Raw genomic sequence first — 57,017 nt, 5'->3', positions numbered from 1 at the left:
CGTTCAGGCGGCGCAGGACGGTGCCGTCGTACAGGTCGGAACCGACCCGGACACTCACCCCACCGAGCACGCCGGGGTCCACCGTCTGCTTGACGGAGACCTCTCGACCGTACATCTCCGAGAGGCGGGCACCGAGGCGTCGCTCCTCCGCGTCATCCAGCGGAGCCGCCACGGTCACGTACGCGACCCGGCGGTCCCGTCGCTCGGCGGCCAGCTCGACCAGCCGGGTGAGCGCTCCGGTGAAGGAGCGCCCGCCGAAGCCGGCGAGCGCGACCCCGACGAGGTAGCCGGTGATCGGCCGGGCCTTGTCGGCGAGCAGCTGGTCGGCCAGGGTGGCCCGCTGCGCGACCGGCGCCATCTGGTCGGAGAGCACGTTGGACAGCTCCGGGGAGCCGGCGACGACCTGCCCGAAACGGAACAGCTCGTCCTCCACCTCGCCCAGCTCGCCGGCCTTGTCCGCGCTCGCCAGGAGCGCCTCGACGCCCAGCCGCTCGGTGCCGTCGAGCAGTTCCGACGGAGCCGACCAGCGGCCGGAGACCAACGAGACGAGCAGGTCGAGCGCGTCGGCGCCGATCTTGCCGCGCAGCATCTCGCTGAGCAGGCCGGCCCGATCCGACCCGGATCGGGCCGGGTCGGAGAGCGCCCGGCGCAGCCGCGGCTCGCGCCGCAGCAGGGCGGCGACGGAGAGGATGTCGTCGGCGGTGGTGGACACCGCCGACGGCTCCGCGCCGCGGGCGTACGCGTCGAGGCGGTCCGCCGCGACCTTGTACGACTCCCGGCTGGCGGCCTGCATCAGCGGGCCCCCGCGCTCTCGAGACCGCTCAGGAACCGGTCCACGGTGCCCTTGCGCCGCGCCTCGTCGGCGAGCGACTCACCGACGATCCTGCTGGCCAGGTCCACCGCGATGGTGCCGACCTCGGTGCGCAGCTCGCGCACGATGGTGGCCCGCTCGGCGGCGAGCTGCTCCTTGCCGGCGGCGATGATCCGGTCGGACTCCTCGCGCGCCTTCGCGAGGATGTCCTGGCGGATGCCCTCGGCGTCGGCCCGGGCGTCGTCGCGGATCTTGGCGGCGTCGGTACGCGCCTCCGCGAGCTGGGCCCGGTACTGCTCGAGCAGCTGGTTGGCCTCGGCCTGGGCGGCCTCGGCGCGCTTGATGCCGCCCTCGATCGCGTCGACCCGGGCCTGGAACGTCTGCTCCATGCGCGGGAAGACGAACTTCATCAGCACGAACGCGAGCACGATGAAGGCGATCCCACCGACCACGATCTCCTGCCAGACAGGGATGATCGGGTTGTGGGTCGACTCACCACCCTCCGGTGCGGCGAGGAAGTACATGGGAAACCTCCCGGTCAGAAGGGCTGGATCAGGCGGTGCCGGCCCAGATGAAACCGAAGGCGATGCCCAGCAGCGCCAGGGCCTCGATGACGGCGAAGCCGATCCAGACGTACGGGAGGGTCATCCGGGACGACTCCGGCTGGCGGGCCGTCGACTGGATGTAGGCCGAGAAGACCAGGCCCACGCCGATGCCCGGGCCGATGGCGGCCAGGCCGTAACCGATGGCAGCGGTGCTGCCCGTTACCTCGGCAAGGATGCTCATTACGGTTCCTCCTGGTTATCACGCGTGACGGTCACGCGGGACGACAACGGTTGGTGCGAAAGAACGGATCAGTGCTCGTCGGCGAGCGCGCCCTGCACGTAGCTGGCGGTCAGCACCGTGAAGACGTACGCCTGCAGACAGATCACCAGGAACTCGAGGAAGGTCAGCGCGACCGTCATCAGCCACGACAGCACCGAGACCGGCGCCAGCCAGGCGTTGGCGTTGAGCATGGCGAAGCCGCCGAGCGTGAAGACCAGCAGGATCATGTGGCCGGCGAACATGTTCGCGAAGAGACGGACGGCGAGCGTGAACGGCCGGAAGAGGAAGGTCGAGGCGAACTCGATCGGGATCAGGATCGGCAGGATGAACCACGGCGCCGGCGGGACCAGCGAGTTCTTGAAGAACTTGCCGAAGCCGTGGTGCCGGATGCCGACCCAGATGAAGAGCACGTAGCTGATCACGGCGAGGAAGGCCGGGAAGGCGATGTGCGAGTTCGGCGAGATCTGGAAGAACGGGATGATCGCGAACGCGTTCGTCAGCAGGACGAAGCAGAAGAGCGTGGTGAAGTACGGCGCGAACCGCACACCCTGGTGGCCGATCATGTCCACCGCGATGTTGTTGCGCACGAAGCCGTAGATCGACTCGGCGAGCCACTGCTTCTTGGTGGGCACCAGCTGCGGCTTCCGGTAGCTGGCCAGGAAGTAGATGATCAGCACGCCGACGGCGATCCACACCATCGCAGTGATCTTCGTGAACCAGAACGAGTTCTCCGCACCCCAGGGCAGGATGCTGGGCAGGTAGAAGTCTCCCACGCCGGGTGGGAATTCCGCCTGGCCCTGAGCCAGGACGTTCGCCTGTCCGAACACCGCGTCCCTTCCTAAGTAGGCGTGCCCAGTCGGCGGACGACCAGGACGATCCCCCCAGCCATACCGAGCACGACCCCGACGCCGGTGGCGATACCGCCGGTGTCGAGCCAACGGTCGACCAGCCAGCCGATGAAGCCCCAGACCGCCATGCCCCCGATGAGGTACGAGAGCGCGGTCCAACCCTGACCGGCACCGGACGGAGAGTCGCCCGGGCCGCCAGTGTTGGGGGGTTTCTGGTCACCGGCCATGACGGGGCGAACGATATCAGTCGAGGAGACGAGGCTGTGCCTCACCCCCCGCACAACCTGGTTGTGTGGGACACGGGTGGGCGAAGTCGTCTCGAGGCACGCTACTCCCCCCTCGCCACTGAGAGAATGACCGATCGCGGACACACCGGCGCGCCGTCCGAAGGATGGGACGGTCAGTTGTGGACCCGGCGGGCGTGGACCGTGCTGAGCCACCAGACGTGCACCCCGGTCCAGACCACCACGCCCGCCGCGATGCCCAGGCAGAGGGGGATCAGACCCGACCAGCCGGTCGAGGCCACCAGCACCATCACCGCGCCGAGCAGGCTCATCTTGGCGACGTAGACGCCCACGCCGAACGGCAGCACCAGCTGCGGGTCGCGGGCGTCCGCCCAGGCCAGCACGACGGTGGTGAGGGTGTAGCTGGCCACGGTGAGGGCCACCCCGGCCGCCGCGCCCAGCGCGCCGGCCGGGCCGTGGGTCACCCCGCCGGCCACCGCGGCGAGCGCCGCCAGCACCGCCGACGCCACCAGCAGCACCGGCAGGTGTCGCAGCCGCCAGCCACGGTCCGCGGCCGCCTCCGCCGCGCGCGTCCCCGGCTCAGCCACGGGGGTACGCCGGAAAGGCGGTGACCAGCTCGGTCACCTCGGCGGCCACCCGGGTCAGCTCGTCGGCGCCGCCGGGGGACTCCGGATCGGTCCGGACCGCCCGGGCGATCAGCGCGGCGATCCGGCGCATCTCGCCCTCCCGCATGCCCTGGGTGGTGACGCTCGGGGTGCCCACCCGGATGCCGGAGGCGACCATCGGCTGCTGCGGGTCGTACGGGATGGCGTTCTTGTTGAGGGTGATCCCGGCGGCGTCGCAGCGCGCCTCGGCGGCCGCGCCGGTCACGCCCAGCTCGCGCAGGTCGATCAGGGCGAGGTGGGTGTCGGTGCCGCCGGAGACCGGCCGCATCCCCTCCTCGGTCAGCCCGGCGGCGAGCGCCTGCGCGTTGCTGACCACCTGGGCGGCGTACGTCCGGAACTCGGGCTGGGCGGCCTCGCGCAGGGCGACCGCCTTGGCCGCCACGGCGTGCATCAGCGGGCCGCCCTGGCTGAACGGGAAGACCGCCTTGTCGATCCGGGACGCCAGCGACTCCCGGCAGAGGATCATGCCGCCGCGCGGGCCGCGCAGCACCTTGTGGGTGGTGCAGGTGACGACGTCGGCGTACGGCACCGGGGAGGGCACGGCCCGGCCGGCGACCAGCCCGATGAAGTGCGCCGCGTCCACCATCAGGTACGCGTCGACCTCGTCGGCGATCTCCCGGAACCGGGCGAAGTCGATCAGCCGCGGGTACGCCGTCGCGCCGCAGATGATCATCTTTGGCCGGTGCGCCCGGGCCAGGTCCCGGACCTCGTCGTAGTCGATCAGCTCGGTGTCGGGCCGGACGGTGTAGCCGACCGGATGGAACCACTTGCCGGAGAAGTTCACCCGGCTGCCGTGGGTGAGGTGGCCGCCGTGCGGCAGGTCCATCGCCAGCACCGTGTCGCCCGGCTGCACCAGCGCCGCGTACGCGGCCAGGTTGGCGCTGGCCCCGGAGTGCGGCTGGAGGTTGGCGTGCTCGGCGCCGAAGAGTTCCGTCGCCCGGGCGATGCCGATCTCCTCGGCCCGGTCCACCTCGGCGCAACCGCCGTAGTAGCGCCGGCCCGGGTAGCCCTCGGCGTACTTGTTGGTCAGGGTGGAGCCCAGCGCGGCCAGCACCGCCGGCGAGGTGAGGTTCTCGCTGGCGATCAGTTGCAGGCCGCCGCGCAACCGCGCCAACTCCCCCAGCACCACCCCGGCGATCTCCGGATCCACGGTGCTGAGCTGCTGGAAGTCCGGCCCCCAGAAGGTTTCCCTCGCGTTCTCCACAACGAGGGAGTCTACGGAGCCGCACACTGGAGACCGTGAGATGCCTGGTCACCGGAGCCACCGGCTATATCGGCGGGCGGCTCGCGCCCCGGCTGCTCGCCGAGGGGCACACCGTACGCTGCCTGGCCCGCAAGGCGGGACGGCTGCGGGACGTGCCATGGGCCGGACAGGCCGAGATCGCCGAGGGCGACCTGCGGAAGCCGGCGACGCTGCCGGCCGCCTTCGCCGGCGTGGACGTGGCGTACTACCTGGTGCACTCGCTCGGCCAGGCCGGTTTCGAGGCGGCCGACCGGGAGGCGGCGACCAACTTCGCGGCGGCCGCCCGCGCGGCGGGCGTACGCCGGATCGTCTACCTGGGTGGGCCGGAGCCGGCGGCGGACCGCGGGGTGCCGTCGCCGCACCTGCGCTCGCGCGCCGAGGTCGGCCGGATCCTTCTCGGCAGCGGGGTGCCGACCGCGGTGCTCCGGGCCGCGGTGATCATCGGGTCCGGTTCCGCCTCGTTCGAGATGTTGCGCTACCTGACCGAGCGGCTGCCGGCGATGGTCACCCCGCGCTGGGTACGCAACCGGATCCAGCCGATCGCGGTCCGCGACGTGCTGCGCTACCTGGTCGCCTGCGCCGACCTGCCGGCCGAGGTGAACCGGGGCTTCGACATCGGCGGGCCGGACGTGCTCACCTTCCACGACATGATGCAGCGCTACGCGCGGGTGGCCGGGCTCCCCCGGCGGGTCATCCTGCCGGTGCGGCCGCTGACCCCGTCGCTCTCCTCGCTCTGGGTCGGGCTGATCACCCCGGTGCCCAACGCGATCGCCCGACCGCTGGTGGAGAGCCTGGTCCACGAGGCGGTCGCGCACGAACACGACATCGCCCGGTACGTGCCGGACCCGCCCGGCGGGCTGACCGACTTCGACCAGGCCGTCGCCCTGGCGCTGGCCAAGGTGCGCGACGCCCAGGTGGAGACCCGCTGGTCGACGGCGAGCGGGCCGGACGCCCCGGCCGAGCCGCTGCCCAGCGACCCCGCGTGGTCCGGCGGCAGCGCGTACACCGACCTGCGGGAGCGCGCGGTGGCGGCGCCGGTTGCGGCGCTCTGGCGGGTCATCGAGGGCGTCGGCGGCGAGCACGGCTGGTACTCGTTCCCGCTGGCCTGGTCGGTGCGCGGCTGGCTGGACCGGCTGGTCGGCGGGGTGGGGCTGCGCCGGGGCCGGCGCGACCCGCACCGCCTCCAGGTCGGCGAGGCGCTGGACTTCTGGCGGGTGGAGGAGATCATTCCCGGCGAGCTGCTGCGGCTGCGCGCCGAGATGCGGCTGCCCGGCCGGGCCTGGCTGGAGATGCGGGCCGAGCCGGACGGCGACGGCGGCAGCCGCTACGTGCAGCGCGCCGTCTTCCTCCCGCACGGCCTGGCCGGCCACCTCTACTGGAAGTCGGTCGCCCCGTTCCACGCGGTCGTCTTCGGCGGCATGGCCCGCAACATCGCCCGGGGCGCCACCCACCCCGGCTCCTGACCCGACTGCCGGCCCGGCGTCAGTCGCCGGCGCCCGCGCGGTCCGGCGCGGCGCCCCGGCGTCAGTCGCCGGTGCGCGGGGCGGTCGGGCGCGGCGCCCCGGGCGTCAGTCGCCGGTGCGCGGGGCGGTCTGGCGCAGCGCCACGCTCTGGCTGGGCGGCACGAAGTCCCGGACGGGCTCGTCGCGCAGGGCGTACCCGAGCAGGCGGCCCACCGCCTCGATCTGCCGGACCTGGACGCCCCCGCCCACCGCGTCCCGGGTGTCGTCCGGGTTCGCGGCGATGGTGGCGACGGCGAGCTGCGGGGTGAAGGCCACCACGGTCTCGGTGGCGTTCTGCTCGGAGCTGCCGGTCTTGCCGGCCACCGGGCGGCGCAGCCCGGGCGCCAGTTCCTCGGCGGTGCCGCCGTCGCAGCCCCGGTACATCGACTGCCCGCCCACCGGGCAGCGGGCCGCGTCGGCCGCCGCCCGGGCCACGTCGGTGTCGATCACCTGCCGGCAGTCCGGGCCACCGGCGGCCACCGTCCGACCCGAGCTGTCGGTGATCGAGGCGATCGGCGTGGGCCGGCACCAGGTGCCCTCGGCCGCCACCGTGGCGTACGCGTTGGCCAGGTCCAGCGGGGTGGTGGCCGCGACGCCCAGGGTGAACGCCCCCCAGTTCTTCGCGCCGTCGCGGGCCAGCCGGGCGTCGTCGGGGGCGCGCAGCACGATGCCGAGCCGCTGCGCCATCTCCACCACCCGGTCGGCGCCGACCCGCTCGGTGAGCCAGGCGAAGTAGGTGTTCACCGACCGGCCGAACGCGCTCCACATGGTGCGCCGCCCGTCCATCCAGGTGGGGTTGGCGTTGGCCGGGCACCAGTTGCCACCGCAGTTCGCCGGCCCGCCGTCGACCGGGTACTGGGTGACGTAGACGCTCGGCGCGTCGAAGTCGGTGGCCAGTGGCAGCCCGGACTCCAGCGCGGCCAGCATGGCGAAGAGCTTGAAGGTGGACCCGGCCTGGTAGCCGACGATGCCGTTGCCCCCGGCCACCAGCTGGTTGACGGTGTTCGGGTAGTTCTGCTGCCCGGCCGGGTTGGCCGCGACGCTGTAGTTGCGGTTCACCGCGAGGGCCAGCACCCGGCCGGTGCCGGGCTGCACCACCGCGGTCGGGGCGGCCCGCTCGTTGCTCTTCGGGTAGATCCGCAGCACCTGATCGATCGCCTCGGCCTGCACATCCGGATCGAGCGAGGAGACGATCTTCCAGCCGCCCCGGCGCAGGGTCCGCTGCCGCTCGTCGACCGAGGAGCCGAACGCGGGCTGGGCGTTCCACCACTGGGTGAACCAGTCGCAGAAGAAGCCCCAGTCGTTGTGCGCGGCGGGCACCGCGGTGCAGTCGTTCGGCGTGGCGCTCGGGGTGAGCCGCAACTGCTCGGCCTTCGCGGTGGCGGCGGTGGCCGCGTCCAGCTGCCCGGTCTCCGCCATCCGGTCCAGCACGTACGCCCGGCGGGCCAGCGCCGCGTCGGCGTCGCCGTTGATCGGGTCGTCGGTGTCGGGCGAGCGGACCAGCCCGGCCAGCAGCGCCGCCTGGGCCAGCGTGAGCTTGGCCGGCGTGGTGGAGAAGTAGCGCTTGCTGGCCGCCGCGATGCCGTACGCCCCGGCGCCGAAGTAGGCGATGTTCAGGTAGCGGCCGAGGATCTCGTCCTTGCTCAGCCGGCGCTCCAGGGCCAGCGCGTACCGCATCTCGCGGATCTTGCGACCGGCGCTGATCTCGGTGGCCCGGGCCCGCTGCGCCTCGGTCAGCCGGGGGTCACCGGCCAGCGCGTTGCGGACGTACTGCATGGTCAGCGTGGAGGCGCCCTGCCGGGTGCCGTCGCGCCGGTTGGCCGTGAAGGCCCGCACCACGCCGCGCACGTCGACGCCGTGGTGCTGGTAGAAGCGGACGTCCTCGGCGGCCACGATGGCCTGCCGCATCACCGGCGCCACCTCGTCGACCGGCACGTCCACCCGGTCCTCGACGTAGAACGAGGTGATCAGGGTGCGGCCGTCGCTGGCGTACAGGTTGGAGCGCTGGGCCGGTTCCGGCGCCTTCAGCGACTCCGGCAGCGCCGTGTAGGGCATCAGGTTCTTGAAGCCGATCCCGAAGACCAGCGCGGCCGGTAGGGCGGCCGCCGCGAGGGCCATTCCGGCGAGCACGCCGGCGAGCAGAACGGTGAACAGCTTGTTCAGGTGGGCCCGGTTCATCAGCTCTCCCCGCAGGAGCCGGCCGTACGGACCCGTCCAGAATGACCGCAATGAGGGCTTTCGCCGCCAAATGCGCAGGAAGTTCGCGAGAAAGGATGAACGTCAGGGCAACAGGGCGGCGGCCAGCGGCTGCACCGTCTCCTCGATCTCGTCGGCCACCCGGCTGAAGCACTGGTCGCCGCGCCCCCACGGATCGTCCAGGTCATCGGTGGGCAGCGTGCCGGCCCCCTCGCGGGCCGCGTCCGCCGCCGCCACCAGGGCCACGCCGCGGGCGTACACCCCCTCCGGGGTCGCCTCCGCCGGCGGCAGCCCGTCCGTCGCCAGCGCGCCCAGCAGCCGGCCGAACTCACCGAGCACGAAGGTGCGGGGGGCGGCGTCCGGGCGCAGCGCCACCACGTACTCCTGCTGGTCGGCGGTCGCCGTGAGGACCAGGTCGGCGGCGTCGATCAGGTCCGACCGGAGCTTGCGGGCGGCGAACCCGGCCACGTCGCCGCCGCGCGCGGTGACCTGCCGGGCCGCCGGCGGGTTCATCTCCTCGCCGGCGTGCCAGCCACCGGTGCCCGCGCTGTGGCTGTGCACCAGCGCGTCGGCGCCGCCCGCGTCGACCCCCAGCCGGCCCAGCCGTTCGCGGACGGCCAGCACCAGCAGCCGCTCGGCCATCGGGGAACGGCAGATGTTGCCCATGCAGACGTGCAGGACGGTGAACGGCGGCACTCAGACCCCCCGCTCGTCGAGGATGTCCGGCACCACGTCCCGCAGCTTCTCCAGCGACACCGCGCCCTGGCGCAGCACCCGGGGCACGTCGCCGGTGAGGTCGACGATGGTGCTCGGCACCGGATCCAGCGCCGGCCCGGCCTCCAGGTACGCCCGCACGCCGTAGCCGAGCTGGTCGCGGGCCTCCTCGGCGGTGAGCGCGGCCGGCTGGCCGACCTTGTTGGCCGAGGCCACCGCCATCGGGCCGGTCTCCCGGAGCACCTCCAGCGCCACCGGGTGCAGCGGCATCCGGACCGCCACCGTGCCGGACGAGTCGCCCAGGTCCCAGGCCAGGCTCGGGGAGTGCTCCACCACGATGGTCAGCGCGCCCGGCCAGAACGCCTCGACCAGCTCACGGGCCGAGCGGGGCAGCGAGAAGACCAGGCCGTCGAGGGTGTGCCGGGACCCGATCAGCACCGGGGGCGCCTGCCGGGTGCCCCCCTTGGCGTCCGCGAGCGCCTTCACCGCGTACGGGGTGAAGGCGTCGGCGCCGATGCCGTAGACCGTGTCGGTCGGCAGGACGACCAGCTCACCGTTCTTGACCGCCTCGATCGCAGCGGCGATGCCGCGGTCCCGGTCGGCGAGGGACCGACAGTCGTAGAGCATCACGAGGAGCCAGTCTGCCACGCCGGGGCGGGGTCGGCGTGCCGGCCGTCCGCCCGGCGGGACGCGGTGGCGAAACGTGCCCGGTCGGCCAGGTCGCGATGCTCCTCGACCCGCTCGTACCGGCCGTCGGCGGCGAGCAGCGCAGGCACCGTCGCGCCGTGCGTGTCGTCGTGCTCGACGCCGAGCGCGCCGCCCGGGCGCAGCAGCTCGGCCGCCCGGGCCAGCACCGGACGGATCACGGCCAGCCCGTCCGCCCCGCCGAAGACCGCCTCGTCGGGGTCGTGCCGGGCCACCTCGGGCGGGACGGCCACCGCGCGTGGCACGTACGGCGGGTTGCAGAGCAGCACGTCGACCCGGCCGACCAGGTCGGCGAGCAGGTCCGGTGCGGTGACGTCGGCCGCGACCACCTCGATCGGGGTGTCCCCCGCGGCGGCCCGGTCGGCGGCGTTGCGGCGCAGCCAGTCCAGCGCCGCCGGGGACCGCTCCACGGCCACCACCCGCGCCGCCGGCAGCTCCTGGGCGACGGCCAGGGCGATCGCGCCCGAGCCGCTGCACAGGTCCACGACCAGGGGCGCGGTCAGCGGCCCGGCCTGCTCGATCCCCCAGCCGGCGAGCAGCTCGGTCTCCGGGCGGGGCACGAAGACCCCCGGCCCGACCGCCAGCTCCAGATGCCGGAAGCCGGCCGTGCCGGTGAGATGCTGAAGGGGTTCCCGGGCGGCCCGCCGCTCGACCAGGGCGGCCAGCCGGTCGCGCTGCGCCGGGCTGAACCCGTCGGCCAGCGCCAGCCGGCCGCGCGGCACGTCCAGCACGTACGCGGCCAGCTGCTCGGCCTCGGCCCGGGGCGCCTCGACGCCGGCGGCGGCGAGTGCCCGGGCGGCCCGGGCGACCACCGATGAGGGACGCTCGCCTTCTGTCCCTTTGGACGGGTGTTGCGGGAGGGAGGTCACGACATAATCATGAAACGTCGCGGGTCACAGCACGAGCGGGTGCGGCCGGAGGCACACCGACAGGGAGGTCGCAGTGGGCTGGCTCGACCGGGTCGCTGACCAGGTTGACGCCCTCCGGCGGGCGCGCGCCTTGCAGGAGGCGAGCCGCTCCGCGGAGGCGTGCGTCCTGCTGGACCGGGTCATCCGCACCACCACCGACCCGTGCGCCCGGGCCGACGCGCTGGTCCAGCGCCTCTCCGCCCTGATCAACCTCGGCCGGACGGCCGAGTTCACCCGGGCCATCGAGGAGGCCTCCGCCGCCGTCCGGGACCTGTCCGAGCCCTACCTGCACGGGCATCTCAACGCGCTGGCCGCGCTCGCCGCGCACCACCAGGGGGCGCTGGACCGCTGCGTCACCCACCTGGTGAAGGCGGCCCGGGCGCTCACCGCCGACGACGACCCGGACCGGGACACCGCCTGGGGCTGGCACGACCTGGCGATGGCCTACTCCTACCTGAGCTTCCACGGGCACGCCCTCGGCGCGATCGAGCGGGCCCGCCAGGTCGGGCTCACCGCCGGCATCCCCGAGGAGACCTTCGCCGCGCCGGGCATCCGGCTGCGCAACGCGGTCGCCCTGGACCACAACGGCGACAGCGACGGCTGCCTGCGGGTGCTGCGCGACGTGGCCGGCGACCTGAGCCGCTTCCTGCGCGACGGGCGGGCCGGCAACCTGCGGCCCAGCAGCCTGGCCGCGTACGGGTACGCGGCCTCCCGGCGGGCCGCCCTGGGTGACCGGACGGAGTCCGGCACCGACGCCGACCCGGCCCGGCTGCTGGCCCACGGTGGCGACAGCGCCCGCGCCCGTGACCTGCGCCAGTTCGGCCAGGTCTGCCTGGCCGTGGCGGACGGCCGGCCGATCGAGGCGGTCGCCCGACTGGACACCATCCGGGTCTCCGAGGAGACGCTCGGTGCCGCCGAGGCGCCCCGGCTGCGCAGCATCGCGCTGGCCCGGGCCGGCGACCACGCCGCCGCGCACCGGGCCGACCGGCACGCGTTCCGGCTGGCGGCCCAGCGCAACGACCGGCTGCGCGACGTCTACATCGACGGCATCGCCGCCCGGATCGACCACGAGGAGATGCGCCGGGAGGCCGCCCGGTACGAGGGCGAGGCGCTGACCGACCCGCTGACCGGCCTGCCCAACCGGCGCCGGCTGGAGCGCTACATCGGCGCCGTGGTGGCCCGCGGCGACCGGGTGGTGATCGGCGTCTGCGACCTGGACGGCTTCAAGGCGGTCAACACCCGGCACGGCCACCACTCCGGCGACCTGGTGCTGCAGCGGATCGCCGGGGTGATCAACCGGGTGATGCGGCGCGGCGACTTCGTGTCCCGCTACGGCGGCGACGAGTTCGTGGTGGTGCTGCCCGAGACGGGCATGACGGAGGCGGCCGAGGTGGCCCGCCGGATCCAGGCCGCGGTGCGGACCGAGGACTGGGAGTCGCTGGTGCCCGGCACCCCGGTCGGGGTGAGCATCGGCTTCGCCGAGGTGAGCGGCGGCTCCGGGGTGAGCGTCCGGGAGGCGCTGGGCACCGCGTTCGAGCTGGCGGACCGGGAGATGCTGCGGGCCAAGGACCGCCTCCGCGCCAGCTGAGCGCGGGCCCGGGGCGGCGGCGTCCGCGCCGGCCGGGCGGCGGCCCCGGGTCAGCGGCGGGTCAGCTCCGTCTCGCCGGCCAGCCGGGCGGCGCGGTCGGCCTCGGACAGGGCGTCGAGCACGCCGTCCAGCTCACCGGCCAGGGCCAGATCCAGGTTGTACGCGGTGTAGCCGATCCGGTGATCGGTGATCCGGTTCTGCGGGAAGTTGTAGGTGCGGATCCGCTCGGACCGGTCCACCGTGCGCACCTGCGCCTTGCGGGCGTCCGAGGCGGCCGCGTCGGCCTGCTCCTGGGCCGCCGCGAGCAGCCGGGCCCGCAGGATCCGCAGGGCCTGCTCGCGGTTCTGCAGCTGGGACTTCTCGTTCTGGCAGGAGACCACGATCCCGGTCGGTACGTGGGTGATCCGGACCGCCGAGTCGGTGGTGTTGACCGACTGCCCGCCGGGTCCCGACGAGCGGAACACGTCGATCCGCAGGTCGTTCGGGTCGATGGTGACGTCGACGTCCTCGGCCTCGGGCAGCACCAGCACGCCGGCGGCGCTGGTGTGGATCCGGCCCTGCGACTCGGTGACCGGGACCCGCTGCACCCGGTGCACGCCGCCCTCCCACTTCAGCCGGGACCAGACGCCGTTGCCGGCCTCCGGCACCCCCTTGGTCTTGATCGCCAGGGAGACGTCCTTGACGCCGCCGAGGTCGGAGTCCTGGGCGTCGATCACCTCGGTGACCCAGCCGTGCCGTTCCGCGTACCGGGTGTACATCCGGAGCAGGTCGCCGGCGAAGAGCGCCGACTCCTCACCGCCCTCGCCGGCCTTGATCTCGACGATGACATCCTTGGCGTCGTGCGGGTCGCGGGGGATCAGCAGCTCCGCCAGCCGCTCCTCCAGCGCCGGCAGGGACGCCGCCAGCGCCTCCGCCTCGGTGGCGAACGCCGGGTCCTCGGCGGCCAGCTCCCGGGCCGCGGCCAGGTCGGCTCGGGCCTGCTCCAGCTCGCCGGCGGCCTTGTGCAGCGGGACCAGCTCGGCGTAGCGCCGGCCCACCCGCCGGGCGGTGCCCTGGTCGGCGTGGATGGCCGGGTCGGCCAGCCGCCGCTCCAGCTCGGCGTACTCGTCGAGAAGGGCGGCCAGGCGCTCACTGCTCATGCTGCGGGTGCTCCTTCGGCGACGCGGTGGACCGGAACAGGCGGGCGGAAACGGACGAACGCCCGTGCCCGGCAGGAGCCGGACACGGGCGTCGTCGACGGAGCTACTTGGCCTTCTTGGCCTGAACCTTGGCGTACTTCTGCTGGAACTTCGCGACCCGACCGGCGGTGTCCAGCACGCGCTGCTTACCGGTGTAGAACGGGTGGCAGGCGCTGCAGGTCTCGACGCTGATGGCGCCGCCCTTGGCGGTGCTGCGGGTCGTGAAGGAGTTACCGCAGGAGCAGCGGACCTCGGTGGTCACGTACTCCGGGTGGATGTTGGGCTTCATGTCGCCTCGGTCCTTTCGTCGGTGGTCGCCGGGTCGCCGTCGGGCGTCCCGTCGTGGTGCGACGGGACTCGGGCGTGAACCGGAACCGGTGGCCGATTGACCAGTGTGCCACGGGCGTCCGCCGACTCGACGAGCGGCCCACACAGCAGGTCCGGCAGGCGCAACGCTCACCTCCCGCCCCGCATTCCCGCCCGGCTCCCGGGCATTCGTCCGCCGGGGTGCCCGGCACGGGACGAACGGGAGGTGTGGCGTGTTCCGCCTGATCGCGACCCGGGGGCTGCCCGCACACCCGTCCGGCGGGCTCCTCCCCCAGGTCGAGGAGCCCGCCGGCGGGCGGGCCGGCCCCGGGGACGCGGGCGGCACCCTCCGCGTCACCGGGGCCGGGCGTCAGGCGGCGGGCGCCTCCGCCGCCGCCAGGGTCACCGTCGCCTGGGCGCGGACGCCGTTGACGGTGACCGCGAGCAGCACCTGGGCGCCGGGCCGCAGCGCGGTCAGCCGCCCGGTGGCCGGGTCGAAGCGGGCCACGTGCCAGGGCTTCACCCCGCCGGCGCCGCCGATGTACAGGTTGGGCGAGCCGGACCAGTCGGCGCTGACCGGCGCGGCCACCGGGACGGTCCGGCCGCTGGGCTGGGTGAGCGTCGCGGTGACCAGCGCCGGGGCACCGACCGTGACCTCGGCCGGCGCGGCCAGGTCGAGCCGGTCCAGGTGGGCGTGGAACTCGGCCGCCACCCACTCCGGTCCCTCGGCCAGCGGGTCCCGCCGGGCCCGCTCGGCCTCCTGCGGGCTCACCGGGTCCACGCCGAACTCCGTCCAGCCGGTGAAGCCGCCCAGCTGGGCCGGGGTGGACGGGTCCTTGCCGGAGTTGCCGTTGATCACGTACGGCACGCCGTCCACCCGGTCGGCGTGGAAGGTGCCGACGTGCCCGTTGACCATCAGCGCGCCCTTGCCGGTGCGGTGCTGGAAGTCGGCCAGCCACTGCTCCACCAGCGCCGCCTCCTTGCGGTCGAGGAGCTGGCTGGCCTTGGCCGGGCTGGGGTCGCGGGGCGGGTGGTGGAAGAGCACCGCCACCGAGCCCACGGCCGGGTCGACGGCCGCCGCGTCGAGCGTGGACCGCAGCAGTTCCACCTGGTCGAAGCCGCCACCGCGGAGCGAGCCGGTGGCCGTGCTCAGCGTGACGAACCGGGTGCCCCGGTGGTCGAAGACCCGGGAGGTGTCGCCGAAGACGGCCGCGAAGTTCCCGATCGGGGCGCCCATGATCTCGTGGTTGCCCGGCACGTAGTAGTACGGCAGCTGCCCGCCCAGTTCCTCGTCGAGGATCCGCTTGGCCAGCGCGAAGTCGGCCGGATAGGCGGTGTCCACGAAGTCCCCGTCGATCACCAGGAAGTCCGGCTTCGCCGCCTTGACCTCGCGGAGCGTACGGCGGGCCTGGGCGACCAGGTCGCTGTCCGGGTTCGCGGCCACGAACTGGGCGTCGGAGAGCACCGCGAAGCGCCACGGCGCGCCGTCCACCGTGCCGTCGCGGAGCACCACCCGGTCGGTGCGGTTCGCCTCCTCCGGCGCCTGGAGGGCCGGCGGGATCCGGGCCACCAGGTCGTCGATGACCACCTCGCTGCGGTACTGCTTGGCCGGATCGGTCTCGGCCACGTAGAACCGGCGCACCCGCACCGGGTACTGCACCCCGGCCGGGACGGCGAACTCGACGTAGCGCCAGCCGGTCCAGGTGAGGTACGGGCCGCGGAGCACGAACTGGGTGTCCTGGGCGTCGTGCAGGTGCAGGCTGGGCCACTCCCCCGTGCCGTTGCTCTTGATCCACATGCCGAACGCCTGCGGCTGGCCGGGCACGTCGATCCAGGCGGGCGGGTCGGCGTACGCGGCCCGGGTGCCGGTGGACTGGCTGAAGTCGTACGACATCTTCAGGCCGGTGCCGGTGTGGCCGTCCGCCGGGGCGACCGAGCCGGCGGCCCGGGCCTGGCTGAACGTCCAGGACGCCGCGTCGTCGAAGCCGGCCACCGGCACGTCGGTCAGCCCGACGGTCACCGGCAGCACCGTGGTGGTCCCGCCCACGGTCACCGTGACCAGGGCGGAGCCGCTGTCGACGCGGGCCCGCACGTCGAGGTTGCCGTCCGGCCGCGGGGTGATCTCGAGCAGGTCGTGGTCGTACGCCAGGCGCAGGTCGGCCGGCTCGATGGGCGCGGTGTTGCCCTCGGCGTCGTAGCCGACCACACCGAACAGGCCGCTGTCGCCGGCCTGGTTCAGGCCGAGCCGGTCCACGGTGGCGTCGATCCGCTCCAGCGGGCCGAGCACGGTCAGCGCGATGCTGCCGCGCGGCTTCCCCCGGGAGGCGGTGACGGTGGCGTGGCCGGGCCGGCCGGCCCGGAACACCCCGGCGTCGTCCACCCGGCCCTGGGCGGCCGGGGTGGCCCGCCAGTGCGGCGTGCCGGCGGCCGGCCCGTACGTCTCGTCGTAGCCGGCGGCGGTGAGCCGGCGGGTGAGGCCGGGGAAGACCCGGTCGGGCCGGCCGCCGCGCACCGGGGCGACGCCCGGCGCGGCGGTCGGATCGCTGGCGGTCTCCACCCAGAAGCCGGTGAGCCGGCCGCTGCCCTGCGGCGCGTAGATGGCCAGGCCGTTGGGGACCGGGCGTTCGGTGCCGTCGGACGGGCTGTTCTCCACCTGGACCGTGGCCGCGCCGGGCTCCCGGGCCAACAGGGTCGAGGAGCCGCCGCCGTCGAGGTTCAGCGCGTTCCACGCGCCGAGCTCCCGCATCATCCGGCCCATCTCGGTCTGGGTCACGCCCCGGCTGTCCACCTGCCGGCCGTCCACCGTCAGCATGATCATTTTCCGTCCGTCGGCGGAGAAGCCGACCGAGGTACGCGGCGCCAGGCTGGGGTCGGCGACGTCCTGCACGACCCCGTCGCGGACCAGCACGCTGCCGCCGCCGACCGCGGCGCGCGGGCTGCTGCCGTCGGCGGCCTTCGGCCGCCAGGTCAGGTCCACCGGGTCGCCGGGGCGCAGCGCGGCGAGGGCGTCCGCCCCCGCCTCCCGGCCGAGCAGCACCGTGCTGCCGGCCGGGATCGGGCCCGTCCCGGCCGTGCCGGCCACGGTCGCGACCCGTCCGCCGGTCACCGTCACCTCGACCGTCCGGGCCGCGCCCTCCACCGCCCGCCCCCGGGAGTACGTCCCCCAGAGCGGCGTGAAGACGCCCACCCCGTCGCGCTGCACGATGTTGTTGAACTGAGTCAGCGGCACCGGGCCGGCCGGCAGGGCGGCGCTGCCCTCGAAGCCGATCTGGACGATCCGGCCCAGCCCTTCGGCACTGATCGCGGCGGCGTTGGTGTGGCCGGCGACCGGCGACTGGATCAGCTCGCCGGAGCGGATGCCGATGCCTTGCGCCGCACCGGAGGCGTTGATGTCGAAGAAGTCGCCGTTGACCGCGGCGACCGCCCGGGAGCGGTCCACCGCCGCCCGCAGCGGCTCGTCCCGGGTGACCGCGCCGGAGTTGACGTAGTCGACGGTGACGCCCCCGGAGAGGTCAGCGGTGAGCGCGTCGGCGCGCAGCCAGCCGGCGGCGTCGTACCGGTCGAAGGAGGTCAGTTCGAGGCCGGGGGCAACCGGGCGGGTGGCCTTCGCGGTCTCCAGGCCACCAGCCGGCTCGAGGCCGCCGGCGGTGGCGGTGGCGGCGGCGGCCGGGCTGGCCAGGGTGACCGCGGTGTCGGGTCGGGAGGAGGCGGCCGGCGCGTCCTCGGCCGGCGTGGCGGTACCGACCGGGGGCGCGGCGACGGCGGCCGGTACGGGTCCGGCCAGCGTGAGCACCGGTGTCAGCAGCAGGACGCCGGCGAGACGGGCGGTTCGACTGCGGGTACGCATGGACGACAGTCAACCGAGACTGAACAGAAGTTTCAATACCTCTCGGCTTAACCGAAGAAAAACTTCACCGGTCGGCAGCGTTGGGCCGGCGACGGTCGTGCGGGGGCGCCGGGCCGGCGACGGTCCCGGGACGCGACGAGGGGCACGGCCCGCAGGCCGTGCCCCTCGCGTCGGTCCGTCAGCTCACTCGCCCGGGGTGGACTTCGCGATCTGCATCAGGAACTCGATGTTCGTCCGGGACTGCTTGAGCCGGTCCAGCAGGAGGTCGAGCGCCGCCTGCGAGTCCAGCGAGTGCAGCACCTTCCGGAGCTTGTGGACGATCGCCAGCTCTTCCGGCGCGAGGAGGACCTCCTCCTTGCGGGTGCCGGACGGGTTGATGTCGATCGCCGGGAAGACCCGCTTGTCGGCGATCTTCCGGTCCAGCTTGAGCTCCGCGTTGCCGGTGCCCTTGAACTCCTCGAAGATGACCGTGTCCGCCATCGACCCGGTCTCCACCAGCGCGGTGGCGAGGATGGTCAGCGAGCCACCGTTCTCGATGTTCCGCGCCGCGCCCAGGAAGCGCTTTGGCGGGTAGAGCGCGGTGGAGTCGATACCACCCGACATGATCCGGCCGCTGGCCGGTGCCGCCAGGTTGTACGACCGGCCCAGCCGGGTCACCGAGTCCAGCAGCACGACCACGTCGTGGCCCAGCTCGACCAGGCGCTTGGCCCGCTCGATGGCCAGCTCCGCGACCGTGGTGTGGTCCTGCGGCGGACGGTCGAACGTGGCCGCGATGACCTCGCCCTTCACCGACCGCTGCATGTCGGTGACCTCTTCCGGCCGCTCGTCGACCAGCACCACCATCAGGTGGCACTCCGGGTTGTTGCGGGTGATCGCGTTCGCGATCGCCTGCAGCACCATGGTCTTGCCGGCCTTCGGCGGCGAGACGATCAGGGCACGCTGGCCCTTGCCGATCGGCATCACCAGGTCGATGACCCGGGTGGTCAGGATGTGCGGCTCGGTCTCCAGCCGCAGCCGCTCCTGCGGGTACAGCGGGGTGAGCTTGTAGAACTCCGGCCGGCGCCGGGCCTCCTCGGGCTCCATCCCGTTGATGGTGTCCAGCCGGACCAGCGGGTTGTACTTGTCGCGCCGCTGCTCGCCGTCCCGGGCGGCCCGCACGGCGCCGGTGATCGCGTCACCGCGGCGCAGGCCGTACTTCTTGATCTGGGACATCGAGACGTACACGTCGTTCGGGCCGGCCAGGTAGCCGGTGGTCCGCACGAAGGCGTAGTTGTCGAGCACGTCGATGATGCCGGCGACCGGGACGAGCACGTCGTCCTCGCCGACCTGCGGCTCGCGGCCGCCGGTCTCACCCTCGCCCCGCTCGCCACGGCCGCGCCGACGGTCGCGGAACCGGCTGCGCCGGCCGCGCCGGCCGCCGCCCTCGCCGTCGTCGTCGCCGTCGTGGTCCCGCTCGGCCCGCTGGCCACGGTCGTTGCGGTCACCCCGGTCACCCCGGTCGTTGCGGTCGCCCCGGTCGTTGCGCTCGCCCCGGTCACCGCGGTCGCCCCGCTCGTTGCGGTCCCCGCGCTCGGCCCGCTCGCCCCGCTCCGCACGGTCGCCCCGGTCGGTCCGCTCGGCACGGTCGGCACGGTCGGTCCGCTCGGCACGGTCGGTCCGCTCGGCACGGTCGCCCCGCTCGGCACGGTCGGTCCGCTCGCCCCGCTCGGCGCGGTCCCCGCGCTCGGCCCGTTCGTTGCGGTCCCCACGCTCGGCTCGCTCGGCACGGTCGCCGGTGCGCTCGGCGCGCTCCCGACCCCGACCCTCGCCGCGCTCGGTCCGCTCGCCGGTCTCGGCGGTGGCCTCCTCGGTGCGGGTCTCCGCCGCCCGTGCCTCACCACCGGCGGCCCGGCCCCGGCGGCTCCGGGTGCGACCCTCGGTCGCCTCGGCGGCCGGCGCCTGCTCGGCGGAGCGCCGCTCGGTCTCGGCGCGCTCCTCGCGCACCTCGGCGTGGACCTCCTCCCGAGCGGGAGCGGCCGCGGCCGCGACCTCGGCCCGCGGTCGAGGGGTGCCGGCGGCGGCACCGCCCTGCCGCTCGGTGATCGCGCTGATCAGCTCGCCCTTACGCATGCGAGCCGTACCGGAGATACCGAGCGACGCGGCGAGGCTCTGCAGCTCTGGCAGCAGCATCGCCGACAGGCCGGTACCGCTGCGCCGACGGCGCGTAGGGGCGGCGGCGGTGGTGGCATCGCCAGCGACGTTGGAAACATCCGACGTCACGTCGGTGGTGTCGCTCAATGGATTCCTTCCCTCGATAGGCCGGGACTGCCCGGAGTCGAGAACCAGGTGGCCGGGCGGCCTCGGTGCACCCGCTTCGCACGGACGCGGTGCGGGAGTCTGTGACACAGCAGCCGGTCGGTTTCCCGACTCACCGACGTGGTGAGCAGGTCTCGCCGTCTGCGGCGACCTGTGGAAACTGCGGTGCGGCGTGGGCCTTGGCAGGGGTGACGGGCTGACCGCCGAGAGCTTCGGGGGTGCGCCGACCCGCAGGAGATCGCATGCTTCGCGGCTGTGCTGAGTCTAGAGCGTAATCAACTCTTCCGACCTGCGGCAACAGGGTCCCGCTCGGCGTGTCCCAGTCTACCCCGGGTTACCCGGGCACCGCTGACGTCTATCGGCAACTCCCAGCGCCGCCAGTTTGTTCCCCCGGGGAAGGCCGGAGGAACCTCGCTGAGCGCCAGAACCGTCGGGCCCGCCCCACTGACCACGGCCGCCACACCCGCCGCACGCAGCGCGCCGACCAGGGCCGCCGTCGCCGGCATGCCGGGGGCACGATAGTCCTGGTGCAGGCGGTCGACGGTGGCCGGCAGCAGCAGCGCCGGCTCGGTGGTCAGCGCGTGCACCAGCAACGCCGCCCGCCCGGCGGTCAGCGCCGCGTCCGGGTGCGGCACGGTGGCCGGCAGCGCGGCCCGCGCCTCGGCGGTCAGGCCGCGCTCGTCGGGCACGAAGACGGTCGGCTGGACCGCCTCCGCCACCGGCAACGAGACGGCCCGGGCGCCGGACGGCTCCGTCCAGGCGATCGTGAACCCGCCGAGCAGGCAGGGCGCCACGTTGTCCGGATGGCCCTCCAGCTCGGAGGCCAGCCGCAACGCGGCGGCGTCGTCCAGCCGCTCGGCGCCGTCCGGGACCAACGCGCGGGCCAGCAGCACGCCGGCCACGATGGCCGCCGAGGAGGAACCCAGGCCCCGGGCCTGCGGGATCCGGTTGACGCATTCCAGGGCCAGCCCCGGCGGTTGTCCGCCGAGCACGTCGAAGGCGGCCCGCATGGCGGTGACCACCAGGTGCCGGTCGTCGGCTGGCAGGTCGCCGGCCCCCTCCCCGCTCACCGTCACCCGGACGCCGCCCGTGGTCACCTCCGCCGCCACGTCGTCGTGCAGGCCCAGGGCCAGCCCGAGCGCGTCGAAGCCCGGCCCCAGGTTCGCGCTGGTCGCGGGCACCCGGACGCGGACCGGCCCGGCGGTGAAAGTCATCGGCACCGGCTCATGCTAGGACCCCGCACCGACAGCGCGGCGGTTCGCCCGGACCGTGGGAATGGCGCCCGTCCACTAGCCTGACGCCGGTCCGCCACGATCGGGAGATGACGTGCGATACCTCGGCGCCACCGGCCTGCAGTTGCTCACCCAACTGCCGAACTTCCTCGTCCTGATCGCCGGGCTGGTGCTGGCGCTGGTCAACCGGCGGCTGCCGCGCGGCCCGCGCGGGCTGCTCCTCGGCGGGGTGGCGGTGCTGCTGATCGGTGCCACGGTCAGCCTGCTCTGGGCGCTGACGGTCAGCCGCTCCCTCGGCGAGGGCTGGAGCAGCAGCGAGCTGATCCGGCTCGGCACGCTCATCGGCCTGATCCAGCTCGTGCTGCATCCGCTGGGACTGGGCCTGGTGATCGCCGCCGCGCTGGCCGGCCGGCGCGCGACCGGCCCGGACGCCCCACCCCCGACGTGGGCCGGCTGGCCGCACCCGCCGGTGACTCCGCCCGCCGCCGGGGCCCCGTACCCGCCGTCGCCGCCGCACGAACCGGCCTGACCGGTCAGGACGCCGGGCTCGCCTCCGGCTGCTCCGCCGGGTCGGTCAGCGAGAGCCGGCGGGTGGCCAGCCGCCACCCCACCGCGTAGACCACGGTGACCAGGCCGCAGCCGGCCAGCACGGTCCGCTCGTCCACCCGGTCCACGACCAGGGCCACCACCAGCTGGCTGATCGAGATGGCCAGCGTCGCGAGCATCATGTCGGTGGCGAACACCCGCCCCCGCAGCCGGTCCGGCACCTCGCCCTGGAGGGCGTAGTTGGACATCACCCAGTTGCTGCCGCCACCCAGGTGGGCCAGGAAGACCAGCACCAGCACCAGCGGGAACCAGTCGACCACCGAGGCGCCGAGATAGGCCAGCCCGTAGAGGGACATGGAGAGCGCCAGCCCGGTGAGCAGCCAGGCCCGGTTGCTCAGCACCCGGCGCATCAGGATCGGGCCGACCAGGGCGCCGGCGCCACGGCTGGCGAAGAGCAGGCCGGTGCCCACCGACCCGACGCCGTACACCCCGGCGAGCAGCGGGAAGACGGTCAGCACGCCGTTGCCCAGGCCGACCGCCGACTTCACGGTGACCAGGGCGAGCACCCGCGGCCGGTGCGCGATGTAACGCAGCGCCTCGCGGATCGCCGGCCAGGTGCGCGGGGTGACCACCGCCGGGTCCCGGGGAGCCTGCAGCGGCCGGCGGATCAGCGCGGCCAGGCCCGCGGCCGCCGCCAGGGCGCCGGCCGCCACCCAGAAGCTGACGTACGGGCCGGCGGCGGCGCTGAGCATGCCGCCGAGCGAGGCGCCGACCACCGTCATGGTGCCCCAGGCGGAGCCGGCGATCGCGTTGCCCGCGGCCAGGTCCGCCGGGTCGAGCACGTTGGGCAGGGCGGCCTGGGCGGCCGGTGAGTAGAACGCCTTGGCCACCGCCACCGCCGCGATCGACACCAGCGCCAGCCAGGCCGTGCCGGCGCTGCGGACCCCGAGCAGCAGCAGGATGCCGGCGAGCGCGGCGAGGTTCGCCGCCATCATGATCTTCCGCCGGTCGAACCGGTCGGCGATGGTCCCGCTGTACGGCAGCAGCAGCGCGGTCGTGCCGGTGTCCACGGCGAGCACCAGCGCCCCCCACACCCCGCTGCCGGTCAGCTCCGGCAGGAGCACCAGCAGCGGCACCATGACGAACCAGTCGGCACCGAACACCACCAGCTCGGCCAGGAACAGGTTGCGGAAGTCGCGGTTGCGGACCAGGACCGAGAGGGTGGGTGACACGCCGGAACTTTATCCCCCGCTCAGCTGGCGGGCGCGCGCCGGAGCAGCTGGGAGACGGTGACGAAGGAGTACCCCCGGTCGCGCAGCCCGGTGATGATGTCGGGCAGGCCGCGGAGCGCCACCAGCCGCTTGTCGGTGCCGACGTCGTGTCCGAGCAGGATCGTGCCGGGCTGGACGTCGGCGACGATGCGCCGGGCGTGGCCCGCCGGGTCGTTCGGGAACTCGCCCTCGACCATCTGCAGGGTCCAGAGCACCAGCCGGTAGTTCAGCCGGGCGGCCGCGTGCAGCACCGCCCCGCCCAGGTGTCCCCACGGCGGGCGGAGCAGCCGGGGGGCCTGGCCGGTGGCCGTGGCGATCGCGTCGTGGCTGCGCCGCAGGTCGTCGTACGCGGTGTGCGCGTCCATCCGGGCCAGGTCGTGATGGCCCCAGCTGTGGTTGCCGACCTCGTGCCGGCCCAGCCGGCCGCGCAGCAGCGCCGCGTGCTGCCGTGCCCGCGCGCCGACCAGGAAGAAGGTGGCCGGCACCCGGTGCTGCTCCAGGGTGTCCAGCACCATCGGCGTCCACCGGGGCTGCGGACCGTCGTCGAAGGTCAGCGCGACCAGCCGTTCGGCGGTGGGCACCCCCCAGGCGACCTCGACCACCCCGGCGCCGACCTGCTGGTGGCGGCTGCCCAGGGTGGCGCTGGCCGGGCCACCCGCCAGCGGCAGCCGGCGGTCGGCGATCCAGGTGCTCTGCGAGGTGACGGCGGCGCCCAGGGCGGCGCCGCCCGCCAGCAGGGCGCTGCGGCGCAGCACGGTGCGCCGGCCCCACACCGCGCCCGCGCCGTCCGCCATGACCCCCGCTCCCGCTCCGGCCCGCGAGCCCGGCAACCGGGACGTCGGGGCACAGACAGTAGGTGGCAATTCACTCACGGTACAACCCGCGCGTTCCGCGCACCGCCCCCTTTCCGGGCCCGCACGGCACGATGGCCGCCCCGAGCGGGACGGCCATCGTGGCGGTGCGGTGCGCCCGGCACGGGCGCAGTGGGATCAGTCGGTGGGCGGCAGCGGGGAGCGGCGGCTCTTCGGCAGCCGGAGCACCTCGAACTGGTCGGTCCCGTCGAGCAGCGCGGCGGACGGGGCCCGCCGCGCGGGCGGCTCGGCGGTCGCCTCCGCCGGCGAACCGTCCGCCCCGACCAGCGCCGGGACCGGCTCGGGCGCCGACTCCTGCTCCGGCGCCGGCGGCACCGGCTCCGGCACGCCCCGGCGGCGGGCCCGCCGGTCGCGCAGCGACTCCTTGGTGCGCTCCACCATCGTGTAGAGGGTCGGCACCAGGATCAGGGTCAGCAGCGTCGAGCTGAGCAGGCCGCCGATCACCACGACCGCCAGCGGGCGGGAGATGAAACCGCCCTCACCGGTCAGGCCGAAGGCCATCGGCAGCAGCGCGAAGATCGTGGCCACGGCGGTCATCAGGATCGGTCGCAGCCGGCGCCGGCCGCCCTCGACCACCGCCTCGGCCACGCCCATACCCTGCCCCCGGTACTGGTTGATCAGGTCGAGCAGCACGATCGCGTTGGTCACCACGATGCCGACCAGCATGAGCACGCCGATCAGCGCCGGTACGCCCAGCGGCGTGCCGGTGACCAGCAGCAGCGCGATCGCGCCGGTGGCCGCGAACGGCACCGAGATGAGCAGGATCAGCGCCTGGGTCAGGCTCCGGAAGGTAGCCACCATGATCAGGAAGACGATCGCGATCGCGGCCAGCACGGCCAGCCCCAGGTCGGCGAAGGCGTCCTTCTGCTGGGCGCTCACCCCGCCGACGGTGAACGTGGCCCCCGGCACGTCCAGCGCGTCCAGTCGCCGCTGCAACTCCTGCGTGGTGGCGCCCAGGTTCGAGCCGGTGGCCGTACCGGTGATCGAGACGCTGCGCTCACCGTCGATCCGGGTCACCTGCTGCGGGCCGTCGACCTGGTTGACGTCGGCGATGTCGTCCAGCTTGACCCGGCCCAACGGCAGGGCGCGCAGCTCGTCCACGGTCATCGGCGGCCGGGCGCCGGTGCTGAGCAGCACGTCCTGCTGCCCACCGTCGAGGGTGACCCGGCCCAGCGGGGAGCCCCGGTACGCCTGCGCGACGAACTGCCCGACGGCCGCCTCGGTGAAGCCGGCCCGCGCCGCGGCGACCCGGTCGACGGTCACCTCGACCCGGGGCACCTGGGTGGCCAGGCTCGTGGTGACGTCCTCGACGCCCGGCGTACCGGCCAGCGCGCCCCGGGCGGCCTCGGCGGCCCGGGCCAGGGTGTCCTGGTCGGCGGCCTGGACGACCACCGCGAGCTGGCCGGCCGACGCGGCGTTCTGCCCGGCGCCGAAGCTCAGCTCACCGGCCTCGGCGCCGAGCGCGTCGAAGTCCGCGCGCAGGGTCTTGCGGACCGCCGCCGCGTCGGTGTCGTCGGTGAGCGCCACCGCGAAGGAGGCGGTGTTGTTGCCACCGCCGCCCGCCCACGGGTTGTCGTTGCCGCCGGCCGTGACCTGGTACGTCTTCACTCCCGGCGTACGCCGGAGGATCTCCTCGACCCGGGCCGCGGCCTGGTCGGTGGCGGCCAGGCCGGTGCCCGCCGGCAGCTTCTGGGTGATGGAGAGGGTGTCCTGACCGGAGTCGTCGAGGAAGTTGGTCTCCAGCTTCTGGGCCAGGCCGAAGGTGCCGAGCAGGAGCAGCAGGCCCAGCCCCACGGTGGCCCAGCGGGTGCCCCGCGACCGGGTGGCGAAGCCGATCACCGGCAGGTACGCCCGCTGCAACGGGCTGCGCAGCTCCTTCTCCTCGGCGCTGCGCCGGACCGCGCCGTCGGCGGCCGGCCGTGGCTTCAGGAACCAGTACGCCAGCACCGGGATCACCGTCAGCGACACCAGCAGCGAGGCGAGCAGGGCCACCGTCACGGTGATCGCGAAGGGCGCGAAGAGCTGGCCGACGAAGCCGCCGACCAGCGCGATCGGCGCGAAGACGGCGACGGTGGTGAGGGTGGAGGCGGTCACCGCGCCGGCCACCTCGCGGACCGCGCCGAGGATGGCGTCCCGCTTCGGTTCGCCGTACTCCAGGTGCCGTTTGATGTTCTCCAGCACCACGATGGAGTCGTCCACCACCCGGCCGACGGCGATGGTCAGCGCGCCCAGGGTGAGCAGGTTGAGCGAGTAGTCACCGGCCCAGAGCACGATCAGCGCGACCAGCACCGACAGCGGGATGGAGACCGCGGTGACCACGGTGGAGCGGACCGAGAGCAGGAAGACCAGGATCACCACGACCGCCATCAGCAGGCCGAGCAGGCCTTCGGTGGTGAGGCTCTCGATGGACCGCTCGACGAAGGGCGCCTGGTCGAAGACCACGGTCAGCTCGGCGCCGGAGGCGGCCGACAGCTCGTCGAGCCGGTCCCGGATGTCGTGCGAGATGCCGACCGCGTTGCCGTCCGGGCTGGCGGTGACCGCGATGCCCAGGCTGGGCTTGCCGTTGGTGCGGGTGATCGCGGTGGCCGGGGCGAGCTGCTGCTCCACCCGGGCCACGTCGCCGAGGCGTACCGGGGTGGCGGGTGCGGTGGCGAGCACGATGCCGCGCAGGTCCTCCAGCGTCCGGATCGGGGTGCCCACCTGCACCGGGAGCGACCGGCTACCGTCGGCCACCGCGCCGGCCGGCAGCGCGACGCCGTTGTCCCGCAACGCCGTGGCGACGGCGGTCGGGGCCAGCCGGGCCGCGGCCAGCTTGGCCGGATCCGGCGTGACCAGCACGACCTGGTCGCGGGTGCCGGTCACGTCGACCGTGCGGACCCCGTCGAGGCTCTCCAGCTCGGGTACGACGGTGCTGCGCAGCTTCTCGGCCAGGGCCTGCTCGTCGCCTCCGCCGCTGGCGGCCACCACCACGGCCGGCAGGTCGTCGGTGCTGCCGGCGATGACCTGCGGGTCCACGCCCTCGGGCAGTTGCGCGTCGATCCGGCCCAGCGCGGTCTGCATCTTGTTGACCACGTCGTCGAGGTCGGTGCCGAAGGCGTACTGCACCTGGACGGTGGCGGCGCCCTCTCGGGAGGTGGAGGTCACCTTCTCCAGGCCGGGGATGCCCTGGAGGCTGTTCTCGATCGGCTCGGCGACCTGCGCCTCGACGATCTCTGGCGCGGCGCCCGGGTACGGCGCCACGATGAAGGCGGCGGGGAACTCCAGCGACGGCAGCAGCTGCTGCTTGAGCGACGGCACGGCGAACGCCCCGAACGCCGTGGTCACCAGGGCGATGAGGGCAATCAGTCCCCGGTTGGCGAGGCTGAATCTGGCGAGCAGCGACATCTGCGTTACTCACTCCTGAGAAGGGGTCGGCGGGGTGCCCAGAGTCTCCCCCATCCGATCACGCTCCCCGTCACCCACCCCGCCCTCCCGCCACCACCTCCCGACCCGGACGGACCGGTCGACCTCCCGGCCCGGACGGACCGGTCGACCTCCCGGCCCGGACGGAGCGGTCGACCTCCCGGCCCGGACGGACCGGTCGACCTCGCCGCGCGACCGAATTGCTACCGGCACCGCAGCCTGAGGCCAGTTGCAGCGCTGCCGCAGGGCAGCGCAGGGCAGCCGGAGGGCAGTTGATCAAGGAGTTTGCGTCAGCCTTTGGCCTCCTCCCGCACCCAAACTCCTTGATCAACGTCGGGGGTGGGGGGTGGGTGGGGTGGGTGGGTGGGGTGGGGGGTTAGGCGAGGTCGAGGGAGCGGGCGGCGGCCAGGGGGTCGTTGGCGATGGTGATGGGGGCGGGGGCGGTGGAGATGGCCCACTCCGGGTCCTTGAGGCCGTGCCCGGTGACCGTGCAGACCACCGTGGCGCCGGCCGGTACGCCACCGGCGGCGGCCTGCTGGAGCAGGCCGGCCACGCTGGCCGCGCTGCCCAGCTCGACGAAGACGCCCACCTCGCGGGCCAGCAACCGGTACGCGGCCAGGATCTCCCGGTCGGTGACCGCGGCGATCAGGCCCGTCGAGGCGTCCCGGGCGTCGACCGCCTTCGTCCAGCTCGCCGGGTTGCCGATCCGGATCGCGGTGGCGATGGTGGACGGCTCCGGCACCACCTGACCGGTGACGATGGGTGCCGCGCCGGCCGCCTGGAAGCCGTACATCCGGGGGGCCCGGGTGGCGTTGCCGTCCCGCAGGTCCTCCGAGTAGCCCATCCAGTACGCCGAGATGTTGCCGGCGTTGCCGACCGGCAGGCAGTGGATGTCCGGCGCGTCGCCGAGCGCCTCGACGATCTCGAACGCCGCGGTCTTCTGGCCGTGCAGCCGGTCGATGTTGACCGAGTTGACCAGGGCGACCGGGTAGTCCTGGGCGAGCTTGCCGGCCAGCGCCAGGCAGTCGTCGAAGTTGCCCTGCACCTGGAGCAGCTTGGCGCCGTGCACGAGCGCCTGGGCCAGCTTGCCCAGCGCGATCTTGCCCTGCGGCACGAGCACCGCGCAGGTGATCCCGGCGCGCGCCGCGTACGCCGCGGCGGAGGCGCTGGTGTTGCCGGTGGAGGCGCAGATGATCGCCTTGTCGCCGGCCCCGACCGCCTTGGAGACGGCGACCGTCATGCCCCGGTCCTTGAACGAGCCGGTCGGGTTGGCCCCCTCGACCTTGAGCCAGACGTCGGCCCCGGTGCGGGCGGAGAGCACCGGCGCCGGCAGCAGCGGGGTGTTCCCCTCGTGCAGGGTGACGACGGGAGTGGCGTCGGTGACCGGCAGCCGGTCCCGGTACGTCTCGATCAGACCCCGCCACATGTCGCTCTCCTCGTCTCCCGCCCCGGCCGTGTCGGGGCCCTCACCAGCGTGGCGCAGCCTCCCGAACGGGCCGCCGGCACACCTTCCCCTAACCATCAGGCGGGACGGTGGCGTTACGCGCCACCCTCCACCCGGAGGACGCTGGTGACCGAGCGGACGATGTCCAGCCCGCGCAGCTGCCGCACGGTGGCGGCGAGCGCGGCGTCCGGCGCCACGTGGGTGACGATGACCAGTTCCGCGCCCGGGCCGGCGCCGGCCGGGGCCTGCCGCACGGTGGCGATGGAGACCTCGTGCCGGGCGAAGACCCCGGCCACCGCCTCCAGCACACCCGGCCGGTCCGCCACGTCGAGGCTGATGTGGTAGCGGGTGAGCGCCTCCCCCATCGGCCGGACCGGCAGGTCGGCGTAGGCGGACTCGCTGGCCGCGTGCACCCCGGCGAGCCGGTTACGGGCCACCGCCACCACGTCGCCGAGGACGGCGCTGGCGGTCGGCGCGCCGCCGGCGCCGCGGCCGTAGAACATCAGCTGCCCGGCCGCCTCGGCCTCGACGAAGACCGCGTTGAACGCGTCGCCGACACTGGCCAGCGGGTGGGTCAGCGGGATCATCGCCGGGTGCACCCGGACGCTGACCGTCTCCCGGCCGGCCGCGTCCGCGCCCCGGGTGGCGATGCAGAGCAGCTTGATGGTGCAGCCCATGGCCTTGGCGCTGGCCACGTCGGCGGCGCTCACCTCGGTGATGCCCTCCCGGTGCACGTCGGCGGCGGTGACCCGGGTGTGGAACGCCAGGGAGGCGAGGATGGCGGCCTTCGCGGCGGCGTCGAAGCCCTCCACGTCGGCGGTCGGGTCGGCCTCGGCGTAGCCCAGCTCAGTCGCCTCCTCCAGGGCCTCGGCGAAGCCGGCGCCGGTGGCGTCCATGGCGGAGAGGATGAAGTTGGTGGTGCCGTTGACGATGCCGGTGACCTGGTTGATCCGGTCGCCGTGCAGCGACTCGCGCAGCGGGCGCAGCAGCGGGATGGCCCCAGCGACGCTGGCCTCGTAGTAGAGGTCGGCGCCGCCCTCGGCGGCGGCGTCGTGCAGCGTGGCGCCGTCCTCGGCGAGCAGCGCCTTGTTGGCGGTGACCACGCTCTTGCCGGCGCGCAGCGCCTCGACCAGCCAGCTCCGGGCTGGCTCGATGCCGCCGACCACCTCGACCACCACGTCCACGTCGTCGCGTTTGATCAGCCCGAGCGCGTCGGTGGTGAACAGCGCCGGGTCGACCGGCAGGTCGCCGCGGTCCCGGCCGAGTCGGCGTACCGCGATGCCGGCGATCTCCAGCGGGGCGCCGATCCGGGCGGCGAGGTCGGCCGACTGCTCGTGCAGCAGCCGCACCACGTCGCTGCCGACCGTGCCACAGCCGAGCAGCGCCAAGCGAACCGGTGAGGTCATCCCACATCCAATGCGAGCAGGTCGTCTTCGGTCTCCCGGCGGACGATCAGCCGCGCCCGACCGTCGCGGACGGCGACCACCGGGGGCCGCGGGACATGGTTGTAGTTGCTGGCCATGCTCCGGCAGTAGGCCCCGGTGCCGGGCACCGCGACAAGATCTCCGGGCTGCACGTCGGCGGGCAGGAATTCATCCTTCACCACGATGTCCCCGGACTCACAATGCTTTCCCACCACGCGGGCGAGCATCGGCTCCGCCGAGGAGGCGCGATTGGCCACCGTCGCCGAGTACGACGCGTCGTAGAGCGCGGTGCGGATGTTGTCGCTCATCCCGCCGTCGACGCTCACATAGACCCGACCGTCCGCCGCGCCGCCACCGGCGCCGAGCGGCACGGACTTGACCGTGCCCACCTCGTAGAGGGTGAACACGGCCGGCCCGACGATGGCCCGGCCGGGCTCGATGGACAGGTGCGGCACCCGCAGCTGCTCCGCCGCGCACTCCCCGTCGACGATCTTGGCCAGCCGCTTGGCCAGGTCCTGCGGCGCGGCCGGGTCGTCCTGGGTGGTGTACGCGATACCGAAGCCGCCGCCCAGGTCCAACTCGGGCAGCTCCACGCCGCGGGCGTCGCGGATCTGCGCCTGCAGCGCGAGCACCCGGCGGGCGGAGACCTCGAAGCCGCTGGCGTCGAAGATCTGCGAGCCGATGTGCGAGTGCAGGCCGCGCAGCTCCAGCACGTCCTCGTCGAGGATCCGGAAGGCGGCCGCGGCGGCCGCGCCGCCCGCGAGGGAGAAGCCGAACTTCTGGTCCTCGTGCGCGGTGGCGATGAACTCGTGGGTGTGCGCCTCCACGCCGACGGTGACCCGGACCAGCACCCGAGGGCGGACCCCCCGCTCCCGGGCGAGCGCGGTGAGCCGGTCGATCTCGGCGAACGAGTCCACGATGATCCGGCCCACCCCGGCGTCCACCGCCCGGGTCAGCTCGGCCACCGACTTGTTGTTGCCGTGGAAGCCGATCCGCTCCGGTGGCATCCCGGCCGAGAGCGCGGTGGCCAACTCGCCGCCGGTGCAGACGTCGAGGAACAGCCCCTCCTCGGCGATCATGCGGACCACCGCGCGGCAGAGGAACGCCTTGCCGGCGTAGTACACGTCGGCGTCGGGGAAGGCCGCCCGGAACTCCCGGCAGCGCTCGCGCAGGTCGTCCTCGTCCAGCACGTACGCCGGGGTGCCGTACTCGGCGGCCAGCTCGCGGACGTCCAGGCCCGCGACGGTCAGCGCGCCGCCGTCGGCGCGGGCCACGTTGCGCGGCCACAGCTGCGGCACCAGGGCGTTGACATCGACCGGGGTACGCAGCCACGCCGGCCCCCGGTTGCCCAGATCGCCGTGCAGGGCACCGGCCTCATGCGCGCGCATGGGGCTACATCCTTTCCGGGGCGGAGACGCCGAGCAGGCGCAGGCCGTTGGCGATGACCACCCGGGTGGCGTCGTTGAGCCACAGCCGGGCCCGGTGCAGGTCGGTGACCTCCTCGTCGCCGCGCGGCAGGATCCGGCAGTTGTCGTAGAACCGGTGGTACGCCTGCGCCAGGTCCTCCAGGTAGTGCGAGAGCCGGTGCGGGGCGCGCAGCTCGGCCGCGGCGGCCACCACCGACGGGAACGCGGCCAGCTCCTTGAGCAGCTCGTTCTCCTTCTCGTGGGCGAGCAGCTCGGGCCGGAAGTCGGCGGCCTCGCCCCGGGTCAGCCCGACCTCGGCGGCGTTGCGGCCGACGCTGGCGGTCCGGGCCGCGACGTACTGCACGTAGTAGACCGGGTTGTCGCGGGTGGCCCGGGTCCACAGCTCCACGTCGATGTCGATCGGCGAGTCGCTGGAGTAGCGGGCCAGCGCGTACCGGGCGGCGTCCACGCCGATCGCGTCGACCAGGTCCTCCAGCGTCACCACGGTGCCGGCCCGCTTGCTCATCCGTACCGGCGCGCCGTCGCGCAGCAGGTTGACCAACTGGCCGATGAGGATCTCCAGGTTGCGGTCGGGATCGTCGCCGAAGCAGGCCGCCATGGCCTTCATCCGGCCGATGTAGCCGTGGTGGTCGGCGCCCAGCATGATCACCACGCGCTCGAAGCCGCGCTCCCGCTTGTCCAGGTAGTAGGCGCAGTCGGCGGCGAAGTAGGTCCACTCCCCGTTGGACTTGCGCAGCACCCGGTCCTTGTCGTCACCGAAGTCGGTGGTGCGCAGCCAGGTCGCGCCCTCGGACTCGTAGAGGTGGCCCTGCCCGCGCAGCCGCTCCAACGCCTGGTCCAGCTCGCCCCGCTCGTGCAGGTCCTTCTCGTTGAAGTAGGTGTCGAACTCGACGCCGAAGTCGCGCAGCGACGACCTGATCTCGGCGAACATCAGCTCGACGCCCTCGACCCGGAACACCTCCTGGGCCTCGGCGTCGGCGAGGTCCCGCACCTCGGGCCGGCGCCGCACCACCTCGCTGGCGATCTCGGCGATGTACGCGCCGCCGTAGCCGTCCTCCGGCGCCGGCTCGCCCCGGGCGGCGGCGAGCAGCGAGCGGGCGAACCGGTCGATCTGGGAGCCCGCGTCGTTGAAGTAGTACTCCGTGCCGACCTCCGCGCCGGTGGCCCGGAGCAGCCGGCTGAGCGCGTCGCCCACGGCGGCCCAGCGGACCCCGCCGATGTGCACCGGCCCGGTCGGGTTCGCCGAGACGAACTCCAGGTTGATCTTCTGACCGGCGAGGGCGTCGCTGCGGCCGTACTCCGGGCCGGCCTCGACGATGACCTTGGCGAGCTGCCCGGCGGCGGCGGCGTCGAGCCGGATGTTCAGGAAGCCCGGGCCGGCGATCTCCACCGACTTGACCCCCGGCGCCCGGCCGAGCTGCTCGGCCAGGGCGGTGGCCAGCTCCCGCGGGGGCACCCCCACCTTCTTGCTGAGTTGCAGCGCCAGCGTCGAGGCGTAGTCGCCGTGATCGGGGTTACGCGGCCGCTCGACGGCGGTCTGCGGGGGCAGCGCGGAGCGGTCCAGCCCTCGGTCCGCGAAGACGGCATGGGCTGCGGTGAGGACGACCTCGGCGAGTTCTGCGGGAGTCACCGAACCATGTTATCGGGGGTAGACTCGGTCCCCGCGGCGGCGACCAGCATCTGAACAGGCTCCGCGACTCCCCCTGACCGACCGACCTGACGAGGCACGATGAGCATCAGCACCCCGGGCGGCCCGGAGCGCCGTCCGACCGTGGTCAGCACCGGCAAGAAGCCGGCCGCCGGCCGACCGGCCGCTGGCGACAAGCCCGCCGGTGGTAAGTCCGGTGCCGGCAAGGGCGCCCCGCGGCCGACCGCCGGTGGCAAGGGCCGCAAGCCGGTCGCCCCGGTGAAGGTCAGCCAGGGCCGGGCCTGGGGTCCGATCGCGCTCTTCGTCGCCGTCGGCGTGCTGGCCGTGGGCATCATCGGCTGGGGCGCCTGGGCGGTTTACAAGGGCTCCAAGCCGTGGCAGGACCGGGCCGACGCGATCTCGGGCGTGGTCGACTTCCGCAAGAAGGACAAGGACCTGGTCCAGGGCGGCAAGCACCAGCAGGGCCCGATCAAGTACGACGTCCTCCCGCCGGTCGCCGGGCCGCACAACGCGTCCTGGCAGAACTGCATGGGCGACGTGTACGACGCGCCGATCGCCAACGAGCACGCGGTGCACAGCCTGGAGCACGGCACGGTCTGGATCACCTACCGCCCGGACCTGCCGGCCGACCAGGTCGCCAAGCTCAAGGAGAAGGTGCAGGGCAAGGAGAAGCTGATGCTCAGCCCGTTCGAAGGGTTGGACAAGCCGATCTCCCTGCAGGCCTGGGGCTTCCAGCTCAAGGTCGACAACGCCGATGACGGCCGGATCGACGAGTTCATCAAGACGCTGCGGGTGAACGCCTCCGTCGAGGGCCCGAACGCCAACTGCGCCCAGGGCGTCACCGCCACCGGCACCACCCCGCGTGACATGGGCAACCAGATGGACCAGCCGACGCAGTGAGGACGCCGCGATGACCGCTCCCGTGACCACGGACCCCGAGCTGGACGAGACGGCCGCCGACGACGGTCGTCCGGCCGCGCGCCGGTACGGCCTGCTGGCCGTGGCGCTCGCCGTCGTGGTCGGCCTGCTCCTCGGGTACGCGGGCGGCCTGCTCACCCCGACCCTCACCCGGCCGGGCGAGGGCTCGCCGGAGGCGGGCTTCGCCCGGGACATGACCACCCACCACGCCCAGGCGGTGGAGATGGGGCTGATGGCCTTCCAGCAGGGCGAGGACCCGGAGGTACGGCAGATCGGCGGCGATATCGCCACCGGTCAGCAGGGTGAGATCGGGACGATGCAGACCTGGCTGCGGTCGTGGAAGCTCGACCCGACCGGCGACCAGGCGCCGATGGCCTGGATGCCGGACGGCGCCCGGTCGGTGAAGAACGGCCTGATGCCGGGGATGGCCACGCCCGAGGAGATGGCGAAGCTGCGGTCCGCCAAGGGGCGCGAGTTCGACCTGCTGTTCCTGCAGATGATGATCAAGCACCACATCGGCGGGGTGCACATGCTCGACGCCGTGCTGAAGCAGGGGCACGACGACGACGTGCTCGCGGTCGCCCAGGTCATGAAGAACACCCAGCAGACCGACCTGACCAACCTGGTGGCGGCGCAGAAGCGACTGGGCGGCCAGCCCTAGGCACACCGCGTCCCGAACGAGCCCGCGCCGGTGTCGGCGCGGGCCCGTTCCGTATCCCCGAGGGCACCTTGTCCGTTATGCCGCTTTATAACGATTTGAGCACTCCGACCCATTGGATGTCTTGGAGACTTTTCTCCATACATATCGTGACCGGTTGCGATTCGGGCTCGTTGCGTAGGACGTGGGGGTTGCACTCAGAGACGCAGGGCGGTCGGTGACCAGCTGGTGCCGACGCCACACCATCGGCGGTGACGGGGCGGTGGCAGCCGTCCGTCGCGGACTGCGGCAGGGCGAGTCGGGCACGCTCAGCCGCGAACAGGAACTCGAACTGATCGACGTGCTGCGGGGCGTCCACCCCGACGAGTTCGGCCTGGACGAGGAGCTCTGGACGCGCCAGAGCCTGACCACCCTCATCGAGCGCCGGTTCGGCCTGGCGATGGACGCCGGCACCGTCGGGGCGTACCTGCGGGCCTGGGGGTTGGGTCCCCGCGAGCCCCGCGAGCGCGCCTGCGGGCTCTGCGTGGGCGCGGTCGAGCGGTGGGTACGCAGCGAGTACCCGGCCATCACCCGGGCCGCCCAGGAGCACACCGCCGAGGTCTACTGGATCGGCCGGGTCCGGCTGCGCGGCACCATGCCGGCCGCCGACGTGATCTCCGCGGTCTCGTCCCGCGGCCGGGTGCGCTTCATGATCACCACGCCGACCGTGGACCCGCCGCTCCCCCGCGACTTCGTGCTGCGGCTCAGCGGCGCCGAGGAACGCACCGTGCACCTCATCGTGGACGGCTCGTGGCCCCGCAACGAGTGGCCCCGCCGGCTTCCCCGCCGCATCGTCCTGCATCCGCTGCCCAGCTGCGGCCGCCCCGTCGCGGCCGCCTGACCCCGGGGAGCCGATTCGGCGATCGGGGAAGGGGTTTGCTACTCTTCTCGGGTCGCTGAGCCCCCGTAGCTCAGGGGATAGAGCACCGCCCTCCGGAGGCGGGGGCGCAGGTTCGAATCCTGCCGGGGGCACCAGACAGGAGCCACACGAAAGGCCGCCGACCAGGCAGAACCAGGTCGGCGGCCTTCATCGTGTGTCCGGCTGTGTCCGGCCGATTGCGGGTGTCCGTGCGCAGGGGTCCGGCACCCCGTCGCCCGGGCGACGGGGTGCCGCCCGGGCGACGGGGGTCAGAAGTCGATGAAGCCGTACAGCGCCAGGTGGTTGGACTTCGTGCTGCTCACCGTGTGGCCGATCGCGGAGGGCTGCACGGTACCGCGGACGAACAGGTAGTCGATCTTGCTGGATCCGGAGGTGGCCTTCGTGCCGTAGCCGGTCATGCCGTACCCGCTCAGCGTGCTCGCCGGGATGCCCGTGCGGTTGGCGTCGATGCCGACGATGCGGATCGTCGAGGCATTGAGCAGGCTGGTCGCGTCGGCACCGAGATGGATGCCGGTGCCGCCGATGCCCGTGTCGCCGTCACCGGCGCAGGCGTTCTGGCGGTTCTCCTGCGGCAGGTGCATGGTCGCGGCGAACACCGTCACGCCGGTGTCCTTGATGGTGAAACGCGCCGCGATGGCGCTGGTCCGCTTCCACTTGTACGCGTTGACCGTGCCGCTGTCGTTGTTCGGCGGCTTGTACAGCGTGCAGCCGGCCCCGCCGTTGTACGCCGTGCCCGGCTTGAGCCAGCCGGCGCTCCAGTACTTCGACACGTCGCCGCTGGCCAGGCTGAGTCGGCGGGTGTTGTAGATGATGGCGTTGGTCTGCCGCTTCTTCAGGTCACCGAGCGACTGCTGGCTGCAGTGGTGGGTGCTGCCCCACTCCTCGGGGTTGTCCCAGGCGACGATCGCCCGGTACGCGCCGGCCGCGTAGCCGAACTTCGCCGACAGCTGGTCGGCGTACGCCTGCGCCTGCCCGGTGCCGCGGACCTGCTGCACGATCAGCAGGTCCGGCGCCTGCACCCCGGACGTGCCGGTCCTGCCGTCGCTGTCGACCAGCATCGAGGTCAGGTGGTCGGGGCCGGAGATGCGGGTGCAGGTGCCGTCCGCGTTGTTCCGCACCAGGTTCTCGATGTTGTTGTTGTAGACCCGCAGCGTGCGGTCCCCGACCAGGGTGGTCGGGGAGCCGAGCGCCGGGGCCGGTACGAACGCGAAACCTGCCAACAGCGCCGACGTCGCCGCCACGCGTTTCCATGAAAATCCCTGCGTCATCGCCCCGTCCGATCTCTGCGGTTTCATGATTCGGCGCGAGTATAGGTCGACATCAGTACGGCGGAAGCCCCGCGACGGGGCGCGGCGGCACGGTGAGCCGCCGCGCGTACGCGTAGCTGGCGGTATCGACGTGCGCGATCGCGGCGAGCAGGCGGGCGGGGGTCGGGTCGCGGGCCGGTAGCCCGACCGTCCGATCCGGTCAGCCGGCCTCGCGGCGGGCCTTCGCCCGGCGCTTGCCCTCGTGCATCGCCTGCACCCGGGCCACCGGGATGGCCCGCCCCTCGGCCACCAGGTCCTCGGGCAGCCGCTGCGGGTCCGGCAGCGCCTCGGCCCACGGGTCCCGCTCGGCGACCAGCGCCGGCACCGTCCGGACGGTGAAGTCGGCGGGCGTCGCCGAGGCCAGGTCGGCCCAGCCGACCGGGTACGACACCGGCGTCCCGGGCCGGATGCGCGGGCTGTACGCGGCCACCACGGTCGCCCCGTACGCCCGGGTGGAGTCGACGAAGACCCGGCCGCCCCGGTCCTCGACGATGAACGCGGTGGTGGCCAGCGCCGGATCCAGCCGCTCGGCGCGCGCCGCGACGGCCCGGGTCGCGGCGGCCGCCTCCTCGGCGGTGGTGGCCGGGTCCACCGGCACGATCACGTGCAGCCCCTTCGCCCCGCTGGTCTTGACCGCGCCGGCCAGCCCGGCGTCGGCGAGCGCCTGGCGGACCAGCAGCGCCGCCCCGACCGCCATCGTGAACGAGTCCCCGGCCGGCGGATCCAGGTCGAGCACCAGGTGGGTGGGGTGCTCGGGGTGGCCCGCGGGGCTGAGCGTCGGGTGGTATTCGACGGCCCGCTGGTTGGCGAACCAGAGCAGGGTGCGCCGGTCGTCGCAGAGGGCGTACGAGATGCTCCGGCGGGACGCCTCGGCCCAGACCGAGGTGCGGCGCACCCAGTCGGGGGTGTACTTCGGCAGGTTCTTCTGCATGAACGGCTCCTGGCCGGGCCGCACCCGGACCACCGACAGTGGCCGGTCGCGCAGCCCCGGCAGCATCCACTCGTGGACGGCGTCGAGGTAGTCGACCAGGTCGCGCTTGGTCGCCCCGGCCCCGTCGAAGAGCGGCTGGTCCAGGTTGGTCAGCGACACGCCGTCCCGGGTCTCGTCAGCGGCAGCCATCCGCTCACCCTGCCGCCCGCGCGGCCACCGGGCAACCCGACGCGGCGGACCGGTCCGGATCCGAACCCCGCTGAGCCGGCACGGACCGCAGCGGACCGGTCCGGATCCGAACCCCGCTGAGCCGGCACGGACCGCGGCGGACCGGTCCGGATCCGAACCGCGCCGAGCCGGCACGGATCGCGGCGGGCGGGTCAGGAGCCGAACGGATCGGTGCCGGCGCGGATGGCGCCGAGCAGGTCGGCGACCCGGGCGCGGGCGGCCGCGTACAGGCCGGAGCCGTAGCTGACCCGGGCCACGCCGAGGGCGGCCAGTTCCGCCGGACCCGGGGCACCCGGCCGGGCCAGCACGTTCACCGGGGCGGCCAGCTCGGCGACGAGGTCGCGGATCTGCGCCGGCTCGGCCAGCATGATCGGGTAGACGCAGTCCGCGCCGGCCGCCAGGTAGCGCCGGGCCCGGCGGACCGCCTCGGCGAGCCGCTCCTCCGCCGGCCCGTACGCCCGCAGGTGCACGTCGACCCGGGCGTTGAGCACCAGGTCCACGCCGGCCTGCCGGGCCGCCGCCCGGATGCCGGCGAGCAGGTCGGCCTGCTCCTCGACGTCGGACAGCCGCTTGCTGCGCGGGTCGGAGTCCTCCAGGTTGGCGCCCACCGCGCCGGCCGCGAGCAGCCGCTCGACCAGTTCGGCCGGGCGCAGCCCGTACCCCCGCTCCAGGTCGGCGGTGACCGGGACCGGCACGGCGGCGGCGATCCGGCCGACCGCGGCGAACATCTCCTCGACCGGAAGGGCCTCGCCGTCGGCGTGCCCGAGTGCCTCGGCGACCGCGCCGCTGCTGGTGGCGACGGCCGGGAAGCCGGCCGCGACCACGGCACGGGCGGAGCCGGCGTCCCAGGCGTTGGGCAGGATCAGTGGATCTCCGGGGCGGTGCAGCGCGCGCAGCGCGGCGGCCTGGCGGTTCAGCTCGGTCATACCGGGATTCTCGGCCGGTCGTCGGTCCCGCATAAGAACAATGTCGTGCCGATTGACTGGGCCGATTTCGGCGTCGATCTGCCACCTGGGGCTGGACGTCACCGGCCCGGCTCCGGCGGCGCCGCGTCGCCGCCCCGTGCGGCTCACCGGTGTCGCGCGACGGTCGGGCGGCTGTCCGCCGCGGGCCGATGTGCCTTTGTCGACTACCGACGTGATGTCGTCAACGATTCAATCCCCGGGCAAGGGGAGCGGCGGCGGTCGGCGCGGCAGGAAGGCCGGGATCTGGCCGGCCCGATTCACTCACGACATCAGGTCGGTAGTCGGCCCAGGGCATCATGTGCGGCTGGTGCGCCTCGGCCAGCCCCCGACCGTCGACGTCGATCGTGCGCGGTGAGCAGGGCGATCAGGAGAGCGGCGGTGACCAGCGCGGCGGCCACCGCGAAGGCGGACCGGTAGCCCAGCGCCAGGGCGGCGACCGGTTCGGTGCCGGCGGCGCGCAGCGTACCGGTGCGGCTGGCCGCGAGGGTGGCGAGGACGGCCAGACCCAGTGCGCCGCCCACCTGCTGGGTGGTGTTGGCCAGCCCGGAGGCGAGCCCGGCGTCGGCCGGGTCGGCGCCGGCCATGGCGAGCGTGGTGACCGCGGGCAGGGTCAGGCCACCCGCGACGCCGAAGACCAGCATGGCCGGCAGCACGTCGGTGGCGTACCGGGCGTCCACCGGGAGGCGGGTCAGCAGCAGGAACCCGACCACGGCCAGCGTCAGCCCGCTCACCAGCACGGTCCGGGCGCCGTACCGGCCCACCAGCCGGCCGGCCAGGCCCAGCGAGACGGCGCCGATCACCAGCGGGGTGGGCAGGAAGGCGAAGCCGGTGGCCGCCGGGTCCAGGCCGAGGACGAGTTGCAGGTACAGGGCGAGCAGGAACTGGAAGCCGAAGTAGGCGGCCACCATGAGGAACTGGGTGGCGTTGGCGGCGACCAGGCCGGGCGCCCGCAGCACCCGCGGCGGCAGCAGCGGGGTGGCGGCGCGGCGCTGCCGGGCGGCGAATCCGGCGAGCAGCGCCACGGCCAGCCCGCCGGCGCCGAGCGTGCGTGGCGAGGCCCAGCCGTGCTCCCCCGCGCCGACGATGGCCAGCACGGCGGCCATCAACCCGGCCGTGGCCAGCACCGCGCCGAGCAGGTCCAGCCCGGCGCGCAGCCCGGCGCCGCGGTCCGGCGCGACGAGTCGGCGGGTGGCGGCCGCGATCACCGCGCCGATCGGCAGGTTGATCAGGAAGATCGACCGCCAGCCGGCCAGGTCGGTGAGGACCCCGCCGACCAGCAGGCCGAGCGAGGCGCCGGCCGCGCCGGTGAAGCTGAACACGGCGATGGCCCGGGCCCGCTCGGCCGCCTCCGGGAAGAGCCGGACGATCATGCCGAGGCTGACCGCGGTGGTGAGCGCCCCGCCGACGCCCTGGGCGAACCGGGCGGCGACCAGGGTGCCGGGCCCTTCGGCCAGGGCGCAGAGCAGCGAGGCGGCGCTGAACAGGAGCACCCCGGCCAGGAAGATTTGCCGCCGGCCGAGCAGGTCGCCGAGCCGGCCGGCGAGCAGGAGCAGGCCGCCGAAGGCGACCAGGTACGCGTTCACCACCCAGGCCAGCCCGGTGGCGGTGAAGCCGAGGTCGGCCTGGACCGCCGGCAGCGCCACGGCCACGATGCTGCCGTCCAGGATGATCATCAGGCTACCGGCGCAGAGCACCAGCAGCGCGGGCCAACGTGTCGCCCCCGTCATGGACATGCCTCCTTGGTGCACGGTTTGTTACCGAGGCCATCGTCTGTGACCATGAGGCGGAGCGGAAGGAGGCACTTCCATGTCCCAGGGGAACAGCTGTGTCACCGTGACGGCGAACCAGGCCCGCGCCTGCACCGTCCGGGAGGCGCTGGACCGGGTCGGCGGCAAGTGGAGCATCGGCATCCTGATCGCCGCCTCGCAGGGTCCGATCCGCTTCACCGAGCTGGAGCGCCAGGTCGAGGGGATCAGCCGGCGGATGCTCACGCTGACCCTGCGCAACCTGGAGCGGGACGGCCTGCTGCGCCGGCACGTCTACCCGACCGTCCCGCCCAAGGTCGAGTACACCGCCACCCCGGTGGCCATGGAGCTGTACGAGTCGCTGGTCGCGCTGACCGCGTGGGCCGAGCGGCACCGGGAGTCGATCGGGGCGGCCCGGGCCGCGTACGACCGGGAGCACGGGGCGCCGGCCGGCTGACCGGCGCTGTGGCGAAGACCACCGGATCGCCCTGACCGTTCGGTCAGCACCTGACCGATCGGTCAGGCATGCTGGGTGACATGGCACGAGCGGTTCCGGAGACGCACGCCGAGATCCTGACCGCGGCCGCCCGTCGCTTCGCGAGCACCGGCTACAAGGGCACCTCGCTGCAGGACATCGCCGGCGAGGTGGGCTGCTCGAAGGCGACCGTGCTCTACCACTTCGCCAGCAAGGAGGCGCTGCTCACCGAGCTGATGGCGCCCGCGATCGCGGTGCTGGTGGGGTTGGACGCCCGCATCGCCGAGCAGCAGCGCGGCGCCGACGCGCAGCGGGTCGCCGGGGAGGGCTTCGTCGACCTGGCGGTCCGCTTCCGCCGGGAGATCGCCCTGCTCCGCGGCGAGTTCACCGAGCTGCTCCAGCAGCCGGCCTTCGTGCACATCCGGCAGATCTCCGACCGGCTGATCGACGCGTTGGCCGGCCGCCCCGACCGCCCCTCGGCCCGCATCGCCGCGCTGGTGGTGCTCGCCGGCATCGCCGAGACCTGCGCCGAGTTCATCGACATCCCCGACGACGAGCTGCGGCCCGCCCTGCTGGCCGTGGTCCAGCGCGCGCTCGAACCCGTCACCTGACCCCGCAACCCAATCCGAGGACAAGGAAACCTGATGGCGACCCTGCTGTACCGGCTCGGCCGGGCATCGTTGCGCCGACGGCGACTCGTCGCCGTCGTCTGGCTCGTCGTACTCGTCGGCCTCGGCATCGCCGCGGCCACCCTGAGGGGCCCGACAGCGAGCAACTTCTCCATGCCGGGCACCGAGTCGCAGCGCGCGATCGACCTGCTCGCCGACCGGTTCCCGGCGGCCAGCGGGGCCACCGGCACCATCGCCGTCAAGGCGCCCCAGGACGGCCAGCTCCTCACCCCGCAGGGGCAGGCCGTGGTCGCGCAGGTCACCCAGGAGGCGGCCACCCTGCCCGGGGTGGTCGGCGCGGTCGACCCGTACCAGGCGAAGGCGCTCACCCAGGACGGCCGGTACGCGCTGATCCAGGTGCAGTTCGCCGGCCGGGCCGACGACGTCACCGACGACCAGCGCGACGCGTACGAGAAGGTCGGCGCGCAGGCCGAGGCGCAGGGCTGGCAGATCGCCCCCGGCGGTGAGGTGCTCAACGCCGAGCCGGAGGTCGGCTCCACCGAGGCGCTCGGCGTGCTGGTCGCCGCGATCGTCCTGGTCATCACCTTCGGCTCGCTGGTCGCGGCCGGGATGACCATGCTGAACGCGCTGATCGGCGTCGGGGTCGGCATGGCCGGCCTCTTCGCGCTCAGCGGCGCGATCGAGCTGACCAGCACGGCGCCGATCCTGGCCCTGATGCTCGGCCTGGCGGTCGGCATCGACTACTCGCTCTTCATCACCTCCCGGCACCGGCAGAACCTGCTCGACGGGCTCTCCCCCGAGGAGGCGGTGGGCCGCGCGGTCGGCACCGCCGGCTCCGCCGTGGTGTTCGCCGGTGCCACCGTGGTCATCGCGCTGGCCGGCCTCGCCGTGGTGGACATCCCGTTCCTCACCGTGATGGGTCTGGCCGCCGCCGGCACGGTCACCGTGGCCGTGCTGGTCGCGATCACCCTGGCCCCGGCCCTGCTCGGCTTCGCCGGCCGGAAGGTGCTGCCGCGCAAGCGGCGCGACCAGGCGGCGGTCGAGTCGGCCGCGACCGGCTCGGAGGACCGCTCCGGCTTCGGCTTCCGCTGGGCGCACTGGGTCACCAAGCTGCGCATCCCGGTGATCCTGGTCGGCCTGCTCGGCCTCGGTCTGCTCGCCCTGCCGGCCCAGGACATGCGGCTGGCGCTGCCGGACGCCTCCGCGGCCGCCGAGGGCACCCCGGCCCGGGTCAGCAACGACCTGATCCGGGAGGGCTTCGGTCCCGGCTTCACCGGGCGGCTCGCGGTGGTCGTCACGGCCGACTCGCCGCAGGCCACCCAGGCCGCCGTGCCGCAGGTCACCGCGCTGATCCAGAAGACCGACGGGGTGCTCGCGGTGGCTCCGCCGCAGCTCGACCCGAGCGGCCGGACCGCACTGCTCGGGGTGATCCCGAAGACCGGCCCGACCGACGAGAAGACCGAGGAGCTGGTGCACGACATCCGCGACCAGGTCGGCGGCATCCAGAACGCGGAGGTGATGCTCACCGGCGTCACCGCCATCGGCATCGACGTGTCGGAGAAGCTCTCCGACGCCCTCCCGGTCTACCTGCTGCTGGTGGTGGGTCTGTCCGTGCTGCTGCTGATGCTGGTGTTCCGCTCGATCCTGGTGCCGGCGAAGGCGGCGCTGGGCTTCCTGCTCACCGTGGCGGCCACCTTCGGCATCACGGTGGCGGTCTTCCAGCAGGGCCACCTGGCCGACCTGGTCGGGCTGGACACCCCGGGGCCGCTGGTCAGCTTCCTGCCGATCCTGCTCATCGGCATCCTGTTCGGCCTGGCCATGGACTACGAGGTCTTCCTGGTCTCCCGGATGCGGGAGGACTTCGTGCACGGCGACACCGCCCGGCAGGCCACCATCAACGGGATGGGGCACGGCGCCCGGGTGGTCACCGCCGCCGCACTGATCATGATCTCGGTCTTCGGCGGCTTCGTGTTCCTGGAAGACCCGATCATCAAGTCGATGGGCTTCGCGCTCGCTATCGGCGTCGCCATCGACGCCTTCGTGGTCCGGATGACCATCGTGCCCGCGGTGATGTCGCTGCTCAACAACGCCGCCTGGTGGCTACCCCGCTGGCTCAACAGGATCCTGCCCAACGTGGACGTCGAGGGCGAAGGCCTCCGCGCCCACCTGGCCGACCGCACCCCCACCCCCGTCTGACCCGCCCCCGCCCGTCCCGCTCGTCGATCATGGAGTGGTGGCACCAACACAGGCCGCAGACAGCGGACCAGCAAGGCGCCACAACGCCATGGTCGGCGCAGCAGGACGGGCGGCGGGGTCAGACGCCGGCGGGATAGGTTTCCATTTCGCCGGGGGTGGGCAGGGCCGGTAGGGGGTGCAGGGCGGTGGACTCGTCGCACCAGATGAAGGCGTCGTAGCGCTCACCGAGGCGGGTCGGCACGTAGTTGCCCCAGGACTCCAGGCTCGGGTCGTAGACCACCCCGATGGCCCGGTGGTCGGCGTCGTCGGTCACCCACCCCGGCTGGTCCGGCCCACCGAAGACCAGCACCGCGCGCTCCGGCAGCAGCTCGTGCAGCCGCCGCTCCACCGAGCCGTCCCGGGCCGGCGGCACCACCATCACCTCGGCCGGCGAGCCCCACCGGGGCGCCGCCACCACCGTGCCCCGGTAGCTGCCGAACCCCACGAGCGCCACCGCGTCCCGGCCGTGCCGCTCCCGGGCGAGCTGGCCGATGTTCACCATCCCGCCCGCCGTCATGTCGGTGGCCCGGGCGTCCCCCACGTGCGTGTTGTGCGCCCAGACGACGCCCCGGGAGCCCGGGCCGTACCGGTCCAGCAGCCGGTCCAGGGTGTCCGCCATGTGGGTGTCCCGGACGTTCCACGACTCCGGCCCGCCGCCCACCATGGCCCGGTAGTAGCGCTCCGCGCCGGCCACCACCTCCGCGTTCTGCCACGCCGAGAAGCGGTCCGGGCCGTCCGCGGCGGCCTGTTCCCGGGTACGCGCCAGCAGCCGGACCACCTCCTCCTCGCAGCGGGCGGAGACGAACCGGCTGGCCAGGCCGTACTCCTCGACCTGTCGGCCGTACGGCTCGAAGCAGCGGTACGCCTCCTGGGCCGCCTCCAGCGACGCCGGGTCCTCCTCGCCCAGGTAGTCGAAGATGGCCTGCATCGACTCCCAGAGGCTGTAGACGTCCAGCCCGTGGAAGCCGGCCCGCTCCCCCACCGGCCGGTCCAGGTTCCACGCGCGCAGCCACCGGCAGAAGCGGGCCACCTCGGCGTTCGCCCACATCCAGGTCGGCCAGCGTTCGAACCGTTCCAGCGCGACCCGTGGATCGGCCAGCCCGCCCGGGGCACCCACGACCGAGCAGTTCACCCGGTCGCAGTCCGGCCAGTCCCCCTCCACCGCCACGAAGTCGAAGCCCTGCTCGGCGATGAGCCGCCGGGTCAGTTGCTCGCGCAGCCGGTAGTAGTCGTAGCTGCCGTGCGTCGCCTCACCGATCATGACGATCCGGGCGTCCCGGACGCGTTCCAGCAACGGGTCGAAATCGCTCGGCGCGCCGAGCCGCTGAACCAGCATGCCCGCGGCTACCCGGGTCCCGCCCACACAAACCGCCGGCCCGCCCCGCCGGCCGGCATGCCCGGGACCGGAACGGGTAGCCGGTCGGCATGACGGTCAGCGGCGTGCAGTTGCAGGAGTACCTGGCCGGGCTCGACTACCCGGTCTCCCGCGAGGACCTGGTCCGCTGGTGCCAGGAGAACGGCGCCAGCACCGAGATGCTTCAGCTGCTCCGGGGGCTGCCGGTGGAGGAGTTCGACAACCCCGCGGAGCTGAGCGAAGCGCTGAACACGCTCGCCTGAGCCGGCCGGGACCGGCTCAGCCGCGACGCCGCCGCGGCCGGGCCGGGTCCACCGCGTGCAGCAGCCGGAACAGCACCAGCCACTGCTCGGGCCAGACCAGCCCGACCGGGGTGTCCGGCGCCAGCCGGGCGGCCCGCAGCGCGCCGTCGACCCGCGCGGCCGGATGAGCCGCGCGCAGCGAGGCCGCGAGCGAGCCGCCGACCCCGCCGAAGCCCAGCTCCACCATCCGCCGGTACGCGGGCAGCGCCGCCCGGGACAGCAGCGGCTCGGCCCGCCGCTCCAGCCGCAGGATGCCCCCGTCGGCGGCCGGCACCGGCCGGAACGCGGTGCGCGGCACCCGGCCGGCCAGCCGCCAGTGGTGCTCGGGCCAGGTGAGCACGGTGAGCCGGCTCCACCGGCCCCGGTCGCCGGTGCGCTTGCGGGCGTACTCGAGCTGGGTGAGCAGGGTCGCGGACCGCAGGTGGGGCGCGGCGAGGCACCACCGGACCACGCCGGCGGTGAGCGACCATGGGATGTTGCCGACCACCGAGAACGGCTCGTCGGGCGGCGCGGCGGCGAGGAAGTCGGCCGGCCGGACCCGGACCCGCGGCAGCGCCGCGCAGACCTCGGTCAGCTCGGCCAGGACGGCCGGGTCGACCTCGTACGCGATCAGCCGGCCGCACCGGGCGGCGAGCGGGCGGGTCAGTTGGCCCCGGCCGGCGCCCACCTCCAGCAACAGGTCGTCGGGGCCGGAGCGGGCCGCCCGGACCATCCGCGCGACGGCGGCCGGGTCGGCGAGGAAGTTCTGGGACAGCACGCGACGGGACCGGTCGCGGGCGGTGGTGCGGGATCGGCGGGGCGCCACGGGAATCGTCCTGTCTGTCGCCGGGCGGCGACGGATCCGGACAGGCGTGGGTGCGGGCCTGTCCGAGCGGATGGGACTCGGACGACCCTGGAGATCGGCGGGAGACGCGACCCGGCACGCCAACGGGGCAGGCGGCGGAGCGCGACCGGCAGCCGCGGCGGCCGGGCCCGGTCAGGGCACGGCGGCGCGGACGGTCAGGTCAGGCGCGGTGGGCGTCCCGGCCGGCCAGGGCCGGACGCCGGACCCGCGGGCGGGCGACCAGGAGGAGCCCCCGCGCGGCCGGCGTACCGACCACGGCGATCAGGGCATGCGTGAACATGCCGGACAGGTTAGCCACCGGCGGGTGGGGGCGCGACGGGTTTTCCGCGCCGCCTACAGCTCGACCGTGCGCCCCTCGGCGCGGGCGGTCTCGGCGGCCTCGAGCACCGCCACCACCTCGCGGCCGAACCGCACGTCGCAGCGGTGGTCCCGGGTGCCCGCCTCGATCTCCTCCAGCAGCTGGTCGATCGCCGTGCCGAACGCCTGGAGCACGCTGCCGTCGCCCGGCGGGACGGACTCGATGCCGTTGTCGCCGAAGAAGACGAAGTCCCGGGTGACCGCCTCGGCGGGCGCGTCCAGGGTGAGGGAGATGCTGCTGGTGGCGCCGCCGTCGTGGGTGAGCAGCAGGTGCACCAGCCCGCTCGGGCCGTTCATCGCGGCCACCCGGGTGACCCGGCCGAGCACCGGCAGGATCAGCGACAGCGCGTGCGGGCCGATGTCCCACAGCGCGCCGTGCTGCCGCCGCCACTGGGAGTCCCCGTACGGGCTGCCGGGCTGGAAGATCGAGGCGAACATGGTGCCCCGGGCGTGCTGCCAGCCGCCGGCCGCGGCCGTGGCGGCGAGGAAACCGGTGATGTTCGGGTGGAACCGCTGGGTGAAGAAGACCACCGAGGCCACCCCGGCGCCCTGCGCCGCGGCCACCACCCGGTCGGCCTCGGCGAGGCTCAACGCCAGCGGCTTGTCCAGCAGCAGGTGCCGCCCCGCGACGGCGGCCCGGACGGCGATCTCGGCCTGCACGTCCGGCGGCAGCGCCACGGCGATCGCGTCGCACGCGGCGAGCAGCGCGTCCACGTCGTCGAAGGCCGGTACGCCGTGCCGCGCGGCCAGCGCGCCCGCCTTCGCCGGGTCCCGCCCCCACACCCCGGCCAGGGTGGCCCGGGGGTGGGCGTCGATGGCCGCGGCGTGCGTCTCCGCCGCCCAGTGACCGGTGCCGAACAAGCCGAACCGCAGCACGCGTCCCCCCGCCGTCGTCGTCGCCACGGCGTACGCCGGTGGCCGTGATCCACGCTAGTCCTCCGCCGGCGCCGGTGCGCGCGGACCCCGTCGGCGAGGCGGGCGGCGGTGCCTACTACGGCGCTTAGTAGGCTGTGCCGGTGAACGGGACTGCGCTGACGACCAGCGCCGCGGCCGGCGGCTCGCCGGTGGACGGGATCCTCGCGACGGCCACGATCGTGCTGTCGCTCGTACTCGCCGGCTGGGCCCTGGTGGCGGCGCTGCGCCACCGGTCGCCGGACCGGACGCAGTTCGTCGGCCTGGCCGTGCTGGAACTGGCCCTGCTCGGGCTCGCCGTGGCGGCGCTGGTCGCGCTCGGGGGCGGGGAGCGGCCGGGCGAGCCGGGGGCCTTCTTCGGCTACCTGCTCACGCTGGTCTGCCTGCCGCCGCTGGCCTGGGTGCTGGCCCGGATGGAGCCGACCCGCTGGGGTTCGGCGATCGTCTGCGCGGTCTGCCTGGTCACCCCGGTTGTGGTGGTGCGCCTGCAACAGACCTGGGAGGTCCTCGGTGGTTGAGACGAGGGCGCCCGAGCGGGCCACCAACAAGGGGCCGGGCCGGCTGCTGATCGCGGTCTACATCATCTTCGCGATCGCCGCGACCTCGCGGGCCGGCCTGCAGATCGCCACGAAGTTCGACGAGGCGCCGGTGGCGTACCTGCTCTCCGCGCTGGCCGCGCTCATCTACATCGTGGCGGCGGTCGGGCTGGCCCGGGCCGGGCACACCGGCCGCCGGGTGGCGCTGGCCTGCTGCTCGGTGGAGCTGGTCGGGGTGGTCGGGGTCGGCATCCTGAGCCTGGCCGACCGCGCGCTCTTCCCGGACGAGACGGTCTGGTCCGGGTTCGGCAGCGGCTACGGCTACGTCCCGCTGGTGCTGCCGGTGCTCGGCCTGTACTGGCTCTGGCGCACCCGGCACGACGCCTGACGGCGCACCCGGCACGATGCCTGACGGCGCGTCGGGAGACGCCTGACGGCGCGTCCCGGCGCGGGCCGGGACGCGCCGCGCGGTCAGTCCTTGGGGCCGCCCGCCACGTAGATGACCTGGCCGGAGACGAAGGACGCGCCCTCGCTGGCCAGGAACGAGATGGTGTGCGCGACGTCCTCCGGCCGGCCGGTGCGGCGCACCGGGATCTCCGCGGCGGCGTGCTGCTGGAGCGCCTCGAAGTCGACCTTCATCCGGGCCGCGGTGGCGGCGGTCATGTCGGTGACGATGAAGCCCGGCGCGACCGCGTTCACGGTCACCCCGAACGGGCCCAGCTCGATGGCGAGGGTCTTGGTGAAGCCCTGCAGCCCGGCCTTGGCGGCGGAGTAGTTGGCCTGGCCCCGGTTGCCCAGCGCGGAGGTGCTGGAGAGGTTGACGATCCGGCCCCACTTCCGCTCGACCATGTGCTGCTGGGCGGCCTGGCTGAACAGGAACGCCCCGCGCAGGTGCACGCCCATGACCGTGTCCCAGTCGGCGTCGGTCATCTTGAACAGCAGGTTGTCCCGGAGCACGCCGGCGTTGTTGACCAGCACGGTCGGCGCGCCCAGTTCGGCGGCGACCCGCTCGACGGCGGCCGTCACCTGGGCCCGGTCGGCGACGTCGGCGCCCACACCGAGGGCCCGGCCACCGGCCGCGGCGATGGCGTCGACGGTCTCCTTGGTCGCCGACTCCTCGATGTCGACCACGGCGACGGCCATGCCGTCGGCGGCCAGCCGGCGGGCGGTGGCCGCGCCGATGCCGCGCGCGGCTCCGGTCACGATGGCGACGCGGGGCTCCTCCGACATGATTACCTCCCGGTAACTTGAGCTCGATCGAAGGAGCTTATCCCCGATCGCGCCCCTCAGAGGTGGTGGCCCCGGCAGATGCGGATCCAGCGGTAGCCGTAGCCGGAGAGCTTGAGCCGGTCCAGCTTGCCGACCTCCTCGTAGTTGCGGTCGGTGAACACGTCGATCGGCAGGTCGGCCTCCGGGGCCAGGATGCTCAGATCGACCTCCACGTCCTCGGTGCCGAGGTTGTGCAGGAAGACCATGGTCCCGGTCGCTCCGTCTGCCCGGTGCGCGAGCACCCCGGGCGGCATCGGCACGTCGATGTGGCTGGTCGAGCCCGAGCCGATCTCCGGGGCCTCCCGGAGGGTACGGATCATCCGCTCGAACCAACCCAGCAGCGAGCGCGGATCCCGGCGCTGGGCGGTCACGTTGACCTTCTGGTAGCCGTACTCGCCCTTGTCCACGACGGGGCGGACCAGCTTCTCCGGGTCGGCGCTGGAGAAGCCGCCGTTCTCCTTGTACGACCACTGCATCGGGGTGCGGATCGCCTCCCGACCGGGCAGCGACAGGTCCTCGCCCATCCCGATCTCCTCGCCGTAGCGCAGCACCGGCGTGCCGCGCAGCGAGAACTGCAGGGCGTACGCCAGCTCGATGCGCCGACGGTCGTTGCCGAGCATCGGGGCCAGCCGGCGGCGGATGCCCCGGCCGTAGAGGCGCATGTCCTCGTCGGGGCCGAACTGCTCGTACACCTGGTTGCGCTGTTCGGCGGTGAGCCGGGACAGGTCGATCTCGTCGTGGTTGCGCAGGAAGGTGGCCCACTGCCCGCCCTCCGGCAGCGCCGGGGTGTCCCGCAGCGCCTCGATCACCGGCTCCGGGTCCTGCCGGGCCAGGGCCAGCATCAGCCGCCCGTTCATCATGAAGTCGAAGAGCATGTGGATCCGGTTGGCCGAACCGCCGCTGTCTCCGAAGTAGATCGGCAGCTGGTCGGGCTCCACGTTCGCCTCGGCGAGCAGGACCGCGTCGCCGCGCCGCCACTGCACGTGCTGGCGCAGCTCGGTGAGGAAGTCCATGTCCTTGGGCGAGTCGGGGTTGCCCGGCTCGGTCCGCTCGATGATGAACGGCACCGCGTCCATCCGGAAGCCGGAGACGCCGAGCTGGAGCCAGAACGACATGATCTTCTTGATCTCGGCCCGGACCTTCGGGTTGGCCACGTTGAGGTCGGGCTGGAACTTGTAGAAGCGGTGGTAGTACCAGGCCTTCGCGGTGCGGTCGTAGCTCCAGGTCTCGTTCTGCTCGCCCGGGAAGACCATGCCCTGGTGGCGGTCGGGCGGCGCCTCGTCGCTCCACACGTACCAGTCCCGGTAGGGCGAGTCGGGCGAGGAGCGGGCGGACTGGAACCAGGGGTGCTCGTCCGAGGTGTGGTTGACCACCAGGTCGATGATCACGTGGATGCCCTTGTTCTTCGCCTGGTGCAGCAGTTCGGCGAAGTCGCCGAGAGTGCCCAGCTTCGGGCTCACGTTGTAGAAGTCGGTCACGTCGTAGCCGTCGTCGCGGTTGGGCGACGGATGGATCGGATGCAGCCAGAGGCAGGTCACGCCCAGCCGGGCGAGGTAGTCGAGCCGGCCGATCAGGCCCCGGAAGTCGCCCACCCCGTCGCCGTCGGAGTCCGCGAACGTGTCCACGTCGAGGCAGTAGACGACCGCCTCCTGATACCACCTGTCACCCATGCCCCGTCTACTTCTCCGGTTGCCGGCGGCGGCAAACCCACGGCCCGCCGCCGGACCGGTACGGTGCCGGGATGAGCGCCGAAACACACGCCCTCGACTGGTCCGCCGGCACCTGGCTGAACCCGCCGGAGCGGGCCGAGCCCACCGGTGCGGGGCTGCTGGTCGAGCCACGCGGCGGCAGCGACTTCTGGCGGCGGACCAGCTACGGCTTCGTGCACGACGACGGGTCGGCGCTGCTCGCCCCGTTCCCGCCGGACAGCGCCGTGGAGGTCAGCTTCCGGCTGGACTACACGGCTCAGTTCGACCAGGCGGGCGTGCTGGTCCGGGTGGACGAGCGACGCTGGACCAAGGCCGGGGTCGAGGTCAGCGACGGCGAGCCGCAGGTCGGCGCGGTGGTCACCGACGAGCTGTCGGACTGGTCGGTGGCCCCGGTGCCGGAGTGGTCGGGGCGCGAGGTGACCGTCCGGATCAGCCGGGCCGGGGACGCGCTGACCGTCCGGGCCCGGGTGGACGAGGAGCCGTGGCGGCTGGTCCGGGTCGCCCCGCTGGATCCGGCGGCGGTGGCGACGGCCGGGCCGTACTGCTGCTCGCCGACCCGGGGCGGGCTGCTGGTCCGCTTCACCGGGTGGCGGCGGGGGCCGGCGGACGCGGCGCTGCACCCGTAGGCCGGCGCCCGGCAGGTGTGACCGGCCGCCGTCGGGGTATCAGGTCCGGATCCCCGGCAGCACCACACGGAAGGACGCCCATGGCGCACGCCCAGAACGTCGACCCGAACCAGTTCACCGGGCTGACCGGCTGGGTGGCCGACGTCATCGGCTCGCTGGGCGCGGTCGGGGTGGCCCTGCTGGTCGCCCTGGAGAGCATCATCCCGCCGATCCCCAGCGAGGTGGTGCTGGCCATGGCCGGCTACCTGGCCGCCGAGGGCCGGTTCCCGGTGGTGCTCATCGTGCTGGCCGCGACGGCCGGCTCGCTGCTCGGCGCGCTGGTGCTCTACTGGCTCGGCGCGGCGCTCGGCGAGGAGCGGCTGAAGCGCTGGCTGGACCGCATCCCGCTGGTGGACCGGGAGGACCTGGAGAAGGCCGACCGCTGGTTCGAGCGGCACGGCCGGTGGGCGGTGCTGATCGGCCGGCTGGTGCCGGTGGTGCGCAGCCTGGTCTCCGTGCCGGCCGGGGCCGAACGGATGCCGCTCGGCGAGTTCGTGCTGCTCACCACGATCGGCAGCGGGGTGTGGAACGCGCTGATCGTCGGCCTCGGGTACGCCCTCGGCTCCCGCTGGCAGGAGGTCGACCGGTACAGCCACTGGTTCAACTACGCGATCCTGGCGGCGTTCGTGCTGATGACGGTGAGCTGGGTGGTCAAAAAGCTGCGCCGGCGGCGCGCCCGGCAGTCGGTGACCGCCGGGCGCTGACCGCGTCGCCGCCTCAGAACCCCGCGGTGATCGAGGTGAACTGCCAGGTGTTCTGGGCGATGCCGGAGCAGTTGGCGACCACTCCGCCGCCCGCGCAGGGCCGGTCCCGGTTGACCGACCAGAAGGTGAACCGGGCGAGCCCGCGGGCCTTGGCCCAGTCGCGGATCTGGGTCCAGGTGGCCGGCGAGGTCAGTTCCTGCTGGTCGGAGAGGCCGTTCATGCCGGAGATGCCCATGTGGGCGTACGCGGTGGCGTCGGACCAGCCGAACGCCGTCTTGAGCGCGTTCTTCAGCCCTTCGGCCGCGTTCACGGTGCTCTGGTACATGTTCGCGCCGCCGCCGAAGTCGAACGGCATGATGGTGAACACGTCGATGTTGGCGCCGAGCGCCGCGGCCTGGTTGATCAGCCGGGTGCCCCACCAGGACGGGCCACTGGTCGAGGTGCCGATGGTGACGATGGTCCGGATCCCCGGGTTGTTCTGCTTGACGATCTTGAGGGCGCCGAGGATGCGGTCCTGGACCACCTCGTTCTCGAACTCGTCGGTGTTCTCGATGTCGATGTCGATCGCCTTCAGCCCGTACGCGTTGATGACCTGCTGGTAGGCGCCGGCCAGCGCGCTGGCGGAGGAGCAGTTCGGGCCGAGCTTGTTGCCGCTCCAGCCGCCGAAGGAGGGGATCACGTCGCCGCCGGCGGCCCGGATCGCCGCGATGGTGTTGGCGTGCGCGCCGCCGGTGAGCGGGCCGCTGCCGTCCCAGGCCGGGGTGCAGCCGCCGCCGGAGAGCACGAACGCGATGGTGAACCACTTGATCCCGGTCGCGCTCATCACGGTCGACGGCGCGGGCGGGTCACCCCAGCCCGGGTAGAGGTAGGGCGCGGCGGCCATCGCCCCGCCGCCCCCGCCGGTGCAGCCGGTGGTGCTGCCGGACACCGCCGCCGACTTCGCCGACTCCCCACTGGCGTTGTACGCGGTCACCGTGTAGCTGTGCCCGCTGCACGTGGCCAGCCCGGAGACCGTGGTCGAGGTGCCGGTGACGGTCGCCTTCACGGTGCTGCCCTCGTACACCCGGTAGCCGCTGACCGTGCCGGAGACGGCGTTCCAGGCCAGCGAGATCGAGCTGTTGGTGGCGCCGGTGACCCGCAGGCCGCCCGGGGTGGCCGGCGCGGAGGGGTTGCCGCCCCCGCCGGTGCAGGAGCCGCCGTTGATCGTGCAGTTGGTCGGGTTGCCGGTGCCGTTGACGTTGAAGCCGAACGTGGTGCTGGCGCCCGGGGCGAGGCTGCCGTTCCAGGACTGGTTGACGGCGGTGACGTGCTGGCCGGAGGTGGTCAGCCGGGCGTCCCAGAACGACCCGAGGGTGCTGCCGGAGGGCAGGTCGAACTGGACGTTCCACGAGGTGATGCTGGTCGAGGTGTTGTTGGTGACGGTGAACTTGCCCTCGTACCCGGTGTCCCAGGTGGTGGTGCGGACGAAGGCGGCGGTGGCGGCGGAGGCCGGTGGCGCGGCCAGCACGGTGGCCGCCACCAGGGCGGTGGCGAGCGCGGCGGCGAAGGTGGCCGCGCGGGCGGGGCGGAGTCTCACGGCGTCCTCCAGGGGACGTTGGGGCTGCAGAGGCATTCACGACCGTCGACGTTGCCGCCCATTATTAAGACTGTTAACTGTTTCTGTCCAGAGGGCGGGCCGGGGGTCACCGGTGCGGACCCCCGGCCGCCCGCTCAGCGGCGGAAGGTGAACCAGTTGACGTTGACGAAGTCGGCCGGCTGGCCGCTGCTGAAGGTGAGGTAGACGCTGTGCCGCCCGGTCACCGCCGAGACGTTGCCCGGCACCGAGCGCCAGCTCTGCCACCCGCCGGTGTTGGCGAGCGCGAAGCTCCCGATCGGCGGGTTCGTCGGGCTGTCCACCCGCACCTCGACCAGGCCGCTCACCCCGGCCGGCGCGCCGGAGGCGACCCGGGCCACGAAGTCGCGCGGCGGGGTGCTGCCGAAGTCCACGTTGTCGTAGCGGGCCCAGTCGCCGTTGGCCAGCCAGCCGATGTCCTGGCCGCCCTCGGCACACGTCTCCACCTGCACGCCGCTCTGGCCGCTGAACGCCTCGGCCTGGATGGTCGAGTACGCGTCCACCGTCCCGCCGGGCGGCGGGGTGGTCGGCGTCGGCGACGGGTTGCCGCCACCGCCCCGGGTGTAGGCGGCCACGTAGTCGACCACCATCGGTCGGCCGGAGACGGTCGACGCGGTGGGCGTGGCGGAGCCGGCCACCCCGTCCGGGAACCCGCCGCCCATGGCCACGTTGAGCAGCAGGAAGTAGCCGGAATGGCTGGTCATCTGGCCCCAGTACGGGTCACCGACGCGGCTCTGGCTGACGCTGTGGAAGAGCTGGCCGTCGACGTACCAGCGCAGCTGTTGGGGGCTGACCGAGGCGTCCCACTCGAACCGGTAGGTGTGGAACGCCGACTGGCAGGTGCTGCCGGGGCAGGCCCGGGAGGCGCCGATGCCGTTGAACTCGTCGCACGGGCCGCCCGGGGCGACGCCGCAGTGCAGCACCCCCCACACCGAGTTGATCCCGTTGACGTTCTCCATCACGTCGAACTCACCGATGCCCGGCCAGTTCTGGTAGTTGCCCCGGTACGGCGAGCCGAGCGCCCAGAACGCCGGCCAGTAGCCGGCGGCCTGCGCGCCGGTCACGTTCGGCATCTGGATCCGCCCCTCCAGGGCGAGCACGCCGCCGGCGGGCGGCTTGAAGTTGGCGCGGACCGTCTCGATCCGGGCCGAGGTCCACCGCCCGGCGGAGTCCCGGACCGGGGTGATCCGCAGGTTGCCGGCGCCGTCCTGGGCCAGGTTGGCGGTGCTGTTGGTGTACGTCTGGATCTCGCCGGTGCCCCAGTTGGCCGGGCCGCCCGGGTAGCTCGTGCCGGTGTCGATGATCCAGTTGGCGGAGGAGGGCAGCGTGCCGGCCGCGCCGGTGAAGTCGTCGCTCCACACCAGACTCCAGCCGGACGGGGCGGGCGGCACGGCGGCGTTGGCGGCCATCGAGACGGTGGCCAGGGCGGTGGTGGCGGCGAGCACGCCCGCCGTGAGGGTGAGCCGCCGGCGCGATCGGCGCACGGCGGACGGGGCAGCCGGAGCCGCCGGGACAGGGTTCATCGGGGTGCCTCTCTGCGGGGACGGGTGCAAGAGAGCGCTCTCTTTGGCGTTTTCTACGCGCCCGCCCCCGCATTTGTCAATGCACGTCGATGGCTTCCGGCTGCGGACGACGCAGCACGGCCTGCTCCAGCGCCGTCCAGCCGGTCGTGGTGACCAGGTAGAGCACCGCCGCGAGCGGCACCACCAGCGCCACCAGCACCGTGCTGAACGGCAGCAGCGGCACCAACCGGCCCAGTACGGCCGCGCCCGGCCCCTCGGCCGGCGCACCGGCGATCGTGCCGGTGGCCGCCGCCGCGCGCCGGGCCCGCCGCGACGACCACCAGGCCAGCGCCACCAGGAGGGCGAGCAGCACCCCGAAGACGGCCAGCACCGGGCCGGAGAGGCCGTCGCCGAGATGCCAGCCCAGCGGCACCCCGAAAAGCTCCTCGCGCAGCAGCCCGGGATGGCCGTCGCCGGTGGCGAAGAGGCGGTACATGACCAGGAAGAACGGCGCCTGCAACAGCGCCGGCAGGCAGCCCGCGACCGGGCTGGCCCCGGCCCGCCGGTACAGCGCGAAGAGTTCGCTCTGCAGCCGGGCCGGATCGTCGGCGTACCGCCGCTGGAGCTCGCGGACCTCCGGGGCGAGCGCCGTGCGGCGCCGCTCGCCGCGGATCTGGGCCAGGGTGAGCGGCGAGATCAACAGCCGGACCCCGATGGTGAACAGGACGATCGCGGCGGCGGTCGCCGCACCGCCGGCCAGCGGGGCGAGCGCGTCGGCCAGCCAGGTGACGACGGTGGCGGCGGCCGAGGCCGCCGAGTGCAATGGTGCGAAGGCGAACATGGGAGACCCCTCGGTCCGATTCCGGCGCCCCGGCGGGGATGGCACCCACCCGCGGGACGGTTGACGGCGGAATCGGCCGCGCGGCGACGGAGACGAGCCCGGACCGGGCCCGGGAAGCGCGCAGCGCTACGCGGCCGAGGGGCGCAGCCCGGGAGCCCGGGGACGGGGCCGGCCGGGAGCGTCCGGATCGACCTGCCGGGGCACCCGCCGGCCGCGGGCCCGGGCCCGCAACGCGATCGCCCGCCGCCCGCCGGGCGG

The 57,017-nt window shown here is 73.7% G+C and carries 50 protein-coding genes and 1 tRNA gene (1 of these 51 running past the window's edge); 15 read left to right on the top strand and 36 right to left on the bottom strand.

Annotated elements, in window-relative coordinates; all coding sequences use genetic code 11:
- The 7 genes from LQ51_RS06730 to glyA form a co-directional block, all read right to left on the bottom strand.
- On the bottom strand, positions 1-793 hold the 5' portion of the coding sequence (locus LQ51_RS06730; RefSeq protein ID WP_046563805.1) for a F0F1 ATP synthase subunit delta. Its footprint begins 29 nt before the window's first position; only the first 793 of its 822 coding nucleotides appear in the window; it begins with the start codon at positions 791-793; the stop codon falls past the left edge of the window.
- On the bottom strand, positions 793-1,335 hold the full coding sequence (locus LQ51_RS06725) for a F0F1 ATP synthase subunit B (RefSeq protein WP_046563804.1): 543 nt from the start codon (positions 1,333-1,335) through the stop codon (positions 793-795). The genes LQ51_RS06730 and LQ51_RS06725 overlap by 1 nt, the downstream gene beginning before the upstream one ends.
- Positions 1,336-1,363: 28 nt before the next feature.
- Positions 1,364-1,597, bottom strand: a complete 234-nt coding sequence (locus LQ51_RS06720; protein WP_046563803.1) for an ATP synthase subunit c family protein — start codon at positions 1,595-1,597, stop codon at positions 1,364-1,366.
- A gap of 68 nt (positions 1,598-1,665) precedes the next feature.
- On the bottom strand, positions 1,666-2,463 hold the full coding sequence (gene atpB / locus LQ51_RS06715; protein WP_046563802.1) for a F0F1 ATP synthase subunit A: 798 nt from the start codon (positions 2,461-2,463) through the stop codon (positions 1,666-1,668).
- An 11-nt stretch (positions 2,464-2,474) separates the two neighbouring features.
- Entirely contained in the window at positions 2,475-2,711 is a 237-nt protein-coding gene (locus LQ51_RS06710) for an AtpZ/AtpI family protein (RefSeq protein WP_046563813.1), read from the bottom strand.
- A 173-nt stretch (positions 2,712-2,884) separates the two neighbouring features.
- A complete protein-coding gene (locus tag LQ51_RS06705) occupies positions 2,885-3,316 on the bottom strand; it encodes a hypothetical protein (RefSeq protein WP_046563801.1) in 432 nt (143 codons plus the stop codon).
- Positions 3,309-4,598, bottom strand: a complete 1,290-nt coding sequence (gene glyA, locus LQ51_RS06700) for a serine hydroxymethyltransferase (protein WP_197087547.1) — start codon at positions 4,596-4,598, stop codon at positions 3,309-3,311. Before glyA ends, LQ51_RS06705 begins: the two co-directional genes overlap by 8 nt.
- Before the next feature lie 35 nt (positions 4,599-4,633).
- On the opposite strand from glyA, the gene LQ51_RS06695 reads away from it, so the two are divergent.
- Positions 4,634-6,100 (top strand): SDR family oxidoreductase, encoded by a 1,467-nt coding sequence (locus tag LQ51_RS06695; protein ID WP_046563799.1) that lies wholly within the window; start codon positions 4,634-4,636, stop codon positions 6,098-6,100.
- 105 nt (positions 6,101-6,205) lie between these two features.
- Here the strand turns inward: LQ51_RS06695 and LQ51_RS06690 are convergent, their stop codons facing one another.
- The 4 genes from LQ51_RS06690 to prmC form a co-directional block, all read right to left on the bottom strand.
- Entirely contained in the window at positions 6,206-8,317 is a 2,112-nt protein-coding gene (locus LQ51_RS06690; protein ID WP_046563798.1) for a transglycosylase domain-containing protein, read from the bottom strand.
- 102 nt (positions 8,318-8,419) lie between these two features.
- Complete coding sequence (locus LQ51_RS06685) at positions 8,420-9,031, bottom strand: arsenate reductase/protein-tyrosine-phosphatase family protein (protein WP_046563797.1); 612 nt, start codon at positions 9,029-9,031, stop codon at positions 8,420-8,422.
- Entirely contained in the window at positions 9,032-9,676 is a 645-nt protein-coding gene (locus LQ51_RS06680; RefSeq protein ID WP_046563796.1) for an L-threonylcarbamoyladenylate synthase, read from the bottom strand.
- Entirely contained in the window at positions 9,676-10,566 is an 891-nt protein-coding gene (gene prmC, locus LQ51_RS06675; protein ID WP_046563795.1) for a peptide chain release factor N(5)-glutamine methyltransferase, read from the bottom strand. Before prmC ends, LQ51_RS06680 begins: the two co-directional genes overlap by 1 nt.
- A gap of 130 nt (positions 10,567-10,696) precedes the next feature.
- Here prmC and LQ51_RS06670 point away from each other — a divergent pair, with 130 nt between their 5' ends.
- Positions 10,697-12,250: a GGDEF domain-containing protein gene (locus tag LQ51_RS06670; RefSeq protein WP_046563794.1), complete on the top strand. Its 1,554-nt coding sequence runs from the start codon at positions 10,697-10,699 to the stop codon at positions 12,248-12,250.
- A 50-nt stretch (positions 12,251-12,300) separates the two neighbouring features.
- Here the strand turns inward: LQ51_RS06670 and prfA are convergent, their stop codons facing one another.
- From prfA to thrB, 5 genes are all read right to left on the bottom strand, one after another.
- Positions 12,301-13,389 carry a peptide chain release factor 1 gene (gene prfA, locus LQ51_RS06665; RefSeq protein WP_046563793.1) on the bottom strand — a complete coding sequence of 363 codons (1,089 nt, stop codon included), beginning with the start codon at positions 13,387-13,389 and terminating at the stop codon, positions 12,301-12,303.
- Positions 13,390-13,492: 103 nt separating this feature from the next.
- Complete coding sequence (gene rpmE, locus LQ51_RS06660) at positions 13,493-13,717, bottom strand: 50S ribosomal protein L31 (protein WP_046563792.1); 225 nt, start codon at positions 13,715-13,717, stop codon at positions 13,493-13,495.
- A 387-nt stretch (positions 13,718-14,104) separates the two neighbouring features.
- The gene (locus LQ51_RS06655; RefSeq protein ID WP_046563791.1) at positions 14,105-17,581 is read right to left on the bottom strand and encodes a phosphodiester glycosidase family protein; all 3,477 of its coding nucleotides are present in this window, start codon (positions 17,579-17,581) and stop codon (positions 14,105-14,107) included.
- A gap of 183 nt (positions 17,582-17,764) precedes the next feature.
- Entirely contained in the window at positions 17,765-19,858 is a 2,094-nt protein-coding gene (gene rho / locus LQ51_RS06650) for a transcription termination factor Rho (RefSeq protein ID WP_046563790.1), read from the bottom strand.
- Between the two features lie 293 nt (positions 19,859-20,151).
- Positions 20,152-21,090: a homoserine kinase gene (gene thrB / locus LQ51_RS06645; RefSeq protein WP_046563789.1), complete on the bottom strand. Its 939-nt coding sequence runs from the start codon at positions 21,088-21,090 to the stop codon at positions 20,152-20,154.
- Positions 21,091-21,202: 112 nt separating this feature from the next.
- Between thrB and LQ51_RS06640 the strand changes: the two genes are divergently transcribed.
- Positions 21,203-21,637: a hypothetical protein gene (locus LQ51_RS06640; RefSeq protein ID WP_046563788.1), complete on the top strand. Its 435-nt coding sequence runs from the start codon at positions 21,203-21,205 to the stop codon at positions 21,635-21,637.
- 4 nt (positions 21,638-21,641) lie between these two features.
- On the opposite strand, the gene LQ51_RS06635 is transcribed toward LQ51_RS06640, so the two are convergent.
- The 7 genes from LQ51_RS06635 to argS all read right to left on the bottom strand — a co-directional run bounded on the left by LQ51_RS06635 (position 21,642) and on the right by argS (position 33,124).
- Positions 21,642-22,886, bottom strand: coding sequence for an MFS transporter (locus LQ51_RS06635; protein ID WP_046563787.1), 1,245 nt, complete (start codon positions 22,884-22,886; stop codon positions 21,642-21,644).
- Between the two features lie 20 nt (positions 22,887-22,906).
- Positions 22,907-23,719 (bottom strand): polysaccharide deacetylase family protein, encoded by an 813-nt coding sequence (locus LQ51_RS06630; protein WP_046563786.1) that lies wholly within the window; start codon positions 23,717-23,719, stop codon positions 22,907-22,909.
- Positions 23,720-23,914: 195 nt separating this feature from the next.
- Positions 23,915-27,181, bottom strand: coding sequence for an efflux RND transporter permease subunit (locus LQ51_RS06625; RefSeq protein ID WP_046563785.1), 3,267 nt, complete (start codon positions 27,179-27,181; stop codon positions 23,915-23,917).
- 394 nt (positions 27,182-27,575) lie between these two features.
- A complete protein-coding gene (gene thrC / locus LQ51_RS06620; protein ID WP_046563784.1) occupies positions 27,576-28,625 on the bottom strand; it encodes a threonine synthase in 1,050 nt (349 codons plus the stop codon).
- Positions 28,626-28,738: 113 nt separating this feature from the next.
- On the bottom strand, positions 28,739-30,049 hold the full coding sequence (locus LQ51_RS06615) for a homoserine dehydrogenase (RefSeq protein ID WP_046563783.1): 1,311 nt from the start codon (positions 30,047-30,049) through the stop codon (positions 28,739-28,741).
- Positions 30,046-31,455: a diaminopimelate decarboxylase gene (gene lysA / locus LQ51_RS06610; protein WP_046563782.1), complete on the bottom strand. Its 1,410-nt coding sequence runs from the start codon at positions 31,453-31,455 to the stop codon at positions 30,046-30,048. The genes LQ51_RS06615 and lysA overlap by 4 nt, the downstream gene beginning before the upstream one ends.
- A gap of 4 nt (positions 31,456-31,459) precedes the next feature.
- Positions 31,460-33,124 (bottom strand): arginine--tRNA ligase, encoded by a 1,665-nt coding sequence (argS, locus tag LQ51_RS06605; protein ID WP_046563781.1) that lies wholly within the window; start codon positions 33,122-33,124, stop codon positions 31,460-31,462.
- A gap of 99 nt (positions 33,125-33,223) precedes the next feature.
- Here argS and LQ51_RS06600 point away from each other — a divergent pair, with 99 nt between their 5' ends.
- The 4 genes from LQ51_RS06600 (at position 33,224) to LQ51_RS06585 (ending at position 35,732) form a co-directional block, all read left to right on the top strand.
- On the top strand, positions 33,224-34,042 hold the full coding sequence (locus LQ51_RS06600; protein WP_046563780.1) for a DUF3105 domain-containing protein: 819 nt from the start codon (positions 33,224-33,226) through the stop codon (positions 34,040-34,042).
- 10 nt (positions 34,043-34,052) lie between these two features.
- Positions 34,053-34,721, top strand: coding sequence for a DUF305 domain-containing protein (locus LQ51_RS06595; RefSeq protein ID WP_046563779.1), 669 nt, complete (start codon positions 34,053-34,055; stop codon positions 34,719-34,721).
- Positions 34,722-34,902: 181 nt separating this feature from the next.
- The gene (locus LQ51_RS06590; protein WP_046563778.1) at positions 34,903-35,598 is read left to right on the top strand and encodes a winged helix-turn-helix domain-containing protein; all 696 of its coding nucleotides are present in this window, start codon (positions 34,903-34,905) and stop codon (positions 35,596-35,598) included.
- A gap of 59 nt (positions 35,599-35,657) precedes the next feature.
- Positions 35,658-35,732: transfer RNA gene (locus LQ51_RS06585), tRNA-Arg, on the top strand.
- Between the two features lie 153 nt (positions 35,733-35,885).
- Here LQ51_RS06585 and LQ51_RS06580 read toward each other — a convergent pair.
- The 4 genes from LQ51_RS06580 to LQ51_RS06565 all read right to left on the bottom strand — a co-directional run bounded on the left by LQ51_RS06580 (position 35,886) and on the right by LQ51_RS06565 (position 40,795).
- Positions 35,886-36,878, bottom strand: coding sequence for a hypothetical protein (locus tag LQ51_RS06580; protein WP_046563777.1), 993 nt, complete (start codon positions 36,876-36,878; stop codon positions 35,886-35,888).
- Between the two features lie 226 nt (positions 36,879-37,104).
- On the bottom strand, positions 37,105-38,064 hold the full coding sequence (gene ligD / locus LQ51_RS06575) for a non-homologous end-joining DNA ligase (RefSeq protein ID WP_046563776.1): 960 nt from the start codon (positions 38,062-38,064) through the stop codon (positions 37,105-37,107).
- A 191-nt stretch (positions 38,065-38,255) separates the two neighbouring features.
- On the bottom strand, positions 38,256-39,029 hold the full coding sequence (locus tag LQ51_RS06570) for an isocitrate lyase/PEP mutase family protein (RefSeq protein WP_046563775.1): 774 nt from the start codon (positions 39,027-39,029) through the stop codon (positions 38,256-38,258).
- Between the two features lie 308 nt (positions 39,030-39,337).
- Positions 39,338-40,795: an MFS transporter gene (locus LQ51_RS06565; RefSeq protein ID WP_197087544.1), complete on the bottom strand. Its 1,458-nt coding sequence runs from the start codon at positions 40,793-40,795 to the stop codon at positions 39,338-39,340.
- Between the two features lie 79 nt (positions 40,796-40,874).
- On the opposite strand from LQ51_RS06565, the gene LQ51_RS06560 reads away from it, so the two are divergent.
- The 3 genes from LQ51_RS06560 (at position 40,875) to LQ51_RS06550 (ending at position 44,113) form a co-directional block, all read left to right on the top strand.
- Entirely contained in the window at positions 40,875-41,270 is a 396-nt protein-coding gene (locus tag LQ51_RS06560) for a winged helix-turn-helix transcriptional regulator (RefSeq protein ID WP_046563773.1), read from the top strand.
- A gap of 80 nt (positions 41,271-41,350) precedes the next feature.
- Positions 41,351-41,899, top strand: coding sequence for a TetR/AcrR family transcriptional regulator (locus LQ51_RS06555; protein WP_046563812.1), 549 nt, complete (start codon positions 41,351-41,353; stop codon positions 41,897-41,899).
- 33 nt (positions 41,900-41,932) lie between these two features.
- Positions 41,933-44,113 (top strand): MMPL family transporter, encoded by a 2,181-nt coding sequence (locus LQ51_RS06550; RefSeq protein ID WP_046563772.1) that lies wholly within the window; start codon positions 41,933-41,935, stop codon positions 44,111-44,113.
- Positions 44,114-44,231: 118 nt separating this feature from the next.
- On the opposite strand, the gene LQ51_RS06545 is transcribed toward LQ51_RS06550, so the two are convergent.
- Positions 44,232-45,488, bottom strand: coding sequence for an erythromycin esterase family protein (locus LQ51_RS06545; RefSeq protein ID WP_046563771.1), 1,257 nt, complete (start codon positions 45,486-45,488; stop codon positions 44,232-44,234).
- 89 nt (positions 45,489-45,577) lie between these two features.
- Between LQ51_RS06545 and LQ51_RS06540 the strand changes: the two genes are divergently transcribed.
- Positions 45,578-45,769, top strand: a complete 192-nt coding sequence (locus LQ51_RS06540) for a DUF2795 domain-containing protein (RefSeq protein ID WP_046563770.1) — start codon at positions 45,578-45,580, stop codon at positions 45,767-45,769.
- Between the two features lie 16 nt (positions 45,770-45,785).
- Here the strand turns inward: LQ51_RS06540 and erm are convergent, their stop codons facing one another.
- On the bottom strand, positions 45,786-46,613 hold the full coding sequence (gene erm, locus LQ51_RS06535; RefSeq protein WP_046563769.1) for an ErmE/ErmH/ErmO/ErmR family 23S rRNA (adenine(2058)-N(6))-methyltransferase: 828 nt from the start codon (positions 46,611-46,613) through the stop codon (positions 45,786-45,788).
- Between the two features lie 372 nt (positions 46,614-46,985).
- Positions 46,986-47,885, bottom strand: coding sequence for a Gfo/Idh/MocA family protein (locus tag LQ51_RS06530; RefSeq protein WP_046563768.1), 900 nt, complete (start codon positions 47,883-47,885; stop codon positions 46,986-46,988).
- Positions 47,886-48,025: 140 nt separating this feature from the next.
- Between LQ51_RS06530 and LQ51_RS06525 the strand changes: the two genes are divergently transcribed.
- Together LQ51_RS06525 and LQ51_RS06520 are read left to right on the top strand one after the other, a co-directional pair.
- Entirely contained in the window at positions 48,026-48,439 is a 414-nt protein-coding gene (locus LQ51_RS06525; protein WP_369799827.1) for a hypothetical protein, read from the top strand.
- Positions 48,432-48,845, top strand: a complete 414-nt coding sequence (locus LQ51_RS06520; protein ID WP_046563766.1) for a hypothetical protein — start codon at positions 48,432-48,434, stop codon at positions 48,843-48,845. Before LQ51_RS06525 ends, LQ51_RS06520 begins: the two co-directional genes overlap by 8 nt.
- A gap of 83 nt (positions 48,846-48,928) precedes the next feature.
- Here LQ51_RS06520 and fabG read toward each other — a convergent pair whose 3' ends face one another.
- Together fabG and LQ51_RS06510 are read right to left on the bottom strand one after the other, a co-directional pair.
- Positions 48,929-49,687: a 3-oxoacyl-ACP reductase FabG gene (gene fabG, locus LQ51_RS06515; protein ID WP_046563765.1), complete on the bottom strand. Its 759-nt coding sequence runs from the start codon at positions 49,685-49,687 to the stop codon at positions 48,929-48,931.
- Positions 49,688-49,743: 56 nt separating this feature from the next.
- Complete coding sequence (locus LQ51_RS06510) at positions 49,744-51,396, bottom strand: alpha-amylase family protein (protein ID WP_046563764.1); 1,653 nt, start codon at positions 51,394-51,396, stop codon at positions 49,744-49,746.
- 71 nt (positions 51,397-51,467) lie between these two features.
- On the opposite strand from LQ51_RS06510, the gene LQ51_RS06505 reads away from it, so the two are divergent.
- Both LQ51_RS06505 and LQ51_RS06500 read left to right on the top strand, forming a co-directional pair.
- A complete protein-coding gene (locus tag LQ51_RS06505; RefSeq protein ID WP_046563763.1) occupies positions 51,468-52,061 on the top strand; it encodes a DUF1349 domain-containing protein in 594 nt (197 codons plus the stop codon).
- An 80-nt stretch (positions 52,062-52,141) separates the two neighbouring features.
- A complete protein-coding gene (locus LQ51_RS06500) occupies positions 52,142-52,804 on the top strand; it encodes a DedA family protein (protein ID WP_046563762.1) in 663 nt (220 codons plus the stop codon).
- Positions 52,805-52,817: 13 nt separating this feature from the next.
- Here the strand turns inward: LQ51_RS06500 and LQ51_RS06495 are convergent, their stop codons facing one another.
- The 4 genes from LQ51_RS06495 to LQ51_RS33745 form a co-directional block, all read right to left on the bottom strand.
- Positions 52,818-54,380, bottom strand: coding sequence for a cellulose binding domain-containing protein (locus tag LQ51_RS06495; protein WP_046563761.1), 1,563 nt, complete (start codon positions 54,378-54,380; stop codon positions 52,818-52,820).
- Positions 54,381-54,514: 134 nt separating this feature from the next.
- On the bottom strand, positions 54,515-55,939 hold the full coding sequence (locus LQ51_RS06490) for a carbohydrate-binding protein (RefSeq protein ID WP_046563760.1): 1,425 nt from the start codon (positions 55,937-55,939) through the stop codon (positions 54,515-54,517).
- Positions 55,940-56,015: 76 nt separating this feature from the next.
- Positions 56,016-56,759, bottom strand: a complete 744-nt coding sequence (locus LQ51_RS06485; protein WP_046563759.1) for a YidC/Oxa1 family membrane protein insertase — start codon at positions 56,757-56,759, stop codon at positions 56,016-56,018.
- Positions 56,760-56,885: 126 nt separating this feature from the next.
- Entirely contained in the window at positions 56,886-56,990 is a 105-nt protein-coding gene (locus tag LQ51_RS33745) for a DUF6412 domain-containing protein (RefSeq protein ID WP_255352210.1), read from the bottom strand.
- Between the last annotated feature and the right edge of the window lie 27 nt (positions 56,991-57,017).

The organism is Micromonospora sp. HK10 (assembly GCF_000982955.1).
Taxonomy (GTDB): Bacteria; Actinomycetota; Actinomycetes; order Mycobacteriales; family Micromonosporaceae; genus Micromonospora.
This window is presented reverse-complemented; position numbering and strand designations above follow the sequence as displayed.

Bases quoted from the DNA above. Each gene is read 5' to 3' on its own strand.
- lysA (WP_046563782.1), bottom strand. From the start codon at position 31,455: ATGCGCGCGCATGAGGCCGGTGCCCTGCACGGCGATCTGGGCAACCGG.
- LQ51_RS06615 (WP_046563783.1), bottom strand. From the start codon at position 30,049: ATGACCTCACCGGTTCGCTTGGCGCTGCTCGGCTGTGGCACGGTCGGC.
- LQ51_RS06720 (WP_046563803.1), bottom strand. From the start codon at position 1,597: ATGAGCATCCTTGCCGAGGTAACGGGCAGCACCGCTGCCATCGGTTAC.
- LQ51_RS06540 (WP_046563770.1), top strand. From the start codon at position 45,578: ATGACGGTCAGCGGCGTGCAGTTGCAGGAGTACCTGGCCGGGCTCGAC.
- LQ51_RS06725 (WP_046563804.1), bottom strand. From the start codon at position 1,335: ATGTACTTCCTCGCCGCACCGGAGGGTGGTGAGTCGACCCACAACCCG.
- LQ51_RS06485 (WP_046563759.1), bottom strand. From the start codon at position 56,759: ATGTTCGCCTTCGCACCATTGCACTCGGCGGCCTCGGCCGCCGCCACC.
- LQ51_RS06505 (WP_046563763.1), top strand. From the start codon at position 51,468: ATGAGCGCCGAAACACACGCCCTCGACTGGTCCGCCGGCACCTGGCTG.
- LQ51_RS06500 (WP_046563762.1), top strand. From the start codon at position 52,142: ATGGCGCACGCCCAGAACGTCGACCCGAACCAGTTCACCGGGCTGACC.
- LQ51_RS06710 (WP_046563813.1), bottom strand. From the start codon at position 2,711: ATGGCCGGTGACCAGAAACCCCCCAACACTGGCGGCCCGGGCGACTCT.
- rpmE (WP_046563792.1), bottom strand. From the start codon at position 13,717: ATGAAGCCCAACATCCACCCGGAGTACGTGACCACCGAGGTCCGCTGC.
- prfA (WP_046563793.1), bottom strand. From the start codon at position 13,389: ATGAGCAGTGAGCGCCTGGCCGCCCTTCTCGACGAGTACGCCGAGCTG.
- LQ51_RS06560 (WP_046563773.1), top strand. From the start codon at position 40,875: ATGTCCCAGGGGAACAGCTGTGTCACCGTGACGGCGAACCAGGCCCGC.
- LQ51_RS06570 (WP_046563775.1), bottom strand. From the start codon at position 39,029: ATGACCGAGCTGAACCGCCAGGCCGCCGCGCTGCGCGCGCTGCACCGC.
- LQ51_RS06490 (WP_046563760.1), bottom strand. From the start codon at position 55,939: ATGAACCCTGTCCCGGCGGCTCCGGCTGCCCCGTCCGCCGTGCGCCGA.
- thrB (WP_046563789.1), bottom strand. From the start codon at position 21,090: ATGACTTTCACCGCCGGGCCGGTCCGCGTCCGGGTGCCCGCGACCAGC.
- LQ51_RS06625 (WP_046563785.1), bottom strand. From the start codon at position 27,181: ATGTCGCTGCTCGCCAGATTCAGCCTCGCCAACCGGGGACTGATTGCC.
- LQ51_RS06600 (WP_046563780.1), top strand. From the start codon at position 33,224: ATGAGCATCAGCACCCCGGGCGGCCCGGAGCGCCGTCCGACCGTGGTC.
- LQ51_RS06690 (WP_046563798.1), bottom strand. From the start codon at position 8,317: ATGAACCGGGCCCACCTGAACAAGCTGTTCACCGTTCTGCTCGCCGGC.
- LQ51_RS06510 (WP_046563764.1), bottom strand. From the start codon at position 51,396: ATGGGTGACAGGTGGTATCAGGAGGCGGTCGTCTACTGCCTCGACGTG.
- LQ51_RS06565 (WP_197087544.1), bottom strand. From the start codon at position 40,795: ATGACGGGGGCGACACGTTGGCCCGCGCTGCTGGTGCTCTGCGCCGGT.
- LQ51_RS06550 (WP_046563772.1), top strand. From the start codon at position 41,933: ATGGCGACCCTGCTGTACCGGCTCGGCCGGGCATCGTTGCGCCGACGG.
- LQ51_RS06630 (WP_046563786.1), bottom strand. From the start codon at position 23,719: ATGGCGGACGGCGCGGGCGCGGTGTGGGGCCGGCGCACCGTGCTGCGC.
- LQ51_RS06545 (WP_046563771.1), bottom strand. From the start codon at position 45,488: ATGCTGGTTCAGCGGCTCGGCGCGCCGAGCGATTTCGACCCGTTGCTG.
- ligD (WP_046563776.1), bottom strand. From the start codon at position 38,064: ATGGCTGCCGCTGACGAGACCCGGGACGGCGTGTCGCTGACCAACCTG.
- LQ51_RS06680 (WP_046563796.1), bottom strand. From the start codon at position 9,676: ATGCTCTACGACTGTCGGTCCCTCGCCGACCGGGACCGCGGCATCGCC.
- LQ51_RS06555 (WP_046563812.1), top strand. From the start codon at position 41,351: ATGGCACGAGCGGTTCCGGAGACGCACGCCGAGATCCTGACCGCGGCC.
- LQ51_RS06655 (WP_046563791.1), bottom strand. From the start codon at position 17,581: ATGCGTACCCGCAGTCGAACCGCCCGTCTCGCCGGCGTCCTGCTGCTG.
- fabG (WP_046563765.1), bottom strand. From the start codon at position 49,687: ATGTCGGAGGAGCCCCGCGTCGCCATCGTGACCGGAGCCGCGCGCGGC.
- LQ51_RS06595 (WP_046563779.1), top strand. From the start codon at position 34,053: ATGACCGCTCCCGTGACCACGGACCCCGAGCTGGACGAGACGGCCGCC.
- thrC (WP_046563784.1), bottom strand. From the start codon at position 28,625: ATGTGGCGGGGTCTGATCGAGACGTACCGGGACCGGCTGCCGGTCACC.